At 53.4% G+C, this 55,656-nt stretch carries 54 protein-coding genes, 4 tRNA genes and 3 pseudogenes (1 of these 61 cut by a window edge); 33 read left to right on the top strand and 28 right to left on the bottom strand.

Annotated elements, in window-relative coordinates:
• Together mnmG and ACNAU7_RS06305 are read right to left on the bottom strand one after the other, a co-directional pair.
• On the bottom strand, nt 1–316 hold the beginning of the coding sequence (gene mnmG, locus ACNAU7_RS06310; protein WP_416301643.1) for a tRNA uridine-5-carboxymethylaminomethyl(34) synthesis enzyme MnmG. It extends 1,580 nt beyond the left edge of the window; the window shows 316 of its 1,896 coding nt (coding positions 1–316); the start codon lies at nt 314–316; its stop codon lies off the left edge, out of view.
• Nucleotides 317–488: 172 nt separating this feature from the next.
• Nucleotides 489–1,916 (bottom strand): alanine/glycine:cation symporter family protein, encoded by a 1,428-nt coding sequence (locus ACNAU7_RS06305; RefSeq protein ID WP_118810578.1) that lies wholly within the window; start codon nt 1,914–1,916, stop codon nt 489–491.
• A gap of 158 nt (nt 1,917–2,074) precedes the next feature.
• On the opposite strand from ACNAU7_RS06305, the gene pdxA reads away from it, so the two are divergent.
• On the top strand, nt 2,075–3,064 hold the full coding sequence (pdxA, locus tag ACNAU7_RS06300) for a 4-hydroxythreonine-4-phosphate dehydrogenase PdxA (protein ID WP_416301568.1): 990 nt from the start codon (nt 2,075–2,077) through the stop codon (nt 3,062–3,064).
• Nucleotides 3,065–4,769: 1,705 nt separating this feature from the next.
• Here the strand turns inward: pdxA and ACNAU7_RS06295 are convergent.
• A pseudogene (locus tag ACNAU7_RS06295) lies at nt 4,770–6,627 on the bottom strand (Rne/Rng family ribonuclease); the annotation flags it as partial.
• Nucleotides 6,628–7,120: 493 nt separating this feature from the next.
• On the opposite strand from ACNAU7_RS06295, the gene ACNAU7_RS06290 reads away from it, so the two are divergent.
• The 4 genes from ACNAU7_RS06290 (at nt 7,121) to ACNAU7_RS06275 (ending at nt 9,998) form a co-directional block, all read left to right on the top strand.
• A complete protein-coding gene (locus ACNAU7_RS06290) occupies nt 7,121–8,113 on the top strand; it encodes an RluA family pseudouridine synthase (RefSeq protein WP_002249920.1) in 993 nt (330 codons plus the stop codon).
• A 65-nt stretch (nt 8,114–8,178) separates the two neighbouring features.
• A complete protein-coding gene (gene lpxB, locus ACNAU7_RS06285) occupies nt 8,179–9,333 on the top strand; it encodes a lipid-A-disaccharide synthase (protein ID WP_416301565.1) in 1,155 nt (384 codons plus the stop codon).
• 7 nt (nt 9,334–9,340) lie between these two features.
• Entirely contained in the window at nt 9,341–9,586 is a 246-nt protein-coding gene (locus ACNAU7_RS06280) for a hypothetical protein (protein WP_416301563.1), read from the top strand.
• 1 nt (nt 9,587) lies between these two features.
• Entirely contained in the window at nt 9,588–9,998 is a 411-nt protein-coding gene (locus tag ACNAU7_RS06275; protein WP_416301561.1) for a hypothetical protein, read from the top strand.
• A 263-nt stretch (nt 9,999–10,261) separates the two neighbouring features.
• Here the strand turns inward: ACNAU7_RS06275 and dapB are convergent, their stop codons facing one another.
• On the bottom strand, nt 10,262–11,071 hold the full coding sequence (gene dapB, locus ACNAU7_RS06270) for a 4-hydroxy-tetrahydrodipicolinate reductase (RefSeq protein WP_416301559.1): 810 nt from the start codon (nt 11,069–11,071) through the stop codon (nt 10,262–10,264).
• Between the two features lie 9 nt (nt 11,072–11,080).
• On the bottom strand, nt 11,081–11,458 hold the full coding sequence (locus ACNAU7_RS06265) for an outer membrane protein assembly factor BamE (protein WP_323175077.1): 378 nt from the start codon (nt 11,456–11,458) through the stop codon (nt 11,081–11,083).
• A 226-nt stretch (nt 11,459–11,684) separates the two neighbouring features.
• On the opposite strand from ACNAU7_RS06265, the gene fur reads away from it, so the two are divergent.
• The gene (fur, locus tag ACNAU7_RS06260) at nt 11,685–12,119 is read left to right on the top strand and encodes a ferric iron uptake transcriptional regulator (protein ID WP_002218609.1); all 435 of its coding nucleotides are present in this window, start codon (nt 11,685–11,687) and stop codon (nt 12,117–12,119) included.
• 69 nt (nt 12,120–12,188) lie between these two features.
• The gene (aat, locus tag ACNAU7_RS06255) at nt 12,189–12,914 is read left to right on the top strand and encodes a leucyl/phenylalanyl-tRNA--protein transferase (protein ID WP_416301554.1); all 726 of its coding nucleotides are present in this window, start codon (nt 12,189–12,191) and stop codon (nt 12,912–12,914) included.
• Nucleotides 12,915–13,064: 150 nt separating this feature from the next.
• Here the strand turns inward: aat and gap are convergent, their stop codons facing one another.
• Both gap and ACNAU7_RS06245 read right to left on the bottom strand, forming a co-directional pair.
• The gene (gene gap / locus ACNAU7_RS06250; protein ID WP_416301552.1) at nt 13,065–14,096 is read right to left on the bottom strand and encodes a type I glyceraldehyde-3-phosphate dehydrogenase; all 1,032 of its coding nucleotides are present in this window, start codon (nt 14,094–14,096) and stop codon (nt 13,065–13,067) included.
• A 199-nt stretch (nt 14,097–14,295) separates the two neighbouring features.
• Nucleotides 14,296–15,135, bottom strand: coding sequence for an RnfABCDGE type electron transport complex subunit B (locus ACNAU7_RS06245; protein ID WP_416301550.1), 840 nt, complete (start codon nt 15,133–15,135; stop codon nt 14,296–14,298).
• A 148-nt stretch (nt 15,136–15,283) separates the two neighbouring features.
• Between ACNAU7_RS06245 and ACNAU7_RS06240 the strand changes: the two genes are divergently transcribed.
• The 5 genes from ACNAU7_RS06240 to ACNAU7_RS06220 all read left to right on the top strand — a co-directional run bounded on the left by ACNAU7_RS06240 (nt 15,284) and on the right by ACNAU7_RS06220 (nt 17,741).
• Nucleotides 15,284–17,263, top strand: coding sequence for a cation:proton antiporter (locus tag ACNAU7_RS06240; RefSeq protein ID WP_416301548.1), 1,980 nt, complete (start codon nt 15,284–15,286; stop codon nt 17,261–17,263).
• A gap of 69 nt (nt 17,264–17,332) precedes the next feature.
• Nucleotides 17,333–17,408, top strand: a tRNA-Val gene (locus tag ACNAU7_RS06235).
• 32 nt (nt 17,409–17,440) lie between these two features.
• A tRNA-Asp gene (locus ACNAU7_RS06230) sits at nt 17,441–17,517 on the top strand.
• 39 nt (nt 17,518–17,556) lie between these two features.
• Nucleotides 17,557–17,632: transfer RNA gene (locus tag ACNAU7_RS06225), tRNA-Val, on the top strand.
• Between the two features lie 32 nt (nt 17,633–17,664).
• Nucleotides 17,665–17,741: transfer RNA gene (locus ACNAU7_RS06220), tRNA-Asp, on the top strand.
• 311 nt (nt 17,742–18,052) lie between these two features.
• Here the strand turns inward: ACNAU7_RS06220 and ACNAU7_RS06215 are convergent.
• Entirely contained in the window at nt 18,053–19,267 is a 1,215-nt protein-coding gene (locus tag ACNAU7_RS06215) for an MFS transporter (protein WP_416301546.1), read from the bottom strand.
• 680 nt (nt 19,268–19,947) lie between these two features.
• Complete coding sequence (locus ACNAU7_RS06210; RefSeq protein WP_416301544.1) at nt 19,948–21,078, bottom strand: glycosyltransferase family 4 protein; 1,131 nt, start codon at nt 21,076–21,078, stop codon at nt 19,948–19,950.
• Nucleotides 21,079–21,090: 12 nt separating this feature from the next.
• Between ACNAU7_RS06210 and ACNAU7_RS06205 the strand changes: the two genes are divergently transcribed.
• Complete coding sequence (locus ACNAU7_RS06205; protein ID WP_416301542.1) at nt 21,091–21,231, top strand: hypothetical protein; 141 nt, start codon at nt 21,091–21,093, stop codon at nt 21,229–21,231.
• A gap of 225 nt (nt 21,232–21,456) precedes the next feature.
• On the opposite strand, the gene fabF is transcribed toward ACNAU7_RS06205, so the two are convergent.
• Both fabF and acpP read right to left on the bottom strand, forming a co-directional pair.
• Nucleotides 21,457–22,704, bottom strand: a complete 1,248-nt coding sequence (gene fabF / locus ACNAU7_RS06200) for a beta-ketoacyl-ACP synthase II (RefSeq protein ID WP_250314467.1) — start codon at nt 22,702–22,704, stop codon at nt 21,457–21,459.
• Nucleotides 22,705–22,867: 163 nt separating this feature from the next.
• Nucleotides 22,868–23,104, bottom strand: a complete 237-nt coding sequence (gene acpP / locus ACNAU7_RS06195; protein WP_002215574.1) for an acyl carrier protein — start codon at nt 23,102–23,104, stop codon at nt 22,868–22,870.
• 231 nt (nt 23,105–23,335) lie between these two features.
• On the opposite strand from acpP, the gene ACNAU7_RS06190 reads away from it, so the two are divergent.
• Nucleotides 23,336–24,343 carry a quinone-dependent dihydroorotate dehydrogenase gene (locus ACNAU7_RS06190; protein WP_416301533.1) on the top strand — a complete coding sequence of 336 codons (1,008 nt, stop codon included), beginning with the start codon at nt 23,336–23,338 and terminating at the stop codon, nt 24,341–24,343.
• A gap of 15 nt (nt 24,344–24,358) precedes the next feature.
• Nucleotides 24,359–24,538 carry a hypothetical protein gene (locus ACNAU7_RS06185; RefSeq protein ID WP_416301530.1) on the top strand — a complete coding sequence of 60 codons (180 nt, stop codon included), beginning with the start codon at nt 24,359–24,361 and terminating at the stop codon, nt 24,536–24,538.
• A 132-nt stretch (nt 24,539–24,670) separates the two neighbouring features.
• Here the strand turns inward: ACNAU7_RS06185 and ACNAU7_RS06180 are convergent.
• The 3 genes and pseudogenes from ACNAU7_RS06180 to ACNAU7_RS06170 all read right to left on the bottom strand — a co-directional run.
• Nucleotides 24,671–25,346 (bottom strand): annotated as a pseudogene (locus tag ACNAU7_RS06180) (IS1595 family transposase).
• Nucleotides 25,347–25,454: 108 nt separating this feature from the next.
• Nucleotides 25,455–26,288 carry a DUF4198 domain-containing protein gene (locus ACNAU7_RS06175; RefSeq protein WP_101120541.1) on the bottom strand — a complete coding sequence of 278 codons (834 nt, stop codon included), beginning with the start codon at nt 26,286–26,288 and terminating at the stop codon, nt 25,455–25,457.
• An 87-nt stretch (nt 26,289–26,375) separates the two neighbouring features.
• A pseudogene (locus ACNAU7_RS06170) lies at nt 26,376–26,522 on the bottom strand (IS1595 family transposase); the annotation flags it as partial.
• 79 nt (nt 26,523–26,601) lie between these two features.
• Between ACNAU7_RS06170 and ACNAU7_RS06165 the strand changes: the two are divergent.
• The 4 genes from ACNAU7_RS06165 (at nt 26,602) to ACNAU7_RS06150 (ending at nt 31,242) form a co-directional block, all read left to right on the top strand.
• On the top strand, nt 26,602–26,955 hold the full coding sequence (locus ACNAU7_RS06165) for a hypothetical protein (protein WP_416301528.1): 354 nt from the start codon (nt 26,602–26,604) through the stop codon (nt 26,953–26,955).
• A 208-nt stretch (nt 26,956–27,163) separates the two neighbouring features.
• Nucleotides 27,164–27,622: a DUF2247 family protein gene (locus tag ACNAU7_RS06160; RefSeq protein WP_416301526.1), complete on the top strand. Its 459-nt coding sequence runs from the start codon at nt 27,164–27,166 to the stop codon at nt 27,620–27,622.
• A 102-nt stretch (nt 27,623–27,724) separates the two neighbouring features.
• Complete coding sequence (gene polA, locus ACNAU7_RS06155; protein ID WP_416301524.1) at nt 27,725–30,517, top strand: DNA polymerase I; 2,793 nt, start codon at nt 27,725–27,727, stop codon at nt 30,515–30,517.
• Between the two features lie 56 nt (nt 30,518–30,573).
• A complete protein-coding gene (locus tag ACNAU7_RS06150) occupies nt 30,574–31,242 on the top strand; it encodes a hypothetical protein (RefSeq protein WP_416301522.1) in 669 nt (222 codons plus the stop codon).
• A gap of 652 nt (nt 31,243–31,894) precedes the next feature.
• Here ACNAU7_RS06150 and ACNAU7_RS06145 read toward each other — a convergent pair.
• Nucleotides 31,895–32,128, bottom strand: a complete 234-nt coding sequence (locus tag ACNAU7_RS06145; protein ID WP_416301520.1) for a hypothetical protein — start codon at nt 32,126–32,128, stop codon at nt 31,895–31,897.
• 146 nt (nt 32,129–32,274) lie between these two features.
• Between ACNAU7_RS06145 and ACNAU7_RS06140 the strand changes: the two genes are divergently transcribed.
• From ACNAU7_RS06140 to ACNAU7_RS06130, 3 genes are all read left to right on the top strand, one after another.
• Complete coding sequence (locus tag ACNAU7_RS06140) at nt 32,275–32,520, top strand: helix-turn-helix domain-containing protein (RefSeq protein WP_003753308.1); 246 nt, start codon at nt 32,275–32,277, stop codon at nt 32,518–32,520.
• Between the two features lie 119 nt (nt 32,521–32,639).
• Nucleotides 32,640–34,847 (top strand): DNA helicase II, encoded by a 2,208-nt coding sequence (gene uvrD, locus ACNAU7_RS06135; RefSeq protein ID WP_416301517.1) that lies wholly within the window; start codon nt 32,640–32,642, stop codon nt 34,845–34,847.
• 351 nt (nt 34,848–35,198) lie between these two features.
• Entirely contained in the window at nt 35,199–35,738 is a 540-nt protein-coding gene (locus tag ACNAU7_RS06130) for an SMI1/KNR4 family protein (protein WP_416301515.1), read from the top strand.
• 369 nt (nt 35,739–36,107) lie between these two features.
• Here the strand turns inward: ACNAU7_RS06130 and pyrH are convergent, their stop codons facing one another.
• From pyrH to ACNAU7_RS06110, 4 genes are all read right to left on the bottom strand, one after another.
• Nucleotides 36,108–36,827, bottom strand: a complete 720-nt coding sequence (gene pyrH / locus ACNAU7_RS06125) for a UMP kinase (RefSeq protein WP_416301513.1) — start codon at nt 36,825–36,827, stop codon at nt 36,108–36,110.
• A gap of 242 nt (nt 36,828–37,069) precedes the next feature.
• A complete protein-coding gene (tsf, locus tag ACNAU7_RS06120; protein WP_127244807.1) occupies nt 37,070–37,924 on the bottom strand; it encodes a translation elongation factor Ts in 855 nt (284 codons plus the stop codon).
• Nucleotides 37,925–38,052: 128 nt separating this feature from the next.
• Entirely contained in the window at nt 38,053–38,781 is a 729-nt protein-coding gene (gene rpsB / locus ACNAU7_RS06115; protein ID WP_002224704.1) for a 30S ribosomal protein S2, read from the bottom strand.
• A gap of 174 nt (nt 38,782–38,955) precedes the next feature.
• The gene (locus ACNAU7_RS06110; protein WP_115119764.1) at nt 38,956–39,198 is read right to left on the bottom strand and encodes a hypothetical protein; all 243 of its coding nucleotides are present in this window, start codon (nt 39,196–39,198) and stop codon (nt 38,956–38,958) included.
• Between the two features lie 77 nt (nt 39,199–39,275).
• On the opposite strand from ACNAU7_RS06110, the gene ACNAU7_RS06105 reads away from it, so the two are divergent.
• The 3 genes from ACNAU7_RS06105 (at nt 39,276) to ACNAU7_RS06095 (ending at nt 42,359) form a co-directional block, all read left to right on the top strand.
• The gene (locus ACNAU7_RS06105) at nt 39,276–39,857 is read left to right on the top strand and encodes a 5-formyltetrahydrofolate cyclo-ligase (RefSeq protein WP_416301508.1); all 582 of its coding nucleotides are present in this window, start codon (nt 39,276–39,278) and stop codon (nt 39,855–39,857) included.
• 60 nt (nt 39,858–39,917) lie between these two features.
• Nucleotides 39,918–40,508 carry a GNAT family N-acetyltransferase gene (locus ACNAU7_RS06100; RefSeq protein WP_003712991.1) on the top strand — a complete coding sequence of 197 codons (591 nt, stop codon included), beginning with the start codon at nt 39,918–39,920 and terminating at the stop codon, nt 40,506–40,508.
• Nucleotides 40,509–40,892: 384 nt separating this feature from the next.
• Nucleotides 40,893–42,359: a malate:quinone oxidoreductase gene (locus ACNAU7_RS06095; RefSeq protein ID WP_416301505.1), complete on the top strand. Its 1,467-nt coding sequence runs from the start codon at nt 40,893–40,895 to the stop codon at nt 42,357–42,359.
• Between the two features lie 189 nt (nt 42,360–42,548).
• Here ACNAU7_RS06095 and ACNAU7_RS06090 read toward each other — a convergent pair whose 3' ends face one another.
• The 7 genes from ACNAU7_RS06090 to ACNAU7_RS06060 all read right to left on the bottom strand — a co-directional run bounded on the left by ACNAU7_RS06090 (nt 42,549) and on the right by ACNAU7_RS06060 (nt 46,690).
• Complete coding sequence (locus ACNAU7_RS06090) at nt 42,549–42,923, bottom strand: adhesin (protein WP_416301502.1); 375 nt, start codon at nt 42,921–42,923, stop codon at nt 42,549–42,551.
• Between the two features lie 237 nt (nt 42,924–43,160).
• Nucleotides 43,161–43,460, bottom strand: coding sequence for a helix-turn-helix domain-containing protein (locus tag ACNAU7_RS06085; protein ID WP_411712682.1), 300 nt, complete (start codon nt 43,458–43,460; stop codon nt 43,161–43,163).
• Between the two features lie 144 nt (nt 43,461–43,604).
• Nucleotides 43,605–44,384, bottom strand: coding sequence for a type I methionyl aminopeptidase (map, locus tag ACNAU7_RS06080; RefSeq protein WP_301673911.1), 780 nt, complete (start codon nt 44,382–44,384; stop codon nt 43,605–43,607).
• A 39-nt stretch (nt 44,385–44,423) separates the two neighbouring features.
• Nucleotides 44,424–45,074 carry a hypothetical protein gene (locus ACNAU7_RS06075; RefSeq protein ID WP_416301641.1) on the bottom strand — a complete coding sequence of 217 codons (651 nt, stop codon included), beginning with the start codon at nt 45,072–45,074 and terminating at the stop codon, nt 44,424–44,426.
• 7 nt (nt 45,075–45,081) lie between these two features.
• On the bottom strand, nt 45,082–45,690 hold the full coding sequence (locus ACNAU7_RS06070; RefSeq protein ID WP_003712986.1) for a BON domain-containing protein: 609 nt from the start codon (nt 45,688–45,690) through the stop codon (nt 45,082–45,084).
• 54 nt (nt 45,691–45,744) lie between these two features.
• A complete protein-coding gene (locus ACNAU7_RS06065) occupies nt 45,745–46,338 on the bottom strand; it encodes a phosphoheptose isomerase (RefSeq protein WP_003708827.1) in 594 nt (197 codons plus the stop codon).
• Between the two features lie 4 nt (nt 46,339–46,342).
• Nucleotides 46,343–46,690 carry a YraN family protein gene (locus ACNAU7_RS06060; RefSeq protein WP_013448307.1) on the bottom strand — a complete coding sequence of 116 codons (348 nt, stop codon included), beginning with the start codon at nt 46,688–46,690 and terminating at the stop codon, nt 46,343–46,345.
• 45 nt (nt 46,691–46,735) lie between these two features.
• Between ACNAU7_RS06060 and rsmI the strand changes: the two genes are divergently transcribed.
• The 7 genes from rsmI (at nt 46,736) to ACNAU7_RS06025 (ending at nt 52,739) form a co-directional block, all read left to right on the top strand.
• Nucleotides 46,736–47,620, top strand: coding sequence for a 16S rRNA (cytidine(1402)-2'-O)-methyltransferase (gene rsmI / locus ACNAU7_RS06055; RefSeq protein ID WP_118787536.1), 885 nt, complete (start codon nt 46,736–46,738; stop codon nt 47,618–47,620).
• Nucleotides 47,621–47,906: 286 nt separating this feature from the next.
• Nucleotides 47,907–49,061, top strand: coding sequence for a GTPase ObgE (obgE, locus tag ACNAU7_RS06050; RefSeq protein WP_416301495.1), 1,155 nt, complete (start codon nt 47,907–47,909; stop codon nt 49,059–49,061).
• Nucleotides 49,062–49,100: 39 nt separating this feature from the next.
• The gene (locus tag ACNAU7_RS06045; protein ID WP_301002855.1) at nt 49,101–49,493 is read left to right on the top strand and encodes a restriction endonuclease; all 393 of its coding nucleotides are present in this window, start codon (nt 49,101–49,103) and stop codon (nt 49,491–49,493) included.
• 85 nt (nt 49,494–49,578) lie between these two features.
• Nucleotides 49,579–51,000 (top strand): cysteine--tRNA ligase, encoded by a 1,422-nt coding sequence (gene cysS, locus ACNAU7_RS06040; protein WP_416301492.1) that lies wholly within the window; start codon nt 49,579–49,581, stop codon nt 50,998–51,000.
• Between the two features lie 87 nt (nt 51,001–51,087).
• Nucleotides 51,088–51,867, top strand: coding sequence for an exodeoxyribonuclease III (locus ACNAU7_RS06035; protein WP_416301490.1), 780 nt, complete (start codon nt 51,088–51,090; stop codon nt 51,865–51,867).
• The gene (locus tag ACNAU7_RS06030; RefSeq protein ID WP_308185930.1) at nt 51,854–52,198 is read left to right on the top strand and encodes a hypothetical protein; all 345 of its coding nucleotides are present in this window, start codon (nt 51,854–51,856) and stop codon (nt 52,196–52,198) included. The genes ACNAU7_RS06035 and ACNAU7_RS06030 overlap by 14 nt, the downstream gene beginning before the upstream one ends.
• 10 nt (nt 52,199–52,208) lie before the next feature.
• Entirely contained in the window at nt 52,209–52,739 is a 531-nt protein-coding gene (locus ACNAU7_RS06025) for an alpha/beta hydrolase (protein WP_416301486.1), read from the top strand.
• 93 nt (nt 52,740–52,832) lie between these two features.
• Here ACNAU7_RS06025 and asd read toward each other — a convergent pair whose 3' ends face one another.
• Nucleotides 52,833–53,948: an aspartate-semialdehyde dehydrogenase gene (asd, locus tag ACNAU7_RS06020; protein ID WP_416301483.1), complete on the bottom strand. Its 1,116-nt coding sequence runs from the start codon at nt 53,946–53,948 to the stop codon at nt 52,833–52,835.
• Nucleotides 53,949–54,136: 188 nt separating this feature from the next.
• On the opposite strand from asd, the gene ACNAU7_RS06015 reads away from it, so the two are divergent.
• Nucleotides 54,137–54,721 carry an RDD family protein gene (locus ACNAU7_RS06015; RefSeq protein ID WP_416301639.1) on the top strand — a complete coding sequence of 195 codons (585 nt, stop codon included), beginning with the start codon at nt 54,137–54,139 and terminating at the stop codon, nt 54,719–54,721.
• 61 nt (nt 54,722–54,782) lie between these two features.
• On the opposite strand, the gene folD is transcribed toward ACNAU7_RS06015, so the two are convergent.
• Nucleotides 54,783–55,637 carry a bifunctional methylenetetrahydrofolate dehydrogenase/methenyltetrahydrofolate cyclohydrolase FolD gene (gene folD / locus ACNAU7_RS06010; RefSeq protein WP_416301480.1) on the bottom strand — a complete coding sequence of 285 codons (855 nt, stop codon included), beginning with the start codon at nt 55,635–55,637 and terminating at the stop codon, nt 54,783–54,785.
• Between the last annotated feature and the right edge of the window lie 19 nt (nt 55,638–55,656).

Here is a 55,656-nt window from a genome sequence, read left to right as displayed (position 1 = left end):
AAATGCGATCCGCCTGCGCGCGCGTGGCTCGAACTGCCGCGCCTTTGCTGGCGTTCAGGCGGCGGAATTGGATGCCGGACTTGTCGGTTGCCAACGCCATTGCGCCGCCGAGCGCGTCGAGTTCGCGTACCAAATGCCCTTTGCCGATGCCGCCGATAGAGGGGTTGCACGACATTTGTCCGAGCGTTTCGATATTGTGTGTGAGCAAAAGCGTCTGCGCGCCCATACGGGCGGCGGCGAGCGCGGCTTCCGTGCCGGCGTGTCCGCCGCCGACGACGATGACATCGTAGGTTTTGGGGTAAATCATGTGGGTCATGTGTGTATTGCCTGACGGTGTTTCAGACGGCATTCCAAGCAGGATGCCGTCTGAAAAACGAAATGGATTCAAAAGTAAAGGGTTGGGATTGTACGCTTGTTCGCCCTGTTTTTACAGTGCGCGGACAGGGAAAAGCCGCTTCGTGGGGAAGCGGCTCCGGTAAGGGCGGGATTTACCAAACGTCGGATTTGATACGGCGTTTCAGGCCCGGATGTTCGGAAAGTTTGAATTCGGGGTCTTTGCCCATTTTCAGCTTGGCGGTGTAATCGCGCAGCAGCATAAACGCCAATGGCGAGAGCAGCAGGATGGCGACAAGGTTGATCCACGCCATAATGCCCATCGCCATATCCGCCATATCCCAGACCAAAGGCACATTGGCAACCGCGCCGAAATAGACCCACGCCAAAACCAGCATACGGAAAACGGCGGTAATCAGCCAATGGCTTTTGATGAATTGGACGTTGGACTCGGCATAGGCATAGTTGCCGATAACGGTGGAAAAGGCAAACATAAACAGGATGACGGCGAGGAAGCCCGCGCCCCATTGCCCCACTTGGCTGACAATCGCCGCCTGCGTCAGTGCCGCACCGCTCAAATCGCCGTAAGGTTGTTGGTAAATCAAGATGATGAAGGCGGTGCAAGAACAAACGATGATGGTATCGACAAACACGCCCAGCATTTGAATCATACCTTGCGAAACAGGGTGTTTCACTTCGGCGGCGGCGGCGGCATTCGGCGCGGAACCCATACCCGCCTCGTTGGAATACAGGCCGCGTTTGATGCCCATCATCATCGTTTGCGAAATCAGACCGCCGAGGAAGCCGCCTGCTGCCGCGTCGAATTTGAACGCGCCCGAAAAAATCTGGCCGAACACGTCCGGAATCATCGGAATATTGGTCAAAATGATGAAAAGCGCGATAAAGAGGTACAAAACCGCCATCAGGGGCACGACGATTTCAGCCGCTTTAGATACGCGCCTGATGCCGCCGAAGATAATCGGCGCGGTTAAAATCACCAGGGCAACGCCGACATAATGAGGCTCCCAGCCCCACGCCGATTTGACGGTATCGGCGATGGTATTGGTCTGAACTGCTTCAAACACAAAGCCGAAACAGAAAATCAGGCTCAGGGCGAACAACACGCCCAGCCATTTCTGCCCCAGCCCTTGAGTGATGTAGTAGGCGGGGCCGCCCCGGAAATGGTGGTTGTCGTAGTCGCGGACTTTAAAGAGCTGCGCCAGCGAAGATTCGACAAACGCCGAACTCATACCGATTAAGGCGGTTACCCACATCCAAAACACCGCGCCCGGCCCGCCGACTTTGATGGCGATGGCCACGCCCGCGATATTGCCCACGCCCACGCGGCTGGCAAGGCCGGTTACAAATGCCTGAAACGGCGTGATGCCGTGAGGGTCGTCCCCCTGTTTGCGGCCGCCGAGCATTTCTTTGATGCTGCGTCCGAACAGGCGGAATTGGACAAAGCCCGTGGTTACGGTGAAGAAAAGCCCCGTACCCAAAAGCATATAAACCAAGTATGACCACATCGGATCGTTGATGGCACCGACCCAGCCGTGCAGCCATTCGGTAAAGTTCTCGTTCATATCGCTTCCTTAAAGTTGAAACCCGCACATATGGCGGTATGTAAGCAGGGTTTAAATTTTGTAAACGCCCATTCTAGCAGATTGTCAACAAAATCAGAAAAATTTACATCGCCGCGCGGCTGCGGCGTTAGAATCGCATTTTGTTTGGAGCAAACGAAATGAAACAGCCCGTCTTTGCCGTTACTTCCGGCGAGCCTGCCGGCATCGGCCCCGATATTTGTTTGGACTTGGCATTTGCCCGCCTGCCCTGCCGCTGCGCGGTATTGGGCGACAAAAACCTATTGCGCGCGCGCGCCGAAGCCTTGGGCAAAAGCGTCGTCTTGCGCGACTTCAATCCGGAATCAGGCGGTGCGGCATACGGCGAGCTGGAAGTGCTGCACATCCCGACCGCCAAAGCGGTTGAGGCGGGCAAACTCAATCCCGCCAACGCTGCCTATGTGCTGCAACTTTTGGATACCGCGCTTACAGGCATTTCAGACGGCATTTTCGACGGCATCGTTACCGCGCCGCTGCACAAAGGCATCATCAACGACGCGCGCGCAAGCACAGGTTTTTTCAGCGGACACACCGAATATCTGGCGGAAAAAAGCGGCACGGGGCAGGTTGTGATGATGCTTGCCGGCAAAGGCCTGCGCGTCGCCCTCGTAACGACCCACCTGCCGCTGAAAGACGTTGCCGCCGCCATTACGCGGTCGCTGATTGAAAGCGTCGCACGCATTTTGCATCACGACTTAAAACACAAATTCGGCATCAAAAATCCCAAAATCCTAGTCGCCGGACTCAACCCCCACGCCGGCGAAGGCGGACACCTCGGACACGAAGAAACCGACACCATTATCCCCGCGCTCGAAAACCTGCACCGCGAAGGGATAAACCTTGCCGGCCCATATCCGGCGGACACATTGTTCCAACCGTTTATGCTCGAAGGTGCGGATGCCGTATTGGCGATGTATCACGACCAAGGGCTGCCCGTGTTGAAATACCACAGTTTCGGGCAGGGCGTGAACATCACGCTGGGGCTGCCCTTTATCCGCACCTCCGTCGATCACGGCACCGCGCTTGATTTGGCGGCAACCGGCAGGGCGGATTCCGGCAGCCTGATAACTGCCGTGGAGACCGCCGTCGAGATGGCGCGCGGCAGCCTTTAAAGATGATAAAAGACCCATCATTTCCGCGCAGGCGGGAATCCGGCTTGTTCGGTTTCAGTTTTTTTTGAGGTTTCGGGCAACTTCTAAACCGTCATTCCCGCGCAAGCGGGAATCCAGACCATTGGACAGTGGCGATATTCAAAGGTTATCTGAAAGTTTGAGATTCTAGATTCCCGTTTCCATGGGAATGACGGAATGTTGCGGGAATCCGGTTTGTTCGGTTTCGGTTTTTTTTGAGGTTTCGGACAACTTCTAAACCGTCATTCCCGCGCAGGCGGGAATCCAGGCCATTGGACAGTGGCAATATTCAAAGGTTATCTGAAAGTTTGAGGTTCTAGATTCCCGTTTTCACGGGAATGACGGAGTTTCAGACGGCATCGTCCGCCGCCGTCATTCCCGCGCAGGCGGGAATCCGGACCTTTGGGCGGCGGCAATATTCAAAGGTTATCTGAAAGTTTAGAGGTTCTAGATTCCCGTTTTCACGGGAATGACGAAAGGTTGCGGGAATCACGGGAATGGCGGGATGTGGATTTTTGTGTTGATTTGATGCGGTGGGAATGTTATGGGTAGGACGGATGTGGCGGGATTGTCGGAGGCGGTGGGATTGGCGGGCTGAAGCCCGCCCCTACAGTCAAACCTACAGACCCTACGGCATACTGCGCGCGGCAGGCGACGGCAAGGGAAAACAGGCAGGAATAAAAAACGCGTCCCAAAAATAAAAAATGCCGTCTGAAGCTTGTTCAGACGGCATTGCAGGTATCCGAATCCATGTAAAAAAGAGGTTCTGCGGAACAGAACCTCTTTTTGCCGCCGCCGGTTCAGCCTTGCCGGGTTTCGACTTGGATCATTTCTTCGGCTGGGACGGTTGCGGTTTCAGACGGCTTGGGCTGTTCGGAACGGCGCAAACCGCGTCCGGCCCGGACTTCGGGTTGTGCCGCCCATGCCTCCAATGCGGCAGGGTCGGTTTCGATCAGGACGAGTCCGCCGGTTTGTACGGTTTCCCGTGCCTGTTCCGCCGCAGCCGTAAAGGTTACGTTTTCAGACGGCATTTCCTGTGCTTCGGCTTTCGGTGTCGCGCCTTCGGGAAGGATGGCGGCAACGGCCTGACGGATTTTTTCTGCCGCATCATAAACCGGTGCATCGCCGTTTGAAACGGCGGGAGATGCTGTCGGAACGTCCCTTTCTGCAACCGGTCCGGCAATGCTGACGGTAATCGGAGCATTTGCATCGTTTTCTCCGAAAACGTGCGCGGCGGCGGAACGGACTTTGTCGGCGGTGTCGTGAATATTCAGGTACTGCTCGATTTTGGCGGCAGACGGGATATTGCGTTTTTTGCCGTTTTGACGGCGGTCGCGCTGATTGTTGCGTTCGCGTTGGCGGCGTTCGTTGCCTTTCGGCGCATCGGCACCGGCGGTTTGCACGCCCTCTTCCGCTACGTTGCCCGCTGCTTCGGACAAGGTTTCTTCCGCACGGTTTTCCGCCTGTTCGCGGTTGCGTTCGTTGCGGTTGTTGTTGCGGCGGCGTTTGCCTTCTTGCGCCTGCACGGCCGGGCGGGCTTCGTTTTCAGACGGCGTTGCGGCGGCAAGTGTTCGGACTTCGGGGTTTTCGGCTTCCGCTGCGGCGTTTGCGGCGTTGCGTTCGTTTTGACGGTTGCGGCTGCGGCGGTTGTCTTTGGCGTTGCGGGTTTCGTGTTCCGCCGCTTGATTGTCTGCCGCTTTGCCTTTGAAATCCGCCGTTTCGCGCATTTCCGCCCTGCCTCCGTCGTGCCTGTTGCCTCGGCGCGGGTTTTGGCGGCGGCTGCCGGTGCGGCGCGGCGCGTTGCGGTTGCCGCCGGAAATGCGTTTTTCGGAGGTTTCGGCAGCGGCCGGGGTTTCGGATGTGCCGCCGAAAATGCGTTTCAACCAAGCCTTGAAGCTGTCCCACCAAGAGGTTTTTTTCTCGGGGGCGGCAGTCGGGGCGGGGCTGGTGTGGCGCACGCCTTTGACGGCGGGTTCGGGACGGGCGGCTTTGGCCCTTTCGCTGCCGAACGGTTTGGCGGATTCGTCTTCTTCCGGCTCGGCGACGCGCTTGTAGCTCGGTTCGCCGTCTTCTTCTACGTCGTCGATGCGGATGCGGTTGATTTCGTAGTGCGGATTTTCGAGGTGGATGTTCGGAATCAGGACGACGTTCACATCCAAGCGCTCTTCCATCGCAAACAGCTCGGCGCGTTTTTCGTTCAGCAGGAAGGTGGCGACATCGACGGGCACTTGGGCGCGCACTTCGCCGGTGTTGTCTTTCATCGCTTCTTCTTGAACCATACGCAAAACGTGCAGGGCGGTGGATTCGATGCCCCGAATCACGCCGGTGCCGGCGCAGCGCGGACAGGCGACGTGGCTGCTTTCGCCCAAGGCGGGTTTCAGGCGTTGGCGGCTTAATTCCAAAAGGCCGAAGCGGGAGAGTTTGCCCATCTGTACGCGGGCGCGGTCTTTTTTGAGCGCGTCGCGCAGGACGTTTTCCACATCGCGCTGGTGTTTGGGGTTTTCCATATCGATGAAGTCGATGACGACCAAACCGCCCAAGTCGCGCAGGCGCATTTGTCGGGCGACTTCTTCGGCGGCTTCCATATTGGTTTTGAACGCGGTGTCTTCGATGTCCGCGCCGCGTGTGGCACGGGCGGAGTTGACATCGATGGAGACGAGGGCTTCGGTGTGGTCGATGACGATCGCGCCGCCGGAAGGCAGGCTGACGCTGCGCGAGAACGCGCTTTCGATTTGGTGTTCGATTTGGAAGCGGGAGAACAGCGGCGTATGGTCTTCGTAGAGTTTCAGACGGCCTGCGTTACCCGGCATAACGTAGCTCATAAACTCGGCAACCTGGTCGTAAACTTCTTGGTTGTCCACCAGAATTTCGCCGATGTCGGGACGGAAGTAGTCGCGGATGGCTCGGATCAGCAGCGAGCTTTCCATAAAGAGCAGGTAGGGGTCGTGGTGCGCTTCGCCGGCTTCTTCGATCGCCTGCCAGAGTTGTTTGAGGTAGTTCAAGTCCCATTCCAACTCTTCCGCGCTGCGCCCGATGCCGGCGGTGCGGGCGATGATGCTCATACCGTTCGGAATGTCGAGTTGCGCCATAGCGGCTTTGAGTTCTTGACGCTCTTCGCCTTCGATACGGCGGGATACGCCGCCGCCGCGCGGGTTGTTCGGCATCAGTACGAGATAGCGGCCGGCGAGGCTGATGAAGGTGGTCAGCGCCGCACCTTTGTTGCCGCGCTCGTCTTTTTCGACTTGGACGATGACTTCCATACCTTCTTTGAGCACATCTTGGATGCGCGCGCGTCCGCCTTCGTAGTCTTGGAAGTATGAGCGGGAGACTTCTTTAAACGGCAAGAAGCCGTGGCGGTCGGTTCCGTAATCCACGAAACACGCTTCCAGCGACGGCTCGATGCGGGTAATGATGCCTTTGTAGATATTGCCTTTGCGCTGTTCTTTGCCCAGCGTTTCGATGTCCAAATCCAGCAGGTTTTGTCCGTCGACGATGGCAACGCGCAGCTCTTCGGCCTGCGTTGCGTTGAATAACATTCTTTTCATGATCACCTCGTGGACGGGCGGCATTCGGGCGCGCCGGTCCGGTTCGGCATTCCGTAAGGCTGGGTTTTCCGATGTTTTCGGATAAAACCGGTAATCAGTTTTTGAGTTGAAAATCCGCAGGGATGCACGTTCCGGAGAACCGTGTGCGGAAGGGTCGGATACAGAAGGCTATAAAGATCGATGCGGCGGTTTGTCTGCCGCGTTCCGAACGCTGCGGTCGGAAAAATGGGGGCCGGCTTCTTCTTGTTATCGTGATGCCTGTGTTTTGGGCGGTTTGCGTTTGGGACTTGGGGCCCGGCTGCCGTCTTACTTCCGCGCCGAAACGGCAAAATCAATTCAAACTTGATTACGTTCTGCGCCTGCCGGCTGGGAACAGGCGCAGGGAAAATGCTTTGCGGAGTGCGTTTTTAATATAAAATTCCGTTTTAAAGTAAACCGTTTCAGGGGGGCGCGGCGGGCGCGCTTTTTGCTGAAACGGATGTTCGGATTATAGATGAAAACGCACGAAATAAGCAAAGATTCGGTCAGCTTGATAGGGGTTGCCGAACATGAGGCGGGTCAACGCCTTGATAACTATCTGATAAAAATCCTCAAGGGTGTTCCCAAGAGCCATATCCACCGCATTATCCGCGCCGGCGAGGTGCGGTTGAACAAGAAACGCTGCAAACCCGACAGCCGTATTGCGGAGGGGGATACGGTGCGGATTCCGCCTGTGCGCGTGGCGGAGAAGGAAATGCCGTCTGAAAGGCGTGCCGCCGTACCGGCGCGTGCGTTTGACGTTGTTTACGAAGACGATGCGCTTTTGGTGATCGATAAGCCTTCCGGCGTGGCGGTGCACGGCGGCAGCGGCGTGAGTTTCGGCGTTATCGAACAGTTGCGCCGCGCCCGTCCGGAGGCGCGTTATCTCGAACTCGTCCACCGTTTGGACAAGGATACGAGCGGCTTGTTGATGGTGGCGAAGAAACGCAGCGCGCTCGTCAAACTTCACGAAGCCATCCGTAACGACCACCCCAAAAAAATCTACCTTGCGCTGGGGGTGGGCAAACTGCCGGACGACAATTTCCATGTCAAACTGCCCCTGTTCAAATATACTGGTGCACAAGGCGAAAAGATGGTGCGCGTCAGTGCGGACGGGCAGTCGGCGCACACGGTGTTCCGTGTGTTAAGCCGTTTTTCAGACGGCATTTTGCACGGTGTCGGGCTGTCGCACCTGACTTTGGTGCGGGCAACGCTGAAAACGGGGCGCACGCACCAAATCCGCGTGCATCTGCAATCTCAAGGCTGTCCGATTGCGGGCGACGAACGCTACGGCGATTATCAGGCGAACCGTCGTTTGCAGAAGTTGGGTTTGAAGCGGATGTTTTTGCACGCGTCCGAGCTGCACTTGAACCATCCGCTCACGGGCGAGCCGCTGGTGTTGAAGGCGGAGCTGCCGCCGGACTTGGCACAGTTTGCGGTGATGTTGGAAAACGGGACGAAAATGTGAACCCCGATGCCGTCTGAAGCCTTCAGACGGCATCGGGACGTGAAAGTATGTGAAGAAGAACGAATATGGTTGATAAAAAAAGCCCTTTGATTGCTGTCAGTGTCGGCGAAGCGTCGGGCGACCTGTTGGGGGCGCACCTGATACGCGCCATCCGAAAGCGTTGCCCGCAGGCGCGGTTTACCGGCATCGGCGGGGAACTGATGAAGGCGGAAGGTTTCGAGAGCCTTTATGATCAGGAGCGGCTGGCGGTGCGCGGCTTTGTCGAAGTGGTCAGGCGGCTGCCGGAAATTTTACGGATACGCAGGGGGCTGGTACGGGATTTGCTGTCGTTGAAACCTGATGTCTTTGTCGGTATCGATGCGCCCGATTTTAATTTGGGTGTGGCGGAGCGGCTCAAACGGTCGGGGATTCCGACCGTGCATTATGTCAGCCCGTCGGTGTGGGCGTGGCGGCGGGAACGCGTGGGCAAAATCGTGCATCAGGTCAACCGCGTGCTGTGCCTGTTCCCGATGGAGCCGCAGCTTTATCTCGATGCGGGCGGACGTGCGGAGTTTGTCGGTCATCCGATGGCGCAGCTTATGCCCTTGGAAGACGACCGTGAAACGGCGCGGCAAACTTTGGGCGTGGATGCCGGTATCCCCGTATTCGCCCTGCTGCCCGGCAGCCGCGTCAGCGAAATCGACTATATGGCGCCGGTGTTTTTTCAGACGGCATTGCTGCTGCTGAAACGCTATCCCGCCGCACGCTTCCTGCTGCCTGCCGCAACGGAGGCGACGAAGCGGCGTTTGGCGGAAGTTTTGCAGCATCCGGAGTTTGCCGGATTGCCGCTGACAGTAACCGACAGACAGTCTGAAACGGTGTGCAGGGCGGCGGATGCGGTGCTGGTAACGAGCGGTACGGCAACTTTGGAGGTGGCGCTGTGCAAGCGTCCGATGGTCATCAGCTACAAGATTTCGCCGCTGACCTATGCTTATGTGAAACGCAAAATCAAAGTGCCGCATGTCGGCCTGCCGAATATCCTGTTGGGTAAGGAGGCCGTGCCGGAATTATTGCAATCTGAAGCAAAACCGGAAAAACTGGCGGCGGCTTTGGCGGACTGGTACGAACACCCCGATAAGGTTGCCGCGCTGCAACAGGATTTCAGGGCATTGCACCTGCTGTTGAAAAAAGATACGGCGGATTTGGCCGCGCGCGCGGTTTTGGAAGAGGCGGGATGTTGAGCGGTTAATGGATTATCTTCTTGAAGCAGCACGTATTACAAAAAAAGGGGGAGAAATTGTGATTAATGGCACAGTAACCAATAAATATCTAAGAGGAATTCCAAATGAAACAGAACTGGCCCAAATGGGATTAAGGTTAAAATATAATGGTCCGTTAAAGGAGGAGTTTAAACAACTGAAATTTCAGAAGAGTGATGGAAGCGACTTAAGCTCAACAGTCCTTAAAACCATTGTTTTTGAAAAGGTAAAATAATATGACAACTTATACTATTCCAAGAAAAGATTATCAATTTCTGTATATATTTGAAGGTGCTCTATTAAACTATACTTTGAAAAATGATGAATTCCATATCATTGTCAATTGTGTGGATTATCCGGACTTACCTCAAGAAATCCCTATGCCTAATTATTCAGACTGGGTAAAAATTAAATTCAAGCAGTTCAGCTATCTGAAATTTATCTATGTATACGCTACGAAGAGCCAAGATAAAAAGATCAAAAATGTATTGGAGCTTGGCGAATTAAAGCAGGATGATGAAATCTTGGATTATGGAGGTACGCTGGAATTGATAGGCGGTAGGTATGATCTTCCGACTGCTTTCAGCATATATATAGTTTGCCGGGAAATAGAGTTAGAATTTTTAGATCAGGAGAGTTTCAATTAAACGAGCCGTAGCTTGTCATGCCGCGCAGGCAACTTTATCGTATTTCCTTTTCGGTTGAAACCCTGCCACTCGGACATCTGTCCTTCGGGGCGGTAGAATCAGACTTTATTTGGGAGGGGCGTAACCCCTTCCGAATCAGGGCAACACATAGGGCGACGCTTTATGTGTCGTCCTGTGTGTTGAAACATTGATATGCCGATACGGAGCCTGTCGGCAAAATGCCGTCTGAACAATATCTTTTCAGACGGCATTTTGTATGGGGGTTAACGGTTGTTCAGCCCGAGTACGTCCTGCATATCGTACAAACCCGTTTTGCCGTTTACCCAAACTGCGGCGCGGACGGCACCGGCGGCAAAGGTCATGCGGCTGCTGGCTTTGTGGGTGATTTCCACGCGTTCGCCGTCGGTGGCGAAGAGGGCGGTGTGGTCGCCGACGATGTCGCCTGCGCGGACGGTGGCAAAGCCGATGGTGGACGGATCGCGCGGACCGGTGTGGCCTTCGCGGCCGTAAACGGCGCATTGTTTGAGGTCGCGGCCGAGCGCGCCGGCGATGACTTCGCCCATGCGTAATGCGGTGCCGCTGGGGGCATCGACTTTGTGGCGGTGGTGGCCTTCGATGATTTCGATGTCGTAGCCTTCGTTTAATACGCGTGCGACGGTGTCGAGGATGTGGAAGGTGAGGTTTACGCCGACGCTGAAGTTGGCGGCGAAAACGATGCCTGTTTTTTCGGCGGCAGCGCGGATGGCGGCTTTGCCCGCATCGTCGAAGCCTGTTGTGCCGATGATGATGTTGACTTGTTTTTCAACGCATTTTTGCAGGTGTTTGAGGGTCGGTTCGGGGCGGGTAAAGTCGATGAGTACGTCGCTTTGCCCGAGTACGGTGTCGATGTCGTTGGTGATGGCGATGCCGGTTTTGAGTCCGACGGCGTAGCCTGCGTCCAGTCCGAGGGCTTCTGAGCCTGAGTGTTCGAGCGCGCCGGAAAGGACGGTGTCGGGATGGTTGTTGACGGCTTCAACCAATACGCGCCCCATACGGCCGTTGACGCCGGCGATGGCGATTTTGAGCGGTGTCATGTGTGTTCCTTATTGTTTGTCTGCGTTTTGTTTCGCGCGGAGGGCTTCGGCGGCATTTTGGAGGGCGTCGCCTTCGGCGCGGACGAGCACGCCGTTTTCAAAATAGACGGTCAGATTGCTGCGTTCTTTGATGATGCCGTTGCGGGAGGTGTTGAAGGTATAGTCCCAGCGGTCGGTATGGAATGCGTTGTGCAACATGGGGCTGCCGAGCAGTAGTAGGACTTGGTCTTTGGTCATGCCGGCGCGGAGGGAGGCGACGGCGCGGGGTTCGAGTTCGTTGCCTTGGATGATTTTGAGTTTGTAGGAGGGAAACAGCGAGACGCGTTCGGCACTGCACGCGGCAAGGCCGAGGAGGGCGGAAAGGGCGAGGATGAGGGTTTTGTTCACGGGAGAACCTTTCTGTGCAAATCGGGATGTCTAGTGTAGCACTGCTTGAATATTTTATAAAAGCGAACGATAATCATACGCTTAAGCGGTATTTCACCATGTCTGTGTCCGACTGCCCGTCCGCCGTTGCGGTTTTGCTATTGCAAACTGCTATGGTGCGATAGTGGGCAAACAGGCCGAAATTGCGTATTATAACGTCTATTGTTTTACAGGGGTATTGAATATTATGGAAAAATTCAACAATATTGCACAACTGAAAGACAGCGGTCTGAAAGTTACCGGCCCGCGTTTGAAGATTTTGGATTTGTTCGAGACTCATGCGGAAGAGCATTTGAGTGCCGAGGATGTGTACCGTATTTTGTTGGAAGAGGGTGTGGAAATCGGTGTGGCGACGATTTATCGCGTGCTGACGCAATTTGAGCAGGCGGGCATTTTGCAACGCCACCATTTTGAAACGGGCAAGGCGGTTTATGAGTTGGACAAGGGCGACCACCACGACCATATCGTCTGCGTGAAGTGCGGCGAGGTAACGGAGTTCCACAATCCCGAAATCGAAGCCCTGCAAGACAAAATCGCCGAGGAAAACGGCTACCGCATCGTCGATCACGCGCTGTATATGTACGGCGTGTGCAGCGACTGTCAGGCCAAGGGCAAACGTTAAATCCGGACGGTTTGTTGTTCAGACGGCATTCATGATTTTGGATGCCGTCTGTGTTTTTGGAGAACTGCCATGCGTATTCCGCTGCTTGCCCCTGACAATTATGCCTTTCCCGATCCTACCTATGCTTTGGCCCGGTGCGACGGGCTGGTCGGCGTGAGCGGCGATTTGGATGTGGGGCGGCTGCTCGAGGCGTATCGGAACGGCGTGTTTCCGTGGTTTTCTCGGGACGGTTGGTTTTTTTGGTATGCGGTCGGCCCGCGTGCGGTGATTGTTCCCGAACGTCTGCACGTTCCGCGCTCGCTGGCGAAAACGCTGCGCAACGGCAGCTATCGGGTTGCGGTCAACGGCTGTTTTGCGGAAGTGGTCGCGCATTGTGCGGCAGCGGCGCGCCCGAATCAGGACGGAACTTGGATTGCGCCCGAGTTTCAGACGGCATATTTGAAGCTGCACGAAATGGGACACGCGCATTCTTTCGAGTGCCATTATCCCGATGAAAGCGGTGAAACGAGGTTGGCGGGCGGCTTTTACGGCGTGCAGATCGGCAGCGTGTTTTATGGCGAATCGATGTTTGCGTTGCAACCGGATGCGTCGAAAATCGCGTTTGCCTGCGCCATGCCGTTTTTGGCGGATTTGGGCGTGGAATTGATAGACTGCCAGCAGGACACGGAACATATGCGCCGTTTCGGTTCGGAGCTGCTGCCGTTTGCTGATTTTGCCGAACTTCTGCGGATGTTGAACGCCGTGCCGTTGAAAGAGGAAATCGGGCGGCGCGAAGTGGCGTGCAGGGGGCTTTGATGGCGGCTTATGCTTCGGTCAGGTTCAAATATGGTGGATTAAAATTGGAAATGACGACAGCCGGGTAAAATCACGGTGAAAAATGAAAAATGCCGTCTGGAACTTGAAAACATCGGGTTTCAGACGGCATTTTGTTTGACGGTTTATTGCTTATTTGAGCGGGCGTACTTCGAGACCGAACATGCGGCGTGCAGTGTTCAGCATTTGACAGCTGAATCCCCATTCGTTGTCATACCATGCGAAGACTTTGACCATGTTGCCGTCAACGACTTTGGTCAGTGTTGCGTCGAAGTGGCTGGCTTCGGTGGTGTGGTTGAAGTCCATGGAAACCAAGGGCAGGGTGTTGTAGCCTAAAACGCCTTTGAGCGCGCCTGCTTCCGAGGCGGCTTTCATCAGTGCGTTGATTTCTTCGACTGTGGTGTCGCGCGCGGCTTGGAAGCTCAAATCTACCAATGATACGTTGACGGTCGGCACGCGGATGGCAAGCCCGTCGAGCCTGCCTTTCAATTCGGGCAGTACCAAACCGACGGCTTTTGCCGCGCCGGTTTTGGTCGGAATCATGTTTTCCACGCCGCTGCGGGCGCGGCGCAGGTCTTTGTGGCGCACGTCGGTAACGGTTTGGTCGTTGGTCAGCGCGTGGATGGTGGTCATCGAGCCTTTGACGATGCCGACGCTTGTGCTCAATACTTTGGCGACGGGGGCGAGGCAGTTGGTGGTGCAGGAGGCGTTGGAAACGACGGTCATGTCGTCGGTCAGGACGCTGTCGTTCACGCCGTACACGACGGTTGCATCGACATCGTCGCCGCCCGGTGCGGAAATGAGGACTTTTTTCGCACCGCTTTCGAGGTGGATTTTGGCTTTTTCTTTGCTGGTGAACGCGCCGGTGCATTCCATGACCAAATCGACACCGAGTTCTTTCCACGGCAGTTCGGCAGGGTTGCGGGTCGAGAAGAAGGGGATTTTGTCGCCGTTGACGATGAGGTTGCCGCCGTCGTGGGATACGTCGGCTTCAAAGCGTCCGTGCACGGTGTCAAATTTGGTCAGATGGGCGTTGGTTTCAAGGCTGCCGCTGGCGTTGACGGCGACGATTTGGAGTTGGTCTTGAATCTGATAATCGTAGATGGCGCGCAAAACCTGGCGGCCGATGCGTCCGTAGCCGTTGATGGCGACTTTGATGCCCATGGTTTGTTCCTTTGTCGAGGGGTTGGGTAGATTTTCGGGGCGGATTATAGCAAATTTGTAGTGGCGTGTAATTAATATTTTATTGAAAACGGCGCGACTGGAAGGGTGGGCGGTAAGATGCGGACGGCACGGGTGCGGCGGACGGAGAGCTTGATAAAATGCCGTCTGAAGCGGCTTCAGACGGCATTTCGGGGAGGGGTCAGGAGGCGGTATTCTGTGCGGCTTCCTGTTTGGCTTTGTATTGTTTGAGGTATTCGAGGGCGGCGGCTTTTTCGCTGTCGCTGCCGTATTTCATATCGCGTTGGGCGCGGCGCAACTCGGCGCGTTCGCGGGCTTCGGCTATCTGTTTCGCCTGATAGTCTTTGCGGTTGTCGGCGGCGGCGAGGCGGTCTTGTTGGGTTTGCGCTTTTGCCATGGCTTTGGCGATGAGGTCGGCAGGGTTAAACGCCGGTTTTTTCGGTGTGTCGGGCGTTTGCGGACGCGCGTTGCGGACGGCGGCTTCGCGTTCGGCAAGCATGGCCTTGCGTTCGTCGGCTTCGCGCTGTTTGCGGGCAGTACGCTTGTGGTAGCGCGCGCGCGCGTGTTCGGCGGCGGCAAAACGGCTGTCGGCGGACAGGCTGAAGCGGCGCGCGCGGGGCAGGACGGTGTCGGCAACGGGCTGCATATGGATGCAGTCGACGGGGCAGGGGGCGACGCAGAGTCCGCAGCCGGTGCATTCGTCGGCGATGACGGTGTGCATAAGTTTGCCCGCGCCCATAATGGCATCGGCAGGGCAGGCGCGGATGCAGGCGGTGCAGCCGATACAGGCGGTTTCGTCTATCCGGGCGAGTGCTTTGGCTTGGGTTTTGGCAGGTGCGGCAAGGGGTTTGCCGAGCAGGACGGCAAGGTCGCGGACGACGGTTGCGCCGCCCGGGGCGCAGAGGTTGTACGCTTCGCCTGTTGCGACTGCCTGTGCGTAGGGCAGGCAGCCGTCGTAGCCGCATTCGCGGCATTGGGTTTGGGGAAGCAGGCGGTCTATGGCGGCGGCTGTGGCGGTCATGTCGGTGTGCGGCTCAAAATCGAAAGGGCGTATTTTAGCAGAATTGTATGCCGCGCCCGTTTCGGATGATGCGCGGTGTTTTGTTATAATACGGCGGCGTGTGCCGTTTCAGACGGCATTTTTCTGTATTTTCCTGTTCGGACGGCCTATGAATGAATTTTCGCTTGCCCCTATTGTGGTTGTTCTGCTGGTGTCGGTCATTACGGTGATCCTGTGCCGCAAGTTCAACATTCCCTCCATGCTGGGCTACCTGCTGGTGGGCTTTTTGGCGGGGCCCGGTATGCTCAGCCTGATTCCGAAAAGCCATGCGACGGATTATTTGGGCGAAATCGGGATTGTGTTCCTGATGTTCAGCATCGGTTTGGAGTTCTCGTTGCCCAAGTTGAGGGTGATGAGGCGGCTGGTGTTCGGTCTGGGCGGTTTGCAGGTCGGCGTTACGATGCTGTCGGTAATGGGCATACTGATGCTGACGGGCGTGCCGTTCAATTGGGCGTTTGCCGTGTCGGGCGCGTTGGCGATGTCGTCCACAGCGATTGTGAGCCGGATTTTGTCGGAAAAGACGGAATTGGGGCAGCCGCACGGTCAGATGGCGATGGGCGTGCTGCTGATGCAGGACATCGCCGTCGTGCCGCTGATGATTCTGATTCCCGCGCTGGCTGGCGGAGGGGAAGGAAATATTTGGGCGGCCTTGGGTTTGGCGTTTGCAAAAATGCTGCTGACGCTGGGGCTGCTGTTTTTCGTCGGCAGCAAAATTATGTCGCGATGGTTCAGGATGGTGGCAAAACGCAAATCGTCCGAACTCTTTATGATCAATGTGCTGCTGGTAACGCTGGGCGTGTCTTATCTGACGGCGTTGGAAGGGCTGTCGATGGCGTTGGGCGCGTTTGTGGCGGGGATGCTGCTTTCGGAAACGGAATACCGTTTCCAAGTCGAAGACGACATCCGCCCGTTCCGCGATATTTTGCTCGGCTTTTTCTTTATCACGGTCGGCATGAAGCTGGACATTCAGGCATTGATCGGCGGCTGGCGGCAGGTATTGATGCTGTTGGCAATGCTGCTGGTGTTGAAGGCATTGGTTGTGTTTGCCATTGCATTCAAAATGAAACATTCGGTCGGCGACAGCCTCAAAACGGCTTTGTATCTCGCGCAGGGCGGCGAGTTCGGCTTCGTGATGCTGGCCATTGCCGGGCAGCTTGATATGGTTTCGCCAGAATGGGAACAGGCGGCGACGGCGGCGGTTCTGCTGTCGATGATTATCGCGCCCTTCCTCTTGGGCGGCAGCGATGCGCTGGTCGGGCGTTTGGTCAAGTCAAGCTGGGACATGAAGTCGCTCGATCTGCACAGTATGCTGGTAGAAACCATGAGCAAGTCCGACCATGTGCTGATTGTCGGCTTCGGCAGGGGCGGGCAGACGGTCGGACGCGTCCTCTCCCAAGAAGACATCCCGTATTTCGCACTCGATTTGGACATCGCGCGGGTGCAGGTTGCCAGAAGTGCGGGCGAACCGGTGTCGTTCGGCGATGCGAAACGCAGGGAAGTATTGGAAGCCGCCGGTTTGGGACGGGCGAAAATGGTGGTGGTTACGCTCAACAATATGCACGAAACGCAACACGTTTTAGACAATGTGCTGTCCATGTATCCCAATATGCCCGTATATGTGCGCGCCACCAATGACGATTATGTGAAAACGTTTACCGATATAGGTGCGGAAGAAGCCGTGTCGGACACCAAAGAAACCGGACTCGTGTTGGCAGGCTATGCGATGTTGGGCAACGGCGCGTCGTACCGGCACGTCTATCAGACGATGGCAAATATCCGCCACAGTCGTTATGCCGCGTTGGAGGGGCTGTTTGTCGGCAGCGACGACGAAGCGGGATTCGGTGAAAACGGCGAAACTGTTTGCCGCCATGCTTTTTCTTTGGCGCAAGAGGCTTATGCCGTCGGAAAAACAATCGGCGCACTGCCTTTGGACAGGCACGGCATCAAACTGCTGTTCGTCCGTCGCCGTACCGCGAGGATTGAAAATCCCGTTCCTTCCTTCGTTTTGGAAGGCGGAGACATATTGGTCGTCGTCGGCAAAAAGGATGAAATTATTTTGTTTGAAAACTGGAGTTTGCAGGGAATATAAATGAAATTCCGAAATAAGGCTTGCGCCATTTCCGGTTATTTGGTTTAATAGCGTTTTCGCAAATCGCAAGGGTGATTAGCTCAGTTGGTAGAGCGTCTGCCTTACAAGCAGAATGTCGGCGGTTCGACTCCGTCATCACCCACCAAGTTTCCTTCCATTGTTGCAAACAATGGATGCGCGGTGGTAGCTCAGTTGGTTAGAGTACCGGCCTGTCACGCCGGGGGTCGCGGGTTCGAGCCCCGTCCGCCGCGCCAAGTTTCAAAATGCTGACTCTGTCGGTATTTTTTATACACGGGTGATTAGCTCAGTTGGTAGAGCGTCTGCCTTACAAGCAGAATGTCGGCGGTTCGACTCCGTCATCACCCACCAAGTTTCCTTTCATTGTTGCAAACAATGGATGCGCGGTGGTAGCTCAGTTGGTTAGAGTACCGGCCTGTCACGCCGGGGGTCGCGGGTTCGAGCCCCGTCCGCCGCGCCAAGTATTGAAAATACCGACCTTAGGGTCGGTATTTTTTCATCTGCCCGATTTGATGGGTTTGTCTGTTTTGGGTCTGTTTCGCCCGGATATTGCTGTTTTAATCCGGTTTTTTATCATTGGATGGTATTTTCGATACGGATTCGGACAGTTGTTGCGTGCTGTTCTGATGTTGCTTACCTGTCGTATCAATGGGCAGTAGGATGCTTGCGGATTTTATGGCTTCCTTCTTGCCGTTTTGTGGGTTGAAATGTCGGCGGATATGTCGGATATTTTTGAAAATGCCGTCTGAAGGTTTTCAGACGGCATTTTTGTCAGGCGGTTTTGGGTTCGCGGATGGGGAGGTTGAGGAGGGCGGCGGTTCCGGCCAGCAGTGCGTCGGCATACCACATCCAGCCGTAGTCGCCGAATTGTGTGATGACGATGCCGCCGATGTACGAGCCGAGGAAGCCGCCGATTTGGTGGGTGAGCATTACCAGTCCGAACAGGGTGGCGAGGTAGCGTGTGCCGAAGAGTTTGCCGGTAACGGCGGCGGTCGGGGCGACGGTGGCGAGCCATGTGAATCCGAGTGCGGCGGCGAAAATGTAGAAGTTGAGGTCGGTTTTGGGTGAGAAGATGTAAATCAGCACCATGGCGACGCGTGAGGTGTAGAGTCCGAACAGGACGTGTTTTCCTTTGAAGCGTCCGGTGCACCAGCCTGAGAACACGCAACCGGCGATGTTTGCCAGTCCGATGATGGCAATGGATGTTGAGGCGACGGTGGCGGGCAGTCCGCACAGGGCGACTTCCGTGGGTAGGTGGGTTACGAGAAAGGCGATGTGGAAGCCGCAGGCGAAAAAGCTCAGGTGCAGCAGGATGTAGCTTGGGGTTTTGAAGGCGGTTTTGACTGCTTCTCCGAGGCTTTGTCCGTGTGTGGCTTGGGCGTGTTGGGTGTGGGCGGCGTTGTTGCCGCCGGCAAGCCACCATGAGACGGGCAGAATCAGCAGGGCGATTGCGCCACAAACGTAAAATGTGCCCGTCCAGCCGACTTCGGGCAGGACGACGAGTCCTTGAACCAGCGGTGCGAACAGGAATTGTCCTGCCGAACCGCCTGCGTTGACCAGTCCGGATGCCAAGCCGCGTTTGTGTGCGGGGATTTGGGCGGCAACCTGTCCCATAATGATGGAAAACCCGCCGGAGCCGGTGCCGAATGCGAGCAGCAGCCCGACGGCAATCATCAGCCCCCAATAAGTCGGGATGTTGGGGGCAATCAGGCAGGCGCAGACGAGCAGGACGGCGCCGCCGCTTAATACCCTGAACGCGCCGAAACGGTCGGCAAGCGCGCCGGACAATGGTTGCGATATGCCCCACATCAGTTGGAAAACGGCGATGATGAGGCTGAATTGGGCAATGCTCAATTCGGTGGTGTTGACGACGGGTTGGACGAACAGTCCGAGCGTCATCCTCATGCCGATGGTAATCAGCAGGATGAATGCGGCGGCGGTGATGGTCAGCCAAAATTTGGGTGTTTTCGATGCGGTGTGCGTCATAATGTGTATTTTGAGTCGGTTAAGTTTGCGGATTTTAACAAACCGGATGATTCGGGCTAAATAATTCCTGATTCTTTGGATATAGCCAACGGTATGCCTGCCGATGCCGTCTGAAAGGGCTTGATGGGTATTTACGGTTCAGGTTAATATTTGTTCCGTATTTGTTAATTCCGGTTAGTATAGTGGATTAACAAAAACCAGTACGGCGTTGCCTCGCCTTAGCTCAAAGAGAACGATTCTCTAAGGTGCTGAAGCACCAAGTGAATCGGTTCCGTACTATTTGTACTGTCTGCGGCTTCGTCGCCTTGTCCTGATTTTTGTTAATCCACTATATTTTTGCCCGACGGGGTGAAAAATACAGTTGCTACGACCCACCCTACGTCCTCCCCTACACAACACCTTACGCCCGCTGAAAAAATTTCAGGCGGCATTTTTATCCAATGCAAAAATATCCCGTCATTCCCGCGAAAGCGGGAATGACGGGATTTGGCGGGAATGACGGCGGGGGCGGTTTGGTGGTTTGGATTGGTTTCGGTGGGCTGAAGCCCACCCTACAGCCCGCCCTACACATCTGGAACTCAACGAACCTGGATTCCCGCTTTCGCGGGAATGACGGGGGTGTGGCGGGAATGACGGGGGTTTATCAGAAATGACCGAAACTCAAAAGTCGGCAGCCTTGTTTACGCCTTCAAAATATCGAGCAATTTCAAATCGACTTTTTCGGCATCGAATTTATCTTTGGCAATCGCATAACTTGCATTCCCCATCAGGCGGACGGCTTCCCTGTTTTCGATAAAATAAATCATTTTTTCGGCCAAGATGCGGGGATTCCAAGGTTCGATCAGGAAGCCGTTGACCTTGTCGGCGACCGTTTCCCTGCATCCGGGGACATCCGTCGTAATCACCGCCCTGCCGACGGCCATTGCCTCCTGAGTGCTTCGGGGAACGCCTTCCCTATAATAAGACGGCAATACGAATATATGATGTTCTTTTATCACTTCGGAAACATTGTTTACAAAACCGGGGAAACGGATAATATCGCGGGCGATAAGGCGTTCCAAATCGCCCCCCCCCCCGCGTGATTTGTCGATTGCGCCCAAAGCGGTAAAAACCGTATCGGGGTATTTGTCCTTAACCTGTTCCGCCGCCCGAATAAAATCATCAATCCCCTTTTCTTTCAGAAATCTGCCGATAAAGAGAAATTTTACGGGTTCTTTTTCATCGGGAATATCCGCCTCGGAATAAGGATATTGCCGCGAATCCAGACCGATTCCGCCCAAAATATGGATGTTTTTTATTTTGATGCCGTATTTGTCCGTCAGTTCGTCTTTGTCGTCGGGGTTTAATACAATCAGGCTTTCCAACATCGGCAGGGCAATGCGGTATAAGGCAATCAAAATCCCCTTTATGATTTTTGTTTTTAACGGTATGCCTTCCGGCTGCGGGGTAAATGCGAATCCCAAACCTTCCAGCATCCCGACGATTCTGGGCACGCCTGCCAATTTTGCGGCAAAAGTGCCGAAAATCACGGGTTTTGCGAAATAAGGGAAAACCAAATCCGGCGATATTTTTTTGAGTTCTTTAAATATGAGGAAGGTGGATTTTATATCGGAAAACGGGTTCAGCCCGCTGCGGTTTGAACGGTAGGTAACGGGTGTAACCCCCATTTCCCTGATAATATCCAATTCATTATCGGAAAACTCCGATACAAAGGCATACACCTGATGGTTTTTGCCGATTAATTTTTTAATGACGGGGGCGCGGAAACCGTAAATGCTGGATGCGACTGTTGTGATAAAAACGATTTTCATAAGGCGGACACCTTGAATTATAGGATTGGAAATGCGGTCTGCATTGATGAAATGCCGGATACGGGGCGCGGCGGGCAAACCTTTGCCAAGCGCACCGCATCCGGCGCTTCGCCCGCCCGGGCAGGGGCGGCTTCAGACGGCATTTTATCCTGAAATCCGCTGCATAACGCCCGGTGATATACAGTATCGCGTTTTGTGATGATTTTACACCCGAAGGGAAAACGGACTTATTTGAATGGCGGTTTAATCGCGGCGGTTGTTTGCGGTTTGATAAGGCTGATTTGCGTGTCGTGCAGTCCGGCAACGGGTAGGGTGTTTGGAAAATGCCGTCTGAAGGTTTTCAGACGGCATTTCGATGTCGGCAGCAGTCGTGCGGAATCAGCCTTTGAAGCGTTTGAACACCAGCGTGCCGTTGGTGCCGCCAAAGCCGAAGGAGTTGGAAATGGCAACGTCGATTTCCGCGTCGCGCGCTTCGTTGGCGCAGTAGTCCAAATCGCAACCCGCTTCGATGTCTTGTTCAAAGATATTGATGGTCGGTGGAACTTTGCCATCGTGTATCGCCAAAATGCTGTACACGGCCTCCACGCCGCCCGCCGCGCCGAGCAGGTGGCCGGTCATGGATTTGGTCGAGCTGACGACGGTTTTGTAGGCGTGTTCACCGAACGCGCGTTTGAGGGCTTTGGTTTCGTTGGCATCGCCCAAGGGGGTGGACGTGCCGTGTGCGTTGACATAATCCACATCTTCGGGATTCAGTCCGGCATCTTTCAGCGCGCGGGTAACTGCCAGCGCAGGGCCTTCTTCGTTCGGCGCGGTGATGTGGTAGGCATCGGAACTCATGCCAAAGCCGACGATTTCGGCGTAAATTTTCGCACCGCGTTTTTTGGCGTGCTCCAATTCTTCCAACACCAATACGCCCGCGCCTTCGCCGATAACGAAGCCGTCGCGGCCTTTGTCCCACGGACGGGAAGCGGTAGCAGGGTCGTCGTTGCGGGTGGAGAGGGCTTTCATCGCAGCAAAACCGCCTACGCCCAAAGTGCTGATCGCGCCTTCGGCACCGCCTGCAATCATCACGTCAGCGTCGCCGTATTTAATCAGTCGAGCGGAGTCGCCGATGGAGTGCGCGCCGGTGGTACAGGCGGAAACCATGCCGTAGCTGGGGCCGCGGTAGCCTTTGAGGATGGTAACGTGTCCGGAAATCAGGTTAATCAGCGAACCAGGGATAAAGAAAGGATTGATTTTGCGCGCGCCGCCTTCGATTACGGCTTTGCCGGTGGCCTCGATGCTGGGCAGTCCGCCGATGCCGGAACCGATGTTTACGCCGACGCGGTCTTTATCGAGGTTTTCCACATCGTCCAAGCCCGAATCGGCGATTGCCTGCAATGCGGCGGCAATGCCGTAGTGGATAAATACGTCCATGCGGCGTGCTTCTTTTGCACTGATGTAATCGCCGATATTGAAATCGCGGACTTCGCCGGCGATTTGGCTGTTGATGTCGGATGCGTCAAAGCGGGTAATCTTGCCGATGCCGCTTTTGCCTGCGAGCAGGTTGTTCCATGCTTCTGCAACGCTGTTGCCGACAGGGGAAACTTGACCTAAGCCTGTAATGACTACTCTTCTCTGACTCATGATAATCTCGCTGTTGGTTGTCGGTGCGGCATATGGGGGTGTCGGACATATGCCGTCTGGAATTCCCGGCAGGTATTTAAACGGAGTTTAAGCAGTTTGCCATATAAGGGAAAAGCCTCTATTGCACGGTGCAGCAGAGGCTGTTGTGTCGGGCGATGACCGATTAGCCGTTGTGGGCGTTGATGTAGTCGATAGCCAGTTGGACTGTGGTGATTTTTTCAGCATCTTCGTCAGGGATTTCGCAGCCGAAAGCTTCTTCCAGAGCCATAACCAGTTCTACGGTATCCAAAGAGTCTGCGCCCAAGTCGTCTTGGAAAGAAGATTCATTTTTCACGTCGGCTTCATTTACGCCCAGTTGTTCAGCAACAATTTTCTTAACTTGTTGTTCGATGTTTGACATGTCAGTCGTTCCTTTATGCCTTGCGGCAGGTTGTTTAAGGGAAATAAATCGGTGGTATTGTACCGACTTTTAATAGAGTTTTCTATCTAATGCATATTATATCAATATTTGCCGATTTGTACATTTTTGGGTGCGGCGGGTTTTGTCGTTCAAGTTTGACCTGTGTGCCGTATGTTTGGCGGGATTTCGGTTAAAATGGCGGCATTTCCATCTGAAGCAGAAAGCCCTGTCATGTATCCACTTGCCCGCCGCATCCTGTTTGCACTCGATGCCGAGAAAGCCCACCACTTCACGCTCGACGCGCTCAACACGGTTTATAAATTGGGTCTGATTCCCGTAACCGACAACCGTACCAAACCTGTAAAACTGATGGGTATGGATTTGCCCAACCCTGTCGGACTTGCCGCAGGTCTCGACAAAAACGGTGAATACATCGACGCTTTGGGTGCGCTCGGTTTCGGTTTCATCGAAATCGGCACGGTTACGCCCAACCCGCAGCCCGGCAACCCGCAGCCGCGCCTCTTCCGCGTTCTAGAACACCAAGGCATCATCAACCGCATGGGTTTCAACAACCACGGCATCGATGCCATGATACGCAATATTGAAAAAAGCAAATTCAGCGGCGTGTTGGGCATCAACATCGGCAAAAACGCGGTTACGCCTATCGAAAACGCTGCCGATGATTATTTAATCTGCCTCGAAAAAGCCTACGCGCACGCAAGTTACATTACCGTCAATATTTCCTCGCCCAACACCAAAAACCTCCGCGCGCTGCAAGGTGGCGGCGAGTTGAGCGCATTGCTTGAGGCTTTGAAAAACAAACAGGCACAGCTTACCTCTGCACACGGGAAATACGTTCCGCTCGCCGTCAAAATCGCCCCCGATTTGGATGAAGCACAAATCGAAGACATCGCCCACGTTGTCAAATCCGTCGAAATGGACGGCATCATCGCTACCAACACCACCATCGACAAATCAAGCCTAGGCAGCCATCCGCTTGCAGACGAGCAGGGCGGTTTGAGCGGGCTACCCGTTCATGAAAAAAGTAATCGGGTGTTGAAGCTGTTGGCAGACCACATCGACGGCAAGCTGCCGATTATCGGCGTAGGCGGCATCATGAACGGCAAAGATGCGGCAGAGAAAATCCGCTTGGGCGCAACTGCCGTCCAGGTGTACAGCGGATTGATATACAAAGGTCCGGCATTGGTCAAAGAATGTTTGAAGGCTTTGGCGCGATGACGCGTCCCGCCCAAAATGTCGTCTGAAAGCACGTTTTGCCGTTCAGACGGCATTTTCATTTCCTTTTCCTGCCTGCCGCCCCTTGAAAATCCCTTACGCGCCGCCCTGTTTGAAACAAAGCAAACGCCCGCCGCGAACCAGACAATCTTGATACGCAGCCAAAGCAAGCCCGGCGGTAAGTTGTTAAACATATAAATAATTGATATAAAAAATAATTTTATACTGTGGCGGACGGCTTGGGGAAACGCAAAATATGAACGGCGTTGGAATTCATGATGTGGAAAATAAGGATATGGGGATAAAAATAGATGGGACTGTCCTAGATAACTAGGATAAACTCGATTTTACTAATTGTTTTAAGATGGAAATTTGAACTTTTATCTCACTGTTGTTAAAACGCCATTCGCACTCCTTTAATACAGCCCAAAAATGCTCTTTGGGAATGCCGTTAAACTTGCGTAAATGACGTTTTGCCCGGTTCCAAAAGTTCTCAATTCCATTGATATGGTTTTGTCGTTCGGCAAAATGTGTGCTGTGATTGATACGAAAACGAAGTTTCAGCGAAGCTAAAATGGCTAAATTCGCCCACATCTAATACATCATAGCTACGATAACAATCCGTATAAACAATGCTGTCAGGTTTCACTTGTTCACGGACAATAGGAAATAAAGTAGCGGTTTGAGTATTTGGTACAGTAACCGTATAAACCTTATATATTGCACCCCATCAGAGGGGCGCATTACTTTTCTTAACATTCCCCTTTGACAGCCAAGTGAAAGGGGGCTTTTTTATGTCAGCAGCAAATGTAATATTCTTACCATTTCGCTTCAAAAGACCAAATACGGCGACTTTACCGGCAGCACCGCGACCGCGTTTGCCTTTGCGTTGTCCGCCAAAATAACTTTCATCTGCTTCTACTTCGCCATCAAACATTTCTAAATGTGGACTGTTTTGATAAAAGTGTGGTTTTGATCGGCTGCAACCGTGTCCGTTTTGCCCAATTAAATGGTGATGAGTTGGAAACATTCTCCCGTTTTTTTAGAAATTTGGGTTATGAATTAGAATAAATGAAGGCCGTCTGAAAGTTCAGACGGCCTTTTTTAATGGTTGTTAATGATGATGGTGGGCATGGCGTGCGGCTGCGCGTTTGGTACCGACAGGCACAATCAGCGTTGCGTAAGTATTGTCTTTCTGACATACGCTCTTATCGCCGTAATCGGTCTCGTTCACGACTTTGATTTTCCACAAACCGTCAATCAGAGTAATCACATTGACCACGCCGTTTTTATCGGTTTTGCCGGAGAAGCCTTGAGGTTCGCGGTGGTCATGGGTTGATTCCAAGTCCATTTCCGCCAAAGTGTCTGAGCTGGCGGTAACGGTGGCTTTAACCAAAGGCTCGCCTTTGTACAGGACTTTGACCGGCAAAATACCGCCGGCTTTGACTTCGTTCGGATTTTTCAGCGGAACCAGTTCCAGCTCTTGGCCGATAGGGCGGGTCAATACCGCTTCATCAACTGCGCCGTTGCCCACTTGGACAAAGCTCTTGCCGAACATTTGCGCCTGTTCGCAATAGGTCGCGCCGGCCAGCTGTTTCAAGGTTTGCTGTTTCCAGCCGTCTTGGTTTTTCGACCAGAAAGTCGGTTTGTAGGTTGCGCTGACCCAGTAGGAGCCTTCAGGCAAAGCGGCTTTGGAAACGTATTGATAGTTTTCGCCTTTATTTACCAAATCAACGGTTTTCTTTGAGCTGCCGGTCAATTGCAGCGGTTTGAAAATATGTACGCGGTCGTCGGCGATTTTTTCGACATTGGGGAAGTCATGGCTGTAACCCAAATCCGCGTGCAGGATTTGGCCGGCTGGCTGATGTGTCGGTGCAGCCACCCAAACATCGTGCGCCTGCGCCACTGCGCCCAATCCCAGCAATCCTAAAAGCATCCATTGTTTCATAGTTTCTACACTCCATTTTGTTGTTGAATGAAAGGCCTTGTATTTTGGCGAGTGGAAACATTACTCTTATTTACATTTTTTGTAAATAATAAGTAATCGTAAACGATGAAAATAATAGGCTGCGGTATTTTTATTAACGCCTACTAACTCTGCTGCTGTTCTTGCAGTTACACCTGCGACAAATAGCTCAATGAGTTTATTTTGTTTATACTGGCTTAGACGACTTTTTCTCATAGGGATAATTCTAACTTAATTTGAATTTCCCTAGTTATCTAGGACAGCCCCAAATAGATTTTAAGTTTAAGGATTCGATATGTTTAAGGACGAACTAAATGAATTTATCCGATTTATATCCGATCCGGAAAGTGAATTGGATGAATGGTATTTGAGCGATTTTAAAGATGAACATATATGGAAAATGCAAAGTTACGAAGCATTTTCATGTTTGCGTGAAGCAGTCCCCTATTTGTTTGCTTATCCCCGATACGGGTATGAACTGTTGGAGATAATTTCCGCGTTAAAAGAAACATCTGATACGACAGAATTATTTTATGAGCCGGGCATTGTGCCTTTGCTGATTGATTTATATAAAGAAGATAGTTATCTGATAAATATGGTCAAACGGATATTCAACTGCCGTTATGGCAAATCTTCTCCATCCGGATGATAAAACGGATTGGCGGAATTTGGATGATTTATTCAATGAGTTGGTTTTAGAGGAATTGCGGGCTTCATTTGTGGATTGGCATCCGACTGTTGAAGAGGCAATCAGCCGTCATTTGGAAGACTTTTCGTAACAGGCATAATCGGAAGGGGCGGAATGACGGGGCAGGCAAACCGATGCGTGAACACGGAGCAGGCAACCGGAGTAAAAAATGAACCTTGATTTAACCGCGCAAAAAGTCCGCCTTTCTTGGAAGGATATTCTGTGGGGATATGAGAATAAATACTTGGGTTGGGCTGATGTAGTAGCTTATGCCCGAAAAATGACGCTTTCAGATCATGATGAACGCGTGTTCAAGCTATCTTTAATCAACAAATCCAATATTCTTGAATTAAAGCCTGTTCTGGAAGATTTGGCTTCGGAAATGAGGGATTATTCCCCTAAAAATTGGCTGTACGTCCTCTTAAGCGATGTATTCCATAGAAAAGAAGAATTTGAGGATTCTTTGGGGGAAATTGAAAAAATTTATGCAGATTTCGATTATCCGAAAGAAATAGAATCATTTGTCAGATATATGCCGCCTAAAGACGGTTATATTCCTTCTCCCCACAGCTATGAAGAAAATATTGCCCGGCTGTATCTCAATTGGGCAAAATATTTGGGCAGATAAGGCAGGCTAGATTCAAATGCCGTCTGAAATGGGCTTTCAGACGGCATTTTGATTATCCCTTATAATTAGGTCATTTTTATTTTCTCATCAGCAGATACTATCATGGCAACCATTCACACCCTTCTCCTCGTTGACGGCTCTTCTTATCTCTACCGCGCTTATCACGCGATGGCGCAGTTGTCCGCGCCAGACGGTGCGCCGACGGGTGCGCTTTATGGTGTGTTGAACATGCTGCGTCGGCTGCGCTCGGATTATGTGCACGATTATTGCGCGGTGGTGTTTGATGCAAAGGGCAAAAATTTTCGCCACGAGATGTTCCCTGACTATAAGGCGACGCGACCGCCGATGCCGGACGATTTGCGCCCGCAGGCGGAAGCCTTGCCGGATTTGGTGCGCTTGATGGGCTGGCCGGTGCTGGTGATTCCGCAAGTGGAAGCGGACGACGTTATCGGCACTTTGGCTAAGATGGCTAGCGAAGCAGGGTGGAACGTGGTGGTATCTACCGGCGATAAGGACATGGCGCAGTTGGTGAACGAGAGCGTAACGCTGGTGAACACGATGAGCGGCGAAACGCTGGACATTGAAGGCGTGAAGGAAAAATTCGGCGTGCGTCCCGACCAAATCCGCGATTATCTCGCGCTGATGGGCGACAAGGTGGACAATGTGCCGGGCGTGGAGAAATGCGGCCCGAAAACGGCGGTGAAGTGGCTGGAAGCCTACGGCTCGCTGGCTGGTGTGATGGAACACGCTGGCGAAGTCAAAGGCAAGGTCGGCGAAAACCTGCAAGCCGCTTTGGAACAACTGCCGCTGTCGTATGATTTGGTAACGATTAAAACCGATGTGGACTTGCACACCGAGCTTTCAGACGGCATCGAAAGCCTGCGCCGCACTTCGCCGAAATGGTCGCAGCTTGCGGTCGATTTCAAACGCTGGGGCTTCCGCACTTGGTTGAAAGAGGCGGAGAGCCGTATGCACGAAGCAGCGGACGGCGATTTGTTCGGCAGCGATACGATAGGCGAACAGGCGGCGTTGGATATGGAAACGTCGTCTGAAAGGCTACATGAAAAAGCCGTTGCGCCCGAAAAACTGGATTATCAGGCCGTTATCACCGAAGCGCAGTTTGCCGCCTTGTTGGACAAACTGGCTCAGACGGACAAAATCGGCATCGATACGGAAACCACGTCATTAGACGCGATGAACGCCTCGCTGGTCGGCATCAGCATCGCGTTCCAAGCGGGCGAAGCAGTTTACATCCCCGTAGGACACAGCCTGACCGCCGCGCCTGAACAGCTTGATTTGCAAGACGTGTTAGGCCGTCTGAAACCGCATTTGGAAAACCCCGCCCTGAAAAAAATCGGTCAAAACCTCAAATACGACCAACACGTTTTCGCCAACTACGGCATCGCCCTGAACGGCATCGCCGGCGACGCGATGCTCGCTTCCTACATCATTGAGAGCCACCTCGGACACGGTTTGGACGAATTGTCCGGACGCTGGTTGGGCTTGGAAACCATTACCTACGAATCGCTGTGCGGCAAAGGCGCGAAGCAAATCGGTTTTGCCGACGTCGCCATTGAGCAGGCGACCGAATACGCCGCCCAAGACGCCGATTTCGCCCTGCGCCTCGAAGCGCACCTGCGCGCGCAAATGGACACCAAGCAGCTTGAAATGTATGAAAAAATGGAGCTGCCCGTCGCGCAGGTGTTGTTTGAAATGGAACGCAACGGCGTACAAATCGACCGCGCCGAACTCGCCCGCCAAAGCGCGGAACTCGGCGCCGAGCTGATGAAGCTCGAACAAGAAGCCTACGCCGCCGCAGGCCAGCCGTTCAACCTCAACTCGCCGAAACAGCTTCAAGAAATCCTGTTTGACAAAATGGGCATCCCCACCAAAGGCCTGAAAAAAACCGCCAAAGGCGGCATTTCCACCAATGAAGCCGTGCTCGAACAGCTCGCGCCCGACTACCCCCTGCCCAAAATCATCCTGCAAAACCGCAGCCTGGCGAAGCTCAAATCCACCTACACCGACAAACTGCCCGAAATGATTTCGCCCAAAGACGGCCGCGTGCATACTACCTATGCCCAAGCCGTCGCCATCACCGGCCGCCTCGCCAGCAACAACCCCAACCTGCAAAACATCCCCATCCGCACCGCTGAAGGCCGCCGCGTGCGCCGCGCCTTTACCGCACCGCAAGGCAGCGTCATCGTTTCTGCCGACTATTCCCAAATCGAGCTGCGCATCATGGCGCACCTCTCCGGCGACAAAACCCTGATTACCGCGTTCCAAAACGGCGAAGACGTACACCGCCGCACCGCCGCCGAAGTGTTCGGCATCGTCCCCGAAAACGTCTCGTCCGAACAACGCCGCTACGCCAAAACCATCAACTTCGGCCTCATTTACGGCATGGGCCAATATGGCCTTGCCAAATCATTGGGCATCGACAACATCTCCGCCAAAAACTTTATCGACCGCTACTTCGCCCGCTATCCCGGCGTCGCCGAATACATGCAGCGCACCAAAGAACAAGCCGCCGCCCAAGTCTACGTCGAAACCCTGTTCGGCAGAAGGCTCTATTTGCCCGACATCCGCAACAAAAACGCCAACGCCCGCGCCGGAGCCGAACGCGCCGCCATCAACGCCCCCATGCAAGGCACAGCCTCCGACCTGATCAAACGCGCCATGATAGACGTGTCCCGCTGGCTGGTTTCAGACGACCTGAAGAGCAAACTGATTATGCAGGTGCATGACGAACTGGTACTGGAAGTACCTGAAACCGAACTGGATTTAGTCAAAGAAAAACTGCCGCAGATTATGGCGAAAGTGGATGAAGGGATGTTGAAAGTGCCGCTGGTGGCTGAGGTTGGAGTAGGGGAGAATTGGGAAGAGGCACATTGAGAATGCACAAGTATTGAACTGTTACGTTTTGATTTATCAAAATTTAAGGAAGTAAAATGCTCGACTCTAATGATTGGAAATCAATAGTATTAAACATTGTTTGCGGTATTGTTACAGCTGTCATTATAGGTATATTTACCGGTTTATGGAAAAAATCCAGATATAAATGTCAAGAATGGGTATCTGGAAATTCTGATCGGATACCTGTTCAAGATACGTCGCTTTATCCTAATGATATAAAAGCCAAGAGGAGGTATGAAGTAAAAAAATTTATTGGCGAAGTGTCTTTTTATACACTTACTTATTTGATTATTTTGGCATCTTTTTCTATGCCGATTTTATTCCACGACCCTTTTGGTACAAATCGGCTTTATTTGAGTCAGGCCAAATATATTGGAATGTATTTTCCTGAAATCTCAATGACTGGCGGATACGCTAATATTTTTGTATGGTTCATTACGCTTACCTTATATGTTCCAATTTTTGGACTGTCTAAGTTAATGACAAAGTATTTATGGTATCCGTTGACAAACATATTTTGGGACTATAACGAAAATTTGGATAAAGTTGGATTTCTCATTTTTATTGCTTTGAAATCATTATTTATATCAGCTTGTGTGCAGTGGTTATTTTTTGATACGGAATTTTTGCAGGCATTGGAAAATGTCTTAATTTTAACTGTTTTTTCAATTGTTTTTGCACTATCACAAAATCGACGCCAGTAAGCCGTAGCCTGGATACCTATTTAGTTGCGCGCGACGGTTGAAACCCAAAACCCGCCCCATGCCGTCTGAAGCCCGACAATCCGGGTTTCAGACAGCATCGGGCTCCTGCTGCGTTTTCAGATGGTGCGGATTTGTCGGCCTGAAATGCCGGATACGCATTTTGCCATCATTTGAAGATATTTTAACTGGTTGTGTTTTAGTAATCTGTTGATTTCAATTATCCGCAAGGGGAAAGACAATTATTTTTCAGTTAGGAAGAAAAGCTATCATATTAAATACATTGAAGATAATTATATCTATCAACACTATATTAAAACACAGCCTGTTAATTTATCGGACTAAAACAACTTTACCCGCCCCCGCCTGTTTCGCGGCACTATTTTGAAACGCAGCCGTTTGTTCCGGCGGTGTTTGAACAATCGGTACGATTCCGGCTGTTGCAAGGCGGTTATTCCTACGTTCGGTCGGCAAACCGCCCTACCGGATACAAAATATTTCCCCGCCGCTGCGGGATTGAAACCCATCCGGATACCGCCTTGTTTTCAGGATTTGCGAGAAAGAAAAGTAATGCGCCCCTTTGGCTGGGTGCAATATATAAGGCTTCCCCGCGCCCGGCCGCGTGCCAACCGTCGTCAGGCGGTCTTGAGCCTGCTTAACGGTATCCCCTCATCAGGCTGTAACCGTTGGCTTTCATGCAGTAGAAAACCAGCTTGGCGGCTTTCTGTTTTTCCAAACGGTTTGCATCGACATCTTTGCGGCAGTAGCCCAATTGGTCGAGTGCCTCTTGCTTGGAGCCCCCGTCCTTATGCCAATATACATACGGTGTGGCGCAGGCAGCCAAGAGGGCTGCCGATACCGACATCAAAGCAATACGGTTTACGCTCATTTTTTACCCTTCTGAATAAAATTTAAAAAATTTTGATGTGCTGCATTTGAAATATTATTCTATTTTACAAATTTATTCAACTATAGTTTTATTTTAACAAGCTATAGTTTATTGTTTGAATATTGGGATTTTTCCATACTCACTGCATGGAAAAACCGACCACCCCAAACCCCTACCGCCTTATCTTCGCCCAAAATATGAGGCAGGTCAGGCGTTTGAAAGAGCTTTCTCAAGAAGAGTTGGCTTTTAGTGCGCGCGTAAGCAAAACCTATATCAGCGAAATAGAACGCGGCAGCCGTTCGGTTTCCATTGATGTGATGGGTCAGATTGCCGATGCGTTGGGTATGCCTTTGGAAGAACTGGTTAGAAAAGACCTGCTGCAACTCAGATAATGTCGGCGACCCGCCCTATGCCACCGCTGGCCGCCATCGTACAGTTTCTGTTTTGTTTTCAAACGGCATCCTTCCGTTTCTATTAAAATAGCGCATTCCACTTTTCAGACGGCATCCTTATGTTTCCCGACCAATCCGCCCCCAACCTCCTGCAAGGCTTAAATCCCGAACAACTCTCCGCCGTAACCTGGCCGCCGCAATCCGCCCTCGTTTTGGCGGGCGCGGGCAGCGGCAAAACCCGCGTGCTGACCACGCGCATCGCATGGCTTTTGCAAACCGGTCAGGCAAGCGTACACAGCATCATGGCGGTAACGTTTACCAACAAAGCCGCCAAAGAAATGCAAACCCGTCTCGGCGCGATGATTCCCATCAACGTCCGCGCTATGTGGCTCGGCACGTTTCACGGTCTCTGCCACCGCTTTTTGCGCCTGCACCACCGCGATGCCGGTCTGCCGTCTTCCTTTCAAATCCTCGACAGCGGCGACCAGCTTTCCCTGATCAAACGCCTGCTCAAAAGTCTCAACATCGCCGAAGAAATCATCGCGCCGCGTTCGCTGCAAGGCTTTATCAACGCGCAAAAAGAATCCGGCTTACGCGCTTCCGTGTTGAGCGCGCCCGATCCGCATACGCGCCGCATGATTGAGTGCTACGCCGAATACGACAAAATCTGTCAACGCGAAGGCGTGGTCGATTTCGCCGAACTGATGCTCCGCAGTTACGAAATGCTGCAAAGCAATGAAATACTGCGCCGGCACTACCAAAACCGCTTCAACCACATTCTCGTTGACGAGTTCCAAGACACCAACAAACTGCAATACGCGTGGCTGAAACTGATGGCGGGCGGCAACGCGGCGGTATTTGCCGTCGGCGACGACGACCAAAGCATTTACCGGTTCCGAGGCGCGAACGTCGGCAATATGACCGCGCTGATGGAAGAGTTCCACATCGACGCGCCCGTCAAACTCGAGCAAAACTACCGTTCCGTCGGCAACATCCTCGCCGCCGCCAACGCTGTTATCGAAAACAACGACGAACGCCTCGGCAAAAACCTGCGTACCGACGCCGAAGCAGGCGACAAAATCCGCTACTACTCCGCCTTTACCGACCTCGAAGAAGCCCGGTTCATCGTGGACGAAACCAAAGCCCTCGAACGCGAAGGCCGGGATTTGGACGAAATCGCCGTCCTCTACCGCAGCAATGCCCAATCCCGCGTCATCGAACAAAGCCTGTTCCGCAGCGGCATTCCCTACAAAATCTACGGTGGGCTGCGCTTTTACGAACGCCAAGAAATCAAACACGCGCTCGCCTATTTGCGCCTCGCCGTCAATCCCGACGACGACAACGCCCTCTTGCGCGTGATTAATTTCCCACCGCGCGGCATCGGCGCGCGTACCGTCGAAAACCTTCAGACGGCATCGCAAGAGCAAGGCGTTTCACTTTGGCAGGCAGCCTGCAATGCCGGCGCAAAAGCCACCAAAGTCGCCGCCTTCGTCCGCCTGATTGAAGCCCTGCGCAACCAAGTCGGACAAATGCCCCTGCCCGAAATCATCGCCGGCATCCTCAAAGACAGCGGCCTGACCGAATACTACCAAACCCAAAAAGGCGATAACCAAGACCGCCTTGACAACCTCGACGAACTCGTCAACGCCGCCATCGAGTTCAAACCCGAAGACAGCAATTTTGAAATCCTACCCGAAAACATTTCAGACGACCCCGCCTTCCCCATCCTCGCTTTCTTGAGCAACGCTGCCCTCGAATCCGGCGAAAACCAAGCAGGCGCAGGCGAAAAAGCCGTCCAACTCATGACCGTCCACGCCTCCAAAGGTTTGGAATTTAACGCCGTCTTCCTCACCGGCATGGAAGAAGGCCGCTTCCCCAGCGAAATGAGCCTTGCCGAACGCGGCGGCCTCGAAGAAGAACGCCGCCTCATGTACGTCGCCATCACCCGCGCCCGCAAACGCCTCTACATCACCATGGCACAGCAACGCATGCTGCATGGGCAAACCCAATTCGGCATCGTCTCTCGTTTCGTTGAAGAAATCCCGCCCGAAGTGTTGCATTACCTGTCCGTCAAAAAAACCGCCTACGACAGCTACGGCGGCCCGCGCCAAACCGCCGCATCCAAAGACAAAATCATCGACGACTACAAACAGCCGCAAACCTACGCAGGCTTCCGCATCGGCCAAAACGTCCGCCACGCCAAATTCGGCACCGGCGTCATCATCGATGCCGTGGACAAAGGCGAGTCCGCCCGACTGACCATCAACTTCGGCAAACAGGGCGTGAAAGAGCTGGACACCAAGTTTGCGAAATTGGAAGAGGTGTAAATTTAAAATGTAGGTCGAATACTTGTATTCGACAAAAACATTTGACGCGTCTATCGTTTCCGAAAAACCGCTGTTGGAAATGTCGGATTCAAAAATCCGACCTACGGCAAAAAACGTAGTAAGGACAAGGCAAAAGGCCGTCTGAAAACGGGAAGGGCAATTTTGCCGCAACCGCCGCCGTCATTCCCGCGAAGGCGGGAATCCAGACCTTTCGGTACGGAAACTTATCGGATAAAAGGTTTCTTTAGATTCCACGTCCTAGATTCCCGCCTGCGCGGGAATGACGGACGGTAAAAGCCGGGTATAGATACCCACCCTCTGTTATCACTGAAATCAATAAGGAAGAACATTATGTCCCAAGTTTTTAAAGATTTTGATTTGCCCTCTGTGTGGGAATCCGACAGTTGGGCAGATGAAAACTACAAAGAAGCCCCGTTTACCCCTGAAATTTTGGCTGCCGTAGAAAGTGAGCTAGGCTATAAATTGCCGCAAAGTTTTATTGAATTGATGGGAGTACAAAACGGCGGGATATTTATAAAAACCTGTTTTCCAACCACGCAGAGAAATTCGTGGGCGAAAGATCATGTGCAAATTTGCGAGGTATCGGGCATCGGTTTTGAAAAAGAAGGAAGCCTGTGCGGCGAAACAGGGCAAAAACTTTGGCTGGAAGAATGGGAGTATCCTCCTATCGGCGTGTATTTTGCCAACGACCCGTCGGGAGGACATGCCCTGTTTGCCTTAGACTATCGGGCGTGCGGCAAAGACGGCGAGCCGAAAGTGGTGTTCGTCGAACAAGAATCGGATTTTGAAATCGTCGAACTTGCCCCCGATTTTGAAACCTTTATCCGCAGTTTGCGGCATGAAGATGAGTTTATTGACGAGGAAATATAAAACGGCGGTTGAAAAACCGGAATCATCAAGGAAAAACGAGCGAAATAACGGATAACCGTTTGAATCCGTAAGGGAAACAGTTCGGCGGAACGTGCCGCCTGTTTTCGGCGGTTTTGTCGGTGCTTAGGTCAAACCTTTACGGCGTTGCCCTTATGCCGATTTTGTCCGCCTGCTGCAAGGCGGTTTGCCTACTGAAAGGCAAAATGCCGTCTGAACATCGTTCAGACGGCATTTTCAAATGGAAGGCAATATAGTCGGTATATGAAAAGTTGATGCGTGAGGCAGGATGGGTTTAGGCTTGTTAATCTCCATATAATAAATGGCCGTCTGAAGCCCTTATGCGACTATATCTGCCGACCCTATGGTCAATCAGCAGTGAACCAGTGAGCCTTCGTCTTCGCCGGTAATGACGCGTTTGAGCGAGCCTTCTTTGGCGATGCCGAAGACGACGATATTGAGTTTGCGTTCGCGGCAGAGCGCAAAGGCGGTCGCGTCCATGACTTTAAGGTTTTTGTTCAAGGCTTCGTCAAAAGTAATGGTTTCGTAGCGGGTTGCAGACGGGTCTTTTTTCGGGTCTGCGGTGTACACGCCGTCAACGTTGGTGGCTTTGAGCATCACGTCGCAGTTCATTTCCGCACCGCGCAATGCGGCGGCAGTGTCGGTCGTGAAGAACGGGTTACCGGTACCGGCGGCAAAAATCACGACTTTGCCTTCTTCTAAATATTGAATGGCTTTAGGACGGGCGTACGTTTCAGCGATTTGCTGCATGGAAAGCGCGGATTGTACGCGCGCTTTGATGCCGAGGGTTTCAAATGCGTCTTTGAGTGCCAAGGCGTTCATCACGGTTGCCATCATGCCCATGTAGTCGGCAGTGGCGCGGTCCATGCTGCCCGCTTGGGCGGATACGCCCCGGAAAATATTGCCGCCGCCCACGACGATGCCGACCTGTACGCCCATTTTAACGACTTCGGCAATTTCGCCGACAGTTTGAACGATGGTATCGTGATTGATGCCGAACGGATCGGAACCCATCAGGGATTCGCCGGAGAGTTTCAGTAATACGCGTTTGTATTTGATTTGCTGTGTCATGGGATATTCTGCTTTCTCGTTGGGGATGTTGCCGGCTTCCGGGCGGGATGCCGTCTGAAAGGTGTATGCCTTGGCAGGACGTATGCGGCGTGCCGGCGGTGTGAAAACGGGCGGCTGAATTTGCCGCCGCTGTTTTCGGGCGGGGCGGGCATTTGAACCCTGCCGCCGGAAAATATGGGCCTTTCCCAAAAAAAAGCACCCTGATTCGTTTGGAATCCAGGTGCTTTCTTTTTCATAGTGCCTTACACTTTGGCGGCAGCGGCTACTTCTGCCGCGTAATCGACGGCTTTTTTCTCGATACCGTCGCCTACTTTGTAGCGTACGAAGCTGACCACTTCAGTGCCGTTTTCTTTCGCGAATTGGGCAACAGTTTGGTCGGGGTTCATCACGAATGCTTGGCCGTTCAGAGTGATTTCAGCCAAGAATTTGCGGATACGGCCTTCAACCATTTTAGCGGCGATGTCGGCAGGTTTACCGGAAGCGATGGCTTGTTCGGTGTAGATGTGGCGTTCTTTTTCAACGGTTTCAGCATCTACTTCGGCTTCACTTACGCATTGTGGTTTAGCGGCAACGATGTGCATACCGATTTTGCGTGCTACGTCTTCAGAGCCTTTGTACTCAACCAATACGCCTTCGGTAGCCAAAGCACCGTGGATGTAGGCAACCAGTTGGTTGGCAGTGTCGATCACTTGGAAGCGGCGGACAGACATGTTCTCGCCCAATTTGGCGATGATGGCTTTACGTTCTGCTTCAACCAGTTCGCTCAGTTCTTCAACAGAAGCCGGTTTTTTCTCGGCAGCGGTTTTAGCAACGAAGTTGGCAAATTCTACGAAGCCGGCGTCTTTAGCAACGAAGTCGGTTTCGCAGTTTACTTCAACCAATGCGCCGACATTGCCGTTGATCGCGTAAGCCAATACGCCTTCGGCAGCAGTACGGCCAGCCAGTTTACCGGCTTTCGCACCAGATTTAATACGCAGGATTTCTTCGGCTTTGTCGAAGTTGCCTTCAGCTTCAACCAAGGCTTTTTTGCATTCCATCATGCCCAGTCCGGTAGCGGCGCGCAGGTCGGCAACCATTTTTGCAGTAATTTCTGCCATTTTGAATCTCCTAGATTTTTGGGAAATGCGGAAAGGATTTTCCGCATTCGGGAATCGTGTGCCGCGAACGGACGTTCAGACGGCATATTTGAGAAAAGGGGCATAACGCCCCTCTTCTGTGTACCGAATTACTCGGCAGCAGCTTCTTGGGCAGCGGCTACAGTTTCTTGCAGCGCTTGGTTTTTGCCTTCCAAAACTGCGTCAGCGATGCCTCGGCAGTACAGGCGGATGGCTTTGGCGGAGTCGTCGTTGCCGGGGATGACGTATTTCACGCCGTCGGGGCTGTTGTTGGTATCGACTACGGCGATAACGGGGATGCCCAGTTTTTCAGCCTCAACCAGAGTACCTTTTTGGTAGCCGGTGTCGATAACGAAAATCGCGTCAGGCAGGCCTTTCATGTTTTTGATACCGCCCAAAGAACGTTCCAATTTTTCAACGTCGCGTTGCATTTCCAGAATTTCTTTTTTGCTGAAACCGCTTTCGGCAGCATTTTCCAGGGCAGCGGTTTTTTCTTCCAGGCGTTTGATGGATTGCTTAACGGTTTTGTAGTTGGTCAGCATACCGCCCAACCAACGGTGATCGACGAAAGGCATACCGGCGCGGGTAGCTTCTTCGCGGATGATGTCGCGGGCTTGGCGTTTGGTACCTACGAACAATACTGTACCTTTGTTGGCAACCAGACGGCGTACGGCTTCTTGCGCGTCTTGGAACATCGGCAGGGTTTTTTCCAGGTTGACGATATGGATTTTGTTGCGCGCACCGAAAATGTATTGTGCCATTTTCGGGTTCCAGAAACGGGTTTGGTGGCCGAAGTGGACACCGGCTTCAATCATCTGACGCATAGTAATTTGAGACATTTTGATTTCCTTGAAAGGGTTAAGGGCACACATTCAATCGCATAGAACTTGATAGGCGATGCCTATTGTCAAGCACCCTTCGGCGAAAGTGGGCATAAGTTTTAAAAAATAGCGTGTTTCCGAAATGGAAAACTGACGGATTATAGCGGATAAGATGCCGTCTGAAAAGGGACTTTATCCTTTTCCGTCCTGTTTTTCATCCGCCTGTACCGCTTTTGGGCGGGCCGCTTCAAACTCCGCCTGTTCCTGCCGTTTCATCAGGCGGTTGCGGCGGCGGACGGTGATGGCGAAAACCGTGAACACGGTGGGTAGAACCGCCCAGAAAACCAAATAAATCAAGGCGCGCGCAATACTCGGCTGCGCGGCGGAATACATAACGGCAACAAAAAGATAGCCGATGGCGACGATGTGCCACATTGTGTGCGTCCTGTTTGAATGTTAACAAAATCGTTATAATCGCAACATTCTACCGCAATCCTGAAAGGCCGTCTGAAATGAGGAACGAGGAAAAACGCGCCCTGCGCCGCGAATTGCGCGGGCGGCGTTCGCAAATGGGGCGGGACGTGCGGGCGGCGGCAACGGTAAAAATCAACCGCCTGCTCAAACGTTATATCAAGCGTGGTCGGAAAATCGGCGTGTATTGGCCGATGGGCAAGGAATTGCGTTTGGACGGCTTTGTCCGCGCGGCGCAAAAACGCGGTGTAAAACTTTATCTGCCTTATATCGAACCGCGTTCGCGGCGGATGTGGTTTACGCCGTATCCTGAAAGCGGAATGGAACGGGAACGCATACGGGGCAGGGCGAGGTTGAACGTGCCGCAGTTTGCAGGGCGCAAAATCCGCGTGCACGGTTTATCCGTATTATTCGTCCCGCTTGTCGGCATAGACCGCGAGGGCTACCGCTTAGGACAGGCAGGCGGCTATTACGATGCGACGCTTGCGGCGATGAAATACCGTTTGCAGGCAAAAACCGTGGGCGTGGGCTTTGCCTGCCAACTGGTCGGCACGCTGCCGCGCGAGGCGCACGACCTGCCGCTGGACGGTTTTGTGTCGGAGGCGGGGATATTGTGTTTTTAGCCGTTCAGACGGCATTTCGGGCGGAAATGCCGTCTGAAGGCGGAATATTGGGAGAAAAGGATGTCGGAAAGGATAATACTGCCGGTCTTGTCGTTGGGCGGCGTTCGTCTCGAACCGTTGGATGTGCATCATGAAACGGGTTTGCGCGAGGCGGTTTGCGATGGAGAGGTTTGGAAGCTGGGGGTAACGTCCGCGCCCCATCCGGATAGGGTGGCAGACTATATTGGGACAGCATTGGCAACGCGTTTGGCGTTTGCGGTTGTCGATGAAGAGGCGGACAGGGTGGTCGGGACAACGGCGTATTATCATTTTGAACCGCAGATTCCGCGTTTGGATATCGGATTCACATGGTATGCGGCATCGGCACAGCGGACACGGATAAACACCTGTTGCAAAATCATGCTGTTGGATTACGCGTTCGATGTTTTGGCTTGCTGTTGCGTGGGATGGCGCACGGATATTCTGAACCTTGCCTCGCAACGTGCCATCGAACGGCTGGGCGCGGAAAAAGACGGCGTGCTGCGTATGCATATGCTCCGTAAAGACGGCAGTGTGCGCGATACGGTTGTGTACAGTATGCTGAGGGAAGATTGGCGCAAAAACAGGGAAATCCTGACCGGCAGGTTGGCGGGGTATGGCGTGCAGGTGTGAGGCAGTATTTTCAGATTTAAAAAACTTAACGCAATATGCTGACAATCTTTTAAAAATTAATATATAAACAATTTTGGTTTTTTATCTATTAAAAATTTGATATATATAGATAAATAACTATTTTTATTTTTCATTTCGCAGTTCTTGGGCTTGGCGGGCGACAGAAAAACTTTGCATTTCCCAGTAAAATCCACTACATTCACGATAACATATTACAAGCCCCTGAAGCGGTGTCGGAAGCCATACTTGCAACGCATTCCAACCCCGAAACAGCGTGCTCGGACACACACCATTGCCGGTTTCCCCCTGCTTTTGCGATTCAGGCGTTTGTAGTACGGCAAATAACCATAAGGGCAGAAGATGCCTGTTTTTTAGGAGTAAACCATGGCTGAAGCGACAGACGTTGTCTTGGTGGGCGGCGGCATTATGAGCGCGACTTTGGGCGTTTTGCTCAAAGAACTCGAACCGTCTTGGGAAATCACCCTGATTGAACGCTTGGAAGACGTGGCGTTGGAATCGTCAAACGCGTGGAACAACGCCGGCACGGGGCATTCCGCACTGTGCGAATTGAACTATGCGCCGCTGGGTGCGGACGGCATCATCAATCCGGCACGCGCCCTCAATATTGCCGAACAGTTCCACATCAGCCGCCAGTTTTGGGCGACGCTGGTCGCGGAAGGCAAGTTGGAAGACAATTCTTTCGTCAATGCCGTGCCGCATATGTCTTTGGTGATGAATGAAGACCACTGCCGTTACCTGCAAAAACGCTATGATGTGTTTAAAACGCAGAAACTTTTTGAAAATATGGAATTTTCCACCGATCGGAACAAAATTTCCGATTGGGCTCCGCTGATTATGCGCGGCCGGGACGAAAACCAACCCGTCGCCGCCAACTATTCCGCCGAAGGTACGGATGTCGATTTCGGACGGCTGACGCGCCAGATGGTGAAATATTTGCAGGGCAAGGGCGTGAAAACCGAGTTCAACCGCCACGTCGAAGACATCAAACGCGAATCCGACGGCGCGTGGGCGCTCAAAACCGCCGATACCCGTAACCCCGACGGGCAGCTCACCCTCCGCACCCGCTTCCTCTTCCTCGGCGCGGGCGGCGGCGCGCTGACCCTGCTGCAAAAATCCGGCATCCCCGAAGGCAAGGGCTATGGCGGCTTCCCCGTGTCCGGCTTGTTCTTCCGCAACAGCAACCCCGAAACCGCCGAACAACACAACGCCAAAGTGTACGGGCAGGCCTCCGTCGGCGCGCCGCCGATGTCCGTCCCGCACCTCGACACACGCAACGTGGACGGCAAACGCCACCTTATGTTCGGTCCTTACGCAGGCTTCCGTTCCAACTTCCTCAAGCAAGGCTCGCTTATGGATTTGCCGCTGTCCATCCATATGGACAACCTCTATCCTATGCTGCGCGCCGGCTGGGCGAATATGCCGCTGACCAAATACCTGCTGGGCGAATTGCGTAAAACCAAAGAAGAACGCTTCGCCTCCCTGCTGGAATACTACCCCGAGGCAAACCCCGACGACTGGGAACTCATCACCGCAGGGCAACGCGTCCAAATCATTAAAAAAGACTCCGAAAAAGGCGGCGTGCTCCAGTTTGGTACGGAGATTGTCGCCCACGCCGACGGCTCGCTCGCCGCATTGCTGGGCGCGTCGCCGGGCGCATCGACCGCCGTGCCGCTGATGATCCGGCTGATGCACCAATGCTTCCCCGAGCGCGCCCCGTCTTGGGAAGGCCGTCTGAAAGAGCTGGTACCGGGTTACGGCATCAAGTTGAACGAAAACCCTGAAAGGGCGGATGAAATTATCGCCTATACCGCGAAAGTGTTGGATATTTAAGCTGAATCTTCCAAGAAAAGCCGTGCCCCCATATGGTGTTGATGCCGTCCCTGCCAGTTGTGCCCTTCATCCGGCAGGGCAGGTTTTGATACACGGGGCAGGTAATCGTTTCCCCTCCCTTTGCGAATAATGGGACGGTCAAAAAAAACAGCGTTTTCATTTCTGAAAACGCTGTTTTTTGTTGCCTGATTAACGTGGGGAACAGTCTTTGAAGACGATTTGGTTGTCAGGTGCGGTAATCATAATGGGCTGTTTGCGGTAGGATTTGCCATTCATCACGCCGGTACCCAAAACATAACCGCCTTCTTTGCCGTAGAATGTTTCCACATTGTCGGATTTGTCCAAATTGACAGGCATTTGCACGCGTTTGCCGTTGATGACGGCGGAAGCGTATGTGGTCAGACCCTGTTTGTTGAAGCCGTAGGTTACTTTGACTTTTTTACCTTGCTGGCAGACGTAGCTGACGGTTTTTTTGGCAACGGTGGGGTTGTCCGTGCCGGCGGCGGCAGCCATACTGCTGAGCGCGATTGCGGAAGACAGGATTGCGGTGGTCAGAAGTTTCATTTTTATTCCTTTGGATAGATGTGGAGTTTGCCCGTTCCGGGCTATTTGACATTCTAATATCGGCGTATCCTGAAATAAACAGGAAATTGGATAAAGTTTGTAAAAAGGCAGGTTCGGGCGGTTCGGCGGTTTGATGCAGGGGCGGCAGGCGGGGTACGGCAGCCTGTCCGGTGTTTCAGACGGCATTGTTTGCGTTTTTTGGAAATAAAAAACCTCCGGACATCCGGAGGTTGCGGTTTAACCTTGTTTTTTTCTTTCAGACTTGGTCTGTTTGGACAATTCGGCATACAGGTCGGGATGGTGTTTTTTCAACAGGGCGGCGATTTCCATATCTTTTTTGTTGACTTTTGCTAAATCGAGGCATTCGATATGGACGAGGCGGAGCAGTTCGCGTACGGGTTTGGGCATCTTGCGTCCGGTTTCGTAGCGGGAACCGCCGGATTGCGTTACGCCGACCTTGCCCCAGAAGTCTATCTGGTTAAGACCGGTTTTTTTGCGGATTTCTTTAACGTCTTCAATCTCTTCAAATACTTTCATGGGAATTCCTTTTAAAGTTTGTTTGGTTGCCACGTAAATTTTAATTTGCTTTATTTTTGTAATGTGTCGAGTCAAGCCTGTTTTTATATTGCATATTATATCTGCCGTTTCTTTCAGACGGCATTGTTTGTTTTTATAGGGGGGTTAGGGTTTGCCGGTGGCCGGGCTGACGGTGAGGATTTCGTAGCCGGTTTCGGTAACCAAAACTTCGTGTTCCCATTGGGCGGAGAGGGAGCGGTCTTTGGTAACCACCGTCCAGCCGTCGTTGAGGATACGCAGGTGGCGTTTGCCTTGGTTGATCATCGGTTCGACGGTAAAAATCATACCCGGTTTTAGAACGGGGCCCTGTCCTTTTTTTCCGTAGTGCAAAACTTGCGGGGCTTCGTGGAAACCGCGCCCGATGCCGTGTCCGCAAAATTCCTGTACGACGGAATAGCCGGCGTTTTCGGCAACCTGTTGGCAGGCGTAGCCTACGTCGCCCAGTGTCGCGCCGGGTTTGACGGCTTCTATGCCCGCCATCATAGAGGCGTGGGTTACGTCGATCAGACGTTGGGCGATGGGGGAGACTTTGCCGACGGTAAACATACGGCTGGAGTCGCCGTGGAAGCCGTCTTTCTTGATGGTGAGGTCGATGTTGATAATGTCGCCTTCTTTGAGCGGCTTGTCGTCGGGAATGCCGTGGCAGATGACGTGGTTGACGGAGGTACAGCAGGATTTGGGGTAGGGCGGGTTGCCGTAGTGGAGGGGGGCGGGGTAGCCGCCTTGGACGTTGACGTGGTAGTCGTAAACGAGTTTGTCGATTTCATCGGTGGTAATGCCGGGTTTGACGAATTGTCCGATATAGTCGAGGGCTTCGGCGACGAGTTTGCCCAGTTCGCGCATTTTCTCAATTTCTTCGGGGGTTTTGATGATGATGCCGTTCATAATGCTTCCTTGGATTGCGGGTGTGCCTGCCGTGCCGGGTCAGAAGAGGTTGTCGAGAATCTCTTTTTTATGGGGTTTGGCCGGCGTGTTTTTCGGGGTGTCCGGTTTGGTATGGTTTTCTTTGGGCGTTTCTTTTTCTTTGGGTGTTTCTTTGGGCTGCGCCTGTTTTTCGGGTGTTTCTTTTTTGGGCTCGGGACGGGGGACGTTTGTGGGCAGTACGGGGGTTTCTTTGAGTGTGTTTTCAGCTTGTGTTCCGGCGTCGTCCGGCTGTCTGTCGGTTTGAGCTGTGTCGGCAGGGCGCGGTTTGACCCGGTTTTTCTTGGGTGCGGCAGGGGACGGCAGTCCGCTGCCGCTTTCGTCTGTGCCGTCCGGCTGTGCGGGTTCGGATGAGGCGGAGTGGTGTTCGGGTTGGGCGGCATCTTGTCCGACTGCGCCGTTTGGCAGCCAGAATTCGGTTTCGCGGGGGCTGTCGGTGTGTTGCGGTTCGGTTTGGAGGGTTTTGTCGCCGTTCGGGTTGAATGTGCTGACGATGCCTACTGCCAATGCGCCGATGGCGGTGATACAGATGAGCAATACGGCGCGTATCAGGAGTTTGGGGGTCAGCCTGAAGGGTTTGTTCGGTTTTTTTGCCATTTTGATTGTGCTTTTGGGGTGTCGGGCAATGCCGTCTGAAGGCGGTTCAGACGGTATTGCCGAGTCAGCGTTGGACGTAGTTTTGGTAGAGGGTGATGACTTTTTGTACGCCGACGGTGGTGCTGACTTTTTGGGTAATCTGCGCCTGTTCTTCGGGGGTGAGGATGCCCATAACGTAGGTTACATTGCCGTAGGTAACGATTTTGACGCGCGCCTGCGTGGCGGGGCTGATGCCCAGCAGCGTGGCGCGGACTTTGGATGTGTTCCAAGTGTCGCCGGCGATGTCGCCCGCAGTGCGCGGCAGGGAGGCAACGGTAATGTAGTTGTACACGCCTTCGGCGGCCTGTTCGGAACGTGCAATCTGACCGACGAACTGTTTTTCGCCTTCGGTGGCGACTTGTCCGAGCAGCAGCAGGTGGCGGTTGTAGCCGACGACGGAGATTTGGGGCGTGTAGCCTTTGGTTTGGTTGTTTTGGCGCAGGTAGGAACGGGCGGTGGTTTCGATACGCAACGCCATAACGTTGTCGTCGGTTTGCGCGCCGGTGGTGCGGCGGTCGACGGCGGATTTCGCGCCGACGGCGGCGCTTCCGATTACTGCGCTGACGCAGCCGCTAAGGGCAAGGCTGAAAATGGCGGTAATGAGTATGCGGACGGTGTGCGGTTTGAATTTCACGGGATTTCCTTTCTTCATCGGTTCGGACGGCATTGCGGCGCGGCGGGAAAAGGGTCAGATGCCTTCCAGCAGCACGGAATCGATACAGTCGCATATGGCGTGTATCAGCAGGATGTGGTTTTCCTGAATGCGGGCGGTGCGCGGATGGGGGACGTTGAGCAGTACGTCGGTGTCTTTGAGCATCGCGGCGATTTTGCCGCCGTCGCGGCCGGTCAGTGCGACGACGCGCATATCGTGTTCGTGGGCGGCTTTGACGGCTTCGGCGACGTTGGCGGAATTGCCGGAGGTGGAAATGCCGACGAGGATGTCGCCGGCGCGTCCGAGGGCGCGCACTTGTTTGCTGAAGATATAATCGAAGCCGTAGTCGTTGCCGATGGCGGTCAGGGCGGACGTGTCGGTGGTCAGGGCGACGGCGGCGAGTTCCATACGTTCTTTTTCAAAACGCCCGGTCATTTCGGCGGCGAAATGCTGTGCGTCGGCAGCCGAACCGCCGTTGCCGCATATCAGGATTTTGCCGTCGTTCATCAGGCATTGCAGCATCATCTCGGCAGCCTGCGCGGCGGGTTCGGCGAGCACTTTCCCGGCTTCCTGTTTGGCGCGGATGCTTTCGGCAAAATGGGCGGCAACGCGTTCTGGTAATGTCGTCATATCGTCAACCTGTAATATTCTTTATCCACTCGGGCGGGCGGTTTCCTTCGATGAGTACCGCATCTAGGCGGCACGGTACGTTGGTCAGCCTGTTCTGTTGCAGATAATACTCTACACTTCGTTGCAGTTTCAATAATTTGGACGGCGAAATGCTGTATGCCGCACCGCCGAACCGCCCGTTTTTGCGATATTTTACTTCAACGAACAGTATTATGCCGCCGTTTTTGACAATCAGGTCGATTTCGCCGTAGGCGCAGTGCCAGTTGCGGGCAAGCAGCGTGCAGCCTTGGGATTGGAGGAAGGCGAGCGCGGCATCTTCGCCTGCCTCGCCCTGTTTGTGGTTTAAGCGCATAATCGGTTTAACCTTTATAATGTCTGTTTTTCAGACGGTATTCTTATGTTTCAGAAACACTTGCAGAAAGCCTCCGACAGCGTCGTCGGAGGGACATTATACGTGGTTGCCACGCCCATCGGCAATTTGGCGGACATTACCCTGCGTGCTTTGGCGGTATTGCAGGCGGCGGACGTTGTTTGCGCCGAGGACACGCGCGTGACCGCGCAGCTTTTGAGTGCGTATGGCATTCAGGGCAAACTCGTCAGCGTGCGCGAACACAACGAACGGCAGATGGCGGACAAGATTGTCGGCTGTCTTTCAGACGGCATGGTTGTGGCACAGGTTTCCGATGCGGGTACGCCGGCGGTGTGCGACCCGGGCGCGAAACTCGCCCGCCGCGTGCGCGAGGCGGGGTTTAAAGTTGTCCCCGTCGTGGGCGCAAGCGCGGTAATGGCGGCTTTGAGTGTGGCCGGCGTGGCGGAATCCGATTTTTATTTCAACGGTTTTGTGCCGCCGAAATCGGGAGAGCGCAGGAAACTGTTTGCCAAATGGGTGCGGGCGGCGTTTCCTATCGTTATGTTTGAAACGCCGCACCGAATTGCGGCGACGCTTGCCGATATGGCGGAACTGTTCCCCGAACGCCGATTAATGCTGGCGCGCGAAATCACCAAAACGTTTGAAACGTTCTTAAGCGGCACGCCGGGGGAGCTTCAGACGGCATTGGCGGCGGACGGCAACCAATCGCGCGGCGAGATGGTGTTGGTGCTTTATCCGGCGCAGGATGAAAAACACGAAGGCTTGTCCGAGTCCGCGCAAAATGTGATGAAAATCCTTGCGGCCGAGTTGCCGACCAAACAGGCGGCGGAGCTTGCCGCCAAAATCACGGGCGAGGGAAAGAAAGCTTTGTACGATTTTGCTTTATCTTCTAAAAACAAAGATTTGATTTAGTCTTTTGCCGCTTCGGGCGGTGTGCGGAGGGATGGCTTTCCGTCCGGAAAGACCCGGTTAACGCTATATCGGCAAGGCGCGCCTGTACCGAAGGCGGCGGCATATTTTGCCTCCGGGGCGCAGATTTGTTTCAAAACCATCGGGGCAGGCAGGGCGAATCGCCGCCCCACGGTATGTGAAAAACCGCTTATACCTTATAATACCGGCGGAAAATCTGTTCAGACGGCATCAAACAGACGGCAATCCGCCTGAAACCCTATTTGAAACCAACAAACAAGAGCATTGAATGAAATTCATCGACGAAGCAAAAATCGAAGTCGCCGCAGGCAAAGGCGGTAATGGCGCAACCAGTTTCCGCCGCGAAAAATTCGTACCGCGCGGCGGCCCGGACGGTGGCGACGGCGGCAAAGGCGGTAGCGTCTGGGCGGAAGCCGACGAAAACACCAACACCCTCGTCGAATACCGCTTCGTCAAACGCTACCAAGCCAAAAACGGCGAAAAAGGCCACGGTTCCGACCGTTACGGCGCAGGTGCGGACGACATCGTCCTCAAAATGCCCGTCGGCACACTCATCCGCGACCTCGACACCGGTGAAATCGTCGCCGACCTTACTTACCACGGTCAGCGCGTCTGCCTAGCCAAAGGCGGCAAAGGCGGCTTGGGCAACATCCACTTCAAATCCTCCGTCAACCGCGCCCCGAAACAATCCACGCCCGGCGAAGAAGGCGAAACCCGTTCCCTGCAACTCGAGCTCAAAGTCCTTGCCGATGTCGGCTTATTGGGTATGCCCAACGCCGGCAAATCCACCCTGATTACCGCCGTTTCCGCCGCCCGCCCCAAAATCGCCAACTACCCCTTTACCACCCTGCATCCGAACTTGGGCGTGGTACGCATCGACGAAAACCACAGTTTCGTGATGGCGGACATTCCCGGCCTGATTGAAGGCGCGGCAGAAGGCGCGGGTTTGGGGCATCGTTTCCTCAAACACTTATCGCGCACCGGATTATTACTGCACGTCGTCGATTTGGCCCCTTTCGACGAAACCGCCAACCCCGCCGAAGAGGCACTCGCCATCATCAACGAATTACGCAAATACGATGAAGAACTTTACGGCAAACCGCGCTGGCTGGTGCTGAACAAACTCGATATGCTCGACGAAGAAGAAGCCCAAGCACGCACCGAAGCTTTCCTTGAGGCCATCGGCTGGGACTACCCGAAACCAGACGACCGCTTCCAATTCGACATCGAAACCCCGCGCCTCTTCCAAATCAGCGCACTAACCCATCAAGGCACGCAGGAATTGGTACACCAAATCAACCAATACCTGACTGAGAAAAAACGCATTGAAGCTGAAAAAGCCGAAGCGGAGAAAGCGGCGGCAAATGTTGAAATTATCGAACAGCAGCCTAAAACGGATACGGGCGTGTTTAAGCCGGAGTAAAAAATTTCAGACGGCCTTTTTAATAAAATGGAGAGTCGCATGTCTTCCAACTCTTTCTCTTTACGAGAAAACGATGTTATTAAACGTTCAGAATTACATGACCAATACGGTGGCAATAGACAAAGTGGCATTGCTGCTTCGGCAAAAACGCCCAATATCTTCCTCTTTACTCACCCAGAAAAAGGCGAAGACCATGGCTATTATAATCGCTGGGATGAGAAGGGAACCACCCTGTTTTATTGTGGTGAAGGGCAACGTGGCGATCAGCGTATGATCAATGGGAATAAAGCTCTCTTGGAACATAAACAGACAGGAAAAGCCATCCGTGTTTTTGCTAATGATACACTAAATGCTCATGTCCGATACATCGGTGAATTTACATTAGATGAGCATCAGCCTTATATAGTTAAAAAAGCACATGCAACTAAATAATGACCCAGAACGAAACGTATTTGAATTTTGCTTGCACAAAAAATCCAAATAATTTACCCCAGTTTATACAAAATTTGAAAATTCCATGACCACCATCTACAACACCCTTACCCGCCAAAAAGAACCCTTTGCCCCCATCGACCCTGAAAACGTGCGTATGTACGTTTGCGGCATGACTGTTTACGATTATTGCCACTTAGGCCATGCCCGTGTGATGGTTGTGTTCGACATGATTGCCCGTTGGTTGCGTGAGTGCGGCTATCCGCTCACTTATGTACGCAACATCACCGACATCGACGATAAAATCATTGCCCGTGCGGCTGAAAACGGCGAGACCATCGGCGAGCTGACTGCGCGTTTCATTCAGGCTATGCACGAAGATGCCGATGCTTTGGGTGTGTTGCGTCCCGATATCGAGCCGAAGGCGACGGAAAATATTCCGCAAATGATTGCGATGATTGAAACCCTGATTCAAAACGGCAAGGCTTATCCTGCCGCCAACGGCGACGTTTACTACGCCGTGCGCGAGTTTGCCGCTTACGGCCAATTATCGGGCAAATCGTTGGATGACCTGCGTGCGGGCGAGCGTGTGGAAGTGGACGGTTTCAAACGCGATCCGCTTGATTTTGTGTTGTGGAAAGCGGCCAAAGCAGGCGAGCCGGCATGGGAAAGCCCGTGGGGCAATGGCCGGCCGGGTTGGCACATCGAATGTTCCGCGATGAGTGAAAACCTGTTCGGCGATACGTTCGACATTCACGGTGGCGGCGCGGATTTGCAGTTTCCGCACCACGAAAACGAAATTGCCCAAAGCGTCGGCGCGACGGGGCATACCTGCGGTCATCATCACGCGCAAACCCACCACGGGCAAAGCATCGCCAGCCACGTCAAATATTGGCTGCACAACGGCTTTATCCGCGTGGACGGCGAAAAAATGTCCAAATCGTTGGGCAACTTCTTCACCATCCGCGAAGTATTGAAACAATACGACCCTGAAGTTGTGCGTTTCTTCATCCTGCGCGCCCACTACCGCAGCCCGTTGAACTATTCCGACGCGCATTTGGACGACGCGAAAGGCGCGTTGACCCGTCTATACACCACCTTGAAAAACACGCCTGCCGCCGCGTTTGATTTGTCTGAAAACGCCAACGACTACACCCGCCGCTTCTACGCCGCCATGAATGACGATTTCGGCACGGTTGAAGCCGTTGCCGTGCTGTTCGAACTGGCAGGAGAAGTGAACAAAACCAATGATGCGCACCTAGCCGGCTGCCTGAAAGCCTTGGGCGGCATCATCGGCCTGCTGCAACGCGATCCGACCGAGTTCCTCCAAGGCGGCGCGGTTTCAGACGGCCTCTCCAACGAAGAAATCGACGATTTGATTGCCCGCCGTAAACAGGCGCGCGCGGATAAAAACTGGGCAGAATCCGACCGCATCCGCGATCTTCTGAACGAACACAAAATCATTCTGGAAGACAACGCCGGCGGCACGACTTGGCGCCGCGGTTAAGGGGTACGGTAAAGGGCAGGAGTGCTGTCTCTTGCCTTTTCTATGTTTTCAGACGGCATTTTTTATTGCGAGAACACATTTCCTATTATGCTTAAAATCATTTCCGCCAACGTCAACGGCATCCGCTCTGCCTACAAAAAAGGTTTTTACGAATATATCGCCGCATCGGGCGCGGACATTGTCTGCGTGCAGGAACTCAAAGCGCAGGAAGCAGATTTGTCTGCCGATATGAAAAATCCGCACGGGATGCACGGCTATTGGCATTGCGCCGAGAAGCGTGGTTACAGCGGCGTGGCGGTGTACAGCAAACGCAAACCCGACAATGTGCAAATCGGTATGGGCATTGAAGAATTCGACAGGGAAGGGCGGTTTGTGCGTTGCGATTTCGGCAATTTGAGCGTCATTTCGCTTTATTTGCCCAGCGGCAGCAGCGCGGAAGAACGCCAGCAGGTGAAATACCGTTTCCTTGATGCGTTTTACCCTATGCTCGAAGCGATGAAAAACGAAGGACGCGACATTGTCGTTTGCGGTGACTGGAACATCGCCCACCAAAACATCGACCTGAAAAACTGGAAAGGCAACCAGAAAAATTCAGGTTTCCTGCCTGAAGAGCGCGAGTGGATAGGCAAGGTTATCCATACGCTGGGCTGGACGGATATGTGGCGCACGCTTTATCCCGATGTGCCGGGCTACACGTGGTGGAGCAACCGCGGACAGGCGTATGCGAAAGATGTCGGGTGGCGCATCGATTATCAGATGGTTACGCCCGAACTTGCCGCCAAAGCCGTGTCCGCACACGTTTATAAAGACGAAAAATTTTCCGACCATGCGCCGCTGGTCGTGGAGTATGACTATGCTGCCGAATAAAGTTTTGGGTAAATATGATTGGAATGTGGACGGAAAAACCGGCATCGGCGCGGCATGGGTCGTCGCTGCGTTTATCCTGCCCATGTTGGTGTGGGCGATATTTATGCTGGCGCGGATGCAGGGCTGGCTTGCGCCGACCAAAGCAAACCCGATATGGGCGTTGGTGTGGCTGCTGATTTGTCTGCCCTGCCTGCTGATTGCGGCCAAATGTTTGGGTTGGAAAGGCTGGCGGCGGGTGGTGAATATTTTTGTCTGCCTGACCGTCTGTGCCATATTGAGCGTACCCGCTTCGCTGCTCATCGCCTTTACCCTCCGGGACCTGCTGAAATAGGCGGGGCGGTATGCAGGGTTTTGAACTCGAAGATTTGACGCTTTGGCTGATACGCGATGCCGGAGAGGATCAGATGTGGATAGACCGTTGGGCGGTCAGTTATCCCGTCGTGCAGATGTCCGAAGCATCAGCCGGTCAAAGCATAGGGGAATGGCAGGCAGGGCTTCAGACGGCATTCGAACGGATACAGGGCAGACATATCGCCGTTGTCGCACACGGAGCGGGCGCGGCCGCATTCTTGGCGTGGCTGTATCGGGCAGACATCCTGACCCGGAAGAAAATTGCCAACATCATCCTTGTACCGCAGCGTCCCGATATTTTCTCCGATGATGCGGAACACACCTTCCGGCACGTCCGCTGTCCTTGCCGTGCCGCATTGGTTGTACCCAAACACGGGGGCGTGCTGCACGGTTGGGCGCAAAAACAGGCAGATACGTGGAACGCCCGCCTTTTGCTGTCCCCACATCCGGGCAGTTTGAACGGTATGCTCGGCGGCTGGCAGTGGGGCATGAAGCTGATGCAGGAAATGTTGCTGGCGTGAACGGTTGCTTTATCGGAATTTCGGTTAACTGGGGTTGCAAGGAAAATGCCGTCTGAAACATGATTCAGACGGCATTTTTTATTCACATCCGGCTTACAGGCTGCCCAACACGATGCGCAACACGCGGCGTAGCGGTTCGGCCGCACCCCACAAGAGTTGGTCGCCGACGGTGAACGCGCTGATGTATTCGCCGCCCATACCCAGTTTGCGGATGCGTCCGACAGGGACGGACAGTGTGCCGGTAACTTTGGCAGGAGTCAGCTCGTGGATGCTGGCTTCTTTTTCGTTAGGGATGACTTTCACCCAGTCGTTTGCGCCTGCCAAAATGGCTTCGATTTCAGAAACAGGCAAGTCTTTTTTCAACTTCAGAGTGATGGCTTGGCTGTGGCAGCGCATAGAACCGATGCGGACGCACAAGCCGTCGATTACGGTCGGATTGTCGCTGCGACCGAGGATTTTGTTGGTTTCCACGCCGCCTTTCCATTCTTCTTTGGACTGGCCGTTGCCCAAATCCACGTCGATCCACGGAATCAGGCTGCCGGCGAGCGGTACGCCGAAGTTGGCTTTCGGATAGTCTTCGCTGCGCAGGAAATCGGACACTTTGCGGTCGATGTCGAGAATCGCGCTGGAAGGATCGGCAAGCTCGTCCGCCACTTTGGCATGAATCGCGCCCATGCCGCTGATGAGTTCGCGCATGTTTTTCGCGCCCGCGCCGGAAGCGGCTTGATAGGTCATGCTGGTTGCCCATTCGACCAAATCGTTTTGGAACAGGCCGCCCAAAGCCATCAACATCAGGGAGACGGTGCAGTTGCCGCCGATGTAGTTTTTCACGCCGTTTTTGAGGCCGTTGTCGATGACGTTGCGGTTGACGGGGTCGAGGACGATAATCGCGTCGTCTTTCATGCGCAGTGAAGACGCCGCGTCAATCCAGTAGCCGTTCCAGCCGCTGTCGCGCAGGGGTTGGAATACGGATTTGGTGTAATCGCCGCCTTGGCAGGTAACGATGATGTCCATTTTTGCCAGCTCGGCAACGTTGTTCGCGTCCAATAATGTTTTAGCCGCCTGACCGAAATCAGGGGCTGCACCGCCGACGTTGGAAGTGGTAAAGAAAAATGCTTCGGGAATGTGGGCGAAGTCGTTTTCTTCTTTCATACGCTGCATCAAAACCGAACCGACCATGCCGCGCCAGCCGACGAAACCTACTTTCATGTGTTGCTCCTTGAGGAAAATCGTTAACAAAATTATGTATGGCGTAAAGGAAGCGTTTTAACGCCGTCTTAAGAAAATGTAAAGTTCTTTATCGGGATTTCTTTAAATATTGGCGTTTTCGGTGTCAGGACGGTAGAATCGGGGTCAGTTAAGAACCATTATCAGGAAGAAACATGGAAGAAAGAAACATGGAAGAAAGAAACAACTATATCGGTGCGGTCGGTGTCGGCAGGTCTGACATTCAGGAAATCGAGGTAACAGTTGCCGGTGCCGGAGACCGGATACTTGCGGCCCTGCTGAACCAATTGTTTACCTTTTTGATTCTGCTGGTGCCGTTTGTCGGACTGATTGCCTTAGTCATCAAGAATGAAGGCAGGATTGGCAGCGGCGAAGAAATGTTCGGGCTGCTTTTTGGCATGACTTCCTTTTGGGTCGGACTGGCGGGCATTTTGGCGTACACCGTCGTTCAAATCTACTATATGAGCAGGGACGGGCAGTCATTGGGTAAGAAAATCATGAGAATCCGCGTGTTGAAAACCGACGGTCGTAATCCCGGTTTTGTCGGTACGGTTTTGGTACGCGAAATCGCATGGTCGGTTTTGGTTGCCATTATTGCCGCCGTTATCGGTCTTGCAGTAGGTGATAACGGAGAAAACGCCATCAACCTGCTGGCATTTCTTGCCAACTTTGTCCTGCTCTTTATGGTCAAACGCGACCGCCGCACGCTTTACGACATGATGGCGGATACGGTTGTCGTCAAGCTGCCCAAATAAACGGACACGGCAAAATGCCGTCTGAAAGCCTTTCAGACGGCATTTTTATCTTCAGAACCGCTCAAGCATCGTGCAGCGAAGCCGCGTGCAGGGTGTTTTCCATCAATGTGGCAATCGTCATCGGACCCACGCCGCCGGGAACGGGCGTAATCATCGCCGCCCGTTCTTTTGCCGTTTCAAATTCCACGTCGCCGCACAGGCTGCCGTCGTCCAAACGGTTGATGCCCACATCGATAACGACCGCGCCGGGTTTGATCCATTCTCCTTTGACAAAGTTCGGAATGCCCACGCCGACCACCAAAATATCGGCTCCGGCAACCTCGTCTGCCAGATTTTCGGTCGCGCTGTGGCAGATTGTTACCGTTGCGCGCGCCAGCAGCAATTCCAGTGCCTGCGGACGGCCGACGATATTGGATGCGCCGACCACGACCGCTTTTTTCCCCTTCGGATCGATGCCGTAAGCCTCCAAAAGCGTCATCACGCCCTTGGGCGTGCACGGGCGCATCAGCGGCATTTTCACCGCCAGCCTGCCGACATTGTAAGGATGGAAGCCGTCCACGTCCTTATCCGGCGAAATACGTTCCAAGACCGCTTGGCTGTCGAGGTGCTTCGGCAGTGGAAGCTGAACAAGAATACCGTCCACTTCGGAGTCGGCATTCAGGCGGTCGACCAATGCCAGCAGTTCTTCCTGCAATGTTGATTCGGGCAGCTCGTACGACAGCGATTTGATGCCGCATTTTTGGCAGGCGGTTTTCTTGTTGCGGACATAAACCGCGCTGGCAGGGTCGCCTCCGACCAAAACCACGGCCAGGCAAGGCGTGTGCAGATTGTCCTGTTGGCGTTGCGCCACCGCTTCGGCAACCGCCTGCAGGCGTTTTTGCGAAACTTCCTTACCGTCAATCAGTTGTGCCGACATATCCGTCCTTTTGTTAAAC

It is taken from the genome of Neisseria sp. LACPHL-SPEC-2024-00856 (assembly GCF_047915665.1).
Classification (GTDB): domain Bacteria; phylum Pseudomonadota; class Gammaproteobacteria; order Burkholderiales; family Neisseriaceae; genus Neisseria; species Neisseria polysaccharea.
The sequence above is the reverse complement of the archived record's forward strand: the minus strand, read 5'-3'. Positions and strand labels throughout refer to the sequence as shown.

Bases quoted from the DNA above. Each gene is read 5' to 3' on its own strand.
- ACNAU7_RS06305 (WP_118810578.1), bottom strand. From the start codon at position 1,916: ATGAACGAGAACTTTACCGAATGGCTGCACGGCTGGGTCGGTGCCATC.
- pdxA (WP_416301568.1), top strand. From the start codon at position 2,075: ATGAAACAGCCCGTCTTTGCCGTTACTTCCGGCGAGCCTGCCGGCATC.
- ACNAU7_RS06290 (WP_002249920.1), top strand. From the start codon at position 7,121: ATGAAAACGCACGAAATAAGCAAAGATTCGGTCAGCTTGATAGGGGTT.
- lpxB (WP_416301565.1), top strand. From the start codon at position 8,179: ATGGTTGATAAAAAAAGCCCTTTGATTGCTGTCAGTGTCGGCGAAGCG.
- ACNAU7_RS06280 (WP_416301563.1), top strand. From the start codon at position 9,341: ATGGATTATCTTCTTGAAGCAGCACGTATTACAAAAAAAGGGGGAGAA.
- ACNAU7_RS06275 (WP_416301561.1), top strand. From the start codon at position 9,588: ATGACAACTTATACTATTCCAAGAAAAGATTATCAATTTCTGTATATA.
- dapB (WP_416301559.1), bottom strand. From the start codon at position 11,071: ATGACACCGCTCAAAATCGCCATCGCCGGCGTCAACGGCCGTATGGGG.
- fur (WP_002218609.1), top strand. From the start codon at position 11,685: ATGGAAAAATTCAACAATATTGCACAACTGAAAGACAGCGGTCTGAAA.
- aat (WP_416301554.1), top strand. From the start codon at position 12,189: ATGCGTATTCCGCTGCTTGCCCCTGACAATTATGCCTTTCCCGATCCT.
- gap (WP_416301552.1), bottom strand. From the start codon at position 14,096: ATGGGCATCAAAGTCGCCATCAACGGCTACGGACGCATCGGCCGCCAG.
- ACNAU7_RS06245 (WP_416301550.1), bottom strand. From the start codon at position 15,135: ATGACCGCCACAGCCGCCGCCATAGACCGCCTGCTTCCCCAAACCCAA.
- ACNAU7_RS06240 (WP_416301548.1), top strand. From the start codon at position 15,284: ATGAATGAATTTTCGCTTGCCCCTATTGTGGTTGTTCTGCTGGTGTCG.
- ACNAU7_RS06215 (WP_416301546.1), bottom strand. From the start codon at position 19,267: ATGACGCACACCGCATCGAAAACACCCAAATTTTGGCTGACCATCACC.
- ACNAU7_RS06210 (WP_416301544.1), bottom strand. From the start codon at position 21,078: ATGAAAATCGTTTTTATCACAACAGTCGCATCCAGCATTTACGGTTTC.
- fabF (WP_250314467.1), bottom strand. From the start codon at position 22,704: ATGAGTCAGAGAAGAGTAGTCATTACAGGCTTAGGTCAAGTTTCCCCT.
- acpP (WP_002215574.1), bottom strand. From the start codon at position 23,104: ATGTCAAACATCGAACAACAAGTTAAGAAAATTGTTGCTGAACAACTG.
- ACNAU7_RS06190 (WP_416301533.1), top strand. From the start codon at position 23,336: ATGTATCCACTTGCCCGCCGCATCCTGTTTGCACTCGATGCCGAGAAA.
- ACNAU7_RS06185 (WP_416301530.1), top strand. From the start codon at position 24,359: ATGTCGTCTGAAAGCACGTTTTGCCGTTCAGACGGCATTTTCATTTCC.
- ACNAU7_RS06175 (WP_101120541.1), bottom strand. From the start codon at position 26,288: ATGAAACAATGGATGCTTTTAGGATTGCTGGGATTGGGCGCAGTGGCG.
- ACNAU7_RS06165 (WP_416301528.1), top strand. From the start codon at position 26,602: ATGTTTAAGGACGAACTAAATGAATTTATCCGATTTATATCCGATCCG.
- ACNAU7_RS06160 (WP_416301526.1), top strand. From the start codon at position 27,164: ATGAACCTTGATTTAACCGCGCAAAAAGTCCGCCTTTCTTGGAAGGAT.
- polA (WP_416301524.1), top strand. From the start codon at position 27,725: ATGGCAACCATTCACACCCTTCTCCTCGTTGACGGCTCTTCTTATCTC.
- ACNAU7_RS06150 (WP_416301522.1), top strand. From the start codon at position 30,574: ATGCTCGACTCTAATGATTGGAAATCAATAGTATTAAACATTGTTTGC.
- ACNAU7_RS06145 (WP_416301520.1), bottom strand. From the start codon at position 32,128: ATGAGCGTAAACCGTATTGCTTTGATGTCGGTATCGGCAGCCCTCTTG.
- ACNAU7_RS06140 (WP_003753308.1), top strand. From the start codon at position 32,275: ATGGAAAAACCGACCACCCCAAACCCCTACCGCCTTATCTTCGCCCAA.
- uvrD (WP_416301517.1), top strand. From the start codon at position 32,640: ATGTTTCCCGACCAATCCGCCCCCAACCTCCTGCAAGGCTTAAATCCC.
- ACNAU7_RS06130 (WP_416301515.1), top strand. From the start codon at position 35,199: ATGTCCCAAGTTTTTAAAGATTTTGATTTGCCCTCTGTGTGGGAATCC.
- pyrH (WP_416301513.1), bottom strand. From the start codon at position 36,827: ATGACACAGCAAATCAAATACAAACGCGTATTACTGAAACTCTCCGGC.
- tsf (WP_127244807.1), bottom strand. From the start codon at position 37,924: ATGGCAGAAATTACTGCAAAAATGGTTGCCGACCTGCGCGCCGCTACC.
- rpsB (WP_002224704.1), bottom strand. From the start codon at position 38,781: ATGTCTCAAATTACTATGCGTCAGATGATTGAAGCCGGTGTCCACTTC.
- ACNAU7_RS06110 (WP_115119764.1), bottom strand. From the start codon at position 39,198: ATGTGGCACATCGTCGCCATCGGCTATCTTTTTGTTGCCGTTATGTAT.
- ACNAU7_RS06105 (WP_416301508.1), top strand. From the start codon at position 39,276: ATGAGGAACGAGGAAAAACGCGCCCTGCGCCGCGAATTGCGCGGGCGG.
- ACNAU7_RS06100 (WP_003712991.1), top strand. From the start codon at position 39,918: ATGTCGGAAAGGATAATACTGCCGGTCTTGTCGTTGGGCGGCGTTCGT.
- ACNAU7_RS06095 (WP_416301505.1), top strand. From the start codon at position 40,893: ATGGCTGAAGCGACAGACGTTGTCTTGGTGGGCGGCGGCATTATGAGC.
- ACNAU7_RS06090 (WP_416301502.1), bottom strand. From the start codon at position 42,923: ATGAAACTTCTGACCACCGCAATCCTGTCTTCCGCAATCGCGCTCAGC.
- ACNAU7_RS06085 (WP_411712682.1), bottom strand. From the start codon at position 43,460: ATGAAAGTATTTGAAGAGATTGAAGACGTTAAAGAAATCCGCAAAAAA.
- map (WP_301673911.1), bottom strand. From the start codon at position 44,384: ATGAACGGCATCATCATCAAAACCCCCGAAGAAATTGAGAAAATGCGC.
- ACNAU7_RS06065 (WP_003708827.1), bottom strand. From the start codon at position 46,338: ATGACGACATTACCAGAACGCGTTGCCGCCCATTTTGCCGAAAGCATC.
- ACNAU7_RS06060 (WP_013448307.1), bottom strand. From the start codon at position 46,690: ATGCGCTTAAACCACAAACAGGGCGAGGCAGGCGAAGATGCCGCGCTC.
- rsmI (WP_118787536.1), top strand. From the start codon at position 46,736: ATGTTTCAGAAACACTTGCAGAAAGCCTCCGACAGCGTCGTCGGAGGG.
- obgE (WP_416301495.1), top strand. From the start codon at position 47,907: ATGAAATTCATCGACGAAGCAAAAATCGAAGTCGCCGCAGGCAAAGGC.
- ACNAU7_RS06045 (WP_301002855.1), top strand. From the start codon at position 49,101: ATGTCTTCCAACTCTTTCTCTTTACGAGAAAACGATGTTATTAAACGT.
- cysS (WP_416301492.1), top strand. From the start codon at position 49,579: ATGACCACCATCTACAACACCCTTACCCGCCAAAAAGAACCCTTTGCC.
- ACNAU7_RS06035 (WP_416301490.1), top strand. From the start codon at position 51,088: ATGCTTAAAATCATTTCCGCCAACGTCAACGGCATCCGCTCTGCCTAC.
- ACNAU7_RS06030 (WP_308185930.1), top strand. From the start codon at position 51,854: ATGCTGCCGAATAAAGTTTTGGGTAAATATGATTGGAATGTGGACGGA.
- ACNAU7_RS06025 (WP_416301486.1), top strand. From the start codon at position 52,209: ATGCAGGGTTTTGAACTCGAAGATTTGACGCTTTGGCTGATACGCGAT.
- asd (WP_416301483.1), bottom strand. From the start codon at position 53,948: ATGAAAGTAGGTTTCGTCGGCTGGCGCGGCATGGTCGGTTCGGTTTTG.
- ACNAU7_RS06015 (WP_416301639.1), top strand. From the start codon at position 54,137: ATGGAAGAAAGAAACAACTATATCGGTGCGGTCGGTGTCGGCAGGTCT.
- folD (WP_416301480.1), bottom strand. From the start codon at position 55,637: ATGTCGGCACAACTGATTGACGGTAAGGAAGTTTCGCAAAAACGCCTG.